Source organism: Pseudomonas typographi, assembly GCF_014694385.1.
Taxonomy (GTDB): domain Bacteria; phylum Pseudomonadota; class Gammaproteobacteria; order Pseudomonadales; family Pseudomonadaceae; genus Aquipseudomonas; species Aquipseudomonas typographi.
Window position 1 is genome coordinate 1 of sequence record NZ_JAAOCA010000031.1, and the last position, 57,161, is coordinate 57,161.

51 protein-coding genes (1 of these 51 running past the window's edge) are annotated in these 57,161 nt (G+C 62.3%); 33 read left to right on the forward strand and 18 right to left on the reverse strand.

The window, feature by feature from the left end; translation table 11 throughout:
* A partial coding sequence (locus tag HAQ05_RS21080; RefSeq protein WP_190424195.1) for a c-type cytochrome occupies window positions 1–367 on the forward strand: 367 nt, incomplete at its 5' end.
* Between the two features lie 180 nt (window positions 368–547).
* Here the strand turns inward: HAQ05_RS21080 and HAQ05_RS21085 are convergent.
* Complete coding sequence (locus tag HAQ05_RS21085; RefSeq protein ID WP_190424197.1) at window positions 548–1,186, reverse strand: TetR family transcriptional regulator; 639 nt, start codon at window positions 1,184–1,186, stop codon at window positions 548–550.
* A gap of 292 nt (window positions 1,187–1,478) precedes the next feature.
* On the opposite strand from HAQ05_RS21085, the gene HAQ05_RS21090 reads away from it, so the two are divergent.
* Both HAQ05_RS21090 and HAQ05_RS21095 read left to right on the forward strand, forming a co-directional pair.
* On the forward strand, window positions 1,479–2,519 hold the full coding sequence (locus tag HAQ05_RS21090) for a glycosyltransferase (RefSeq protein WP_338050268.1): 1,041 nt from the start codon (window positions 1,479–1,481) through the stop codon (window positions 2,517–2,519).
* Window positions 2,512–3,528, forward strand: coding sequence for a hypothetical protein (locus HAQ05_RS21095; RefSeq protein ID WP_238935199.1), 1,017 nt, complete (start codon window positions 2,512–2,514; stop codon window positions 3,526–3,528). The genes HAQ05_RS21090 and HAQ05_RS21095 overlap by 8 nt, the downstream gene beginning before the upstream one ends.
* On the opposite strand, the gene HAQ05_RS21100 is transcribed toward HAQ05_RS21095, so the two are convergent.
* From HAQ05_RS21100 to HAQ05_RS21125, 6 genes are all read right to left on the reverse strand, one after another.
* Window positions 3,517–4,803 (reverse strand): leucine-rich repeat-containing protein kinase family protein, encoded by a 1,287-nt coding sequence (locus HAQ05_RS21100; protein ID WP_190424203.1) that lies wholly within the window; start codon window positions 4,801–4,803, stop codon window positions 3,517–3,519. The genes HAQ05_RS21095 and HAQ05_RS21100 overlap by 12 nt on opposite strands.
* A gap of 400 nt (window positions 4,804–5,203) precedes the next feature.
* Window positions 5,204–6,004, reverse strand: coding sequence for a class I SAM-dependent methyltransferase (locus HAQ05_RS21105; protein ID WP_190424205.1), 801 nt, complete (start codon window positions 6,002–6,004; stop codon window positions 5,204–5,206).
* A 179-nt stretch (window positions 6,005–6,183) separates the two neighbouring features.
* The gene (locus HAQ05_RS21110; RefSeq protein WP_190424206.1) at window positions 6,184–7,092 is read right to left on the reverse strand and encodes an AraC family transcriptional regulator; all 909 of its coding nucleotides are present in this window, start codon (window positions 7,090–7,092) and stop codon (window positions 6,184–6,186) included.
* A gap of 78 nt (window positions 7,093–7,170) precedes the next feature.
* Window positions 7,171–8,046 (reverse strand): MurR/RpiR family transcriptional regulator, encoded by an 876-nt coding sequence (locus HAQ05_RS21115; RefSeq protein WP_190424208.1) that lies wholly within the window; start codon window positions 8,044–8,046, stop codon window positions 7,171–7,173.
* 112 nt (window positions 8,047–8,158) lie between these two features.
* Window positions 8,159–9,430 (reverse strand): glycosyltransferase, encoded by a 1,272-nt coding sequence (locus HAQ05_RS21120; protein ID WP_190424210.1) that lies wholly within the window; start codon window positions 9,428–9,430, stop codon window positions 8,159–8,161.
* Window positions 9,431–9,433: 3 nt separating this feature from the next.
* Window positions 9,434–9,826, reverse strand: coding sequence for a response regulator (locus tag HAQ05_RS21125; protein WP_190424212.1), 393 nt, complete (start codon window positions 9,824–9,826; stop codon window positions 9,434–9,436).
* 272 nt (window positions 9,827–10,098) lie between these two features.
* Here HAQ05_RS21125 and HAQ05_RS21130 point away from each other — a divergent pair, with 272 nt between their 5' ends.
* From HAQ05_RS21130 to HAQ05_RS21150, 5 genes are read left to right on the forward strand one after another with little or no spacing between them, the layout of a single operon-like run.
* Window positions 10,099–13,572, forward strand: a complete 3,474-nt coding sequence (locus tag HAQ05_RS21130; protein ID WP_190424214.1) for a response regulator — start codon at window positions 10,099–10,101, stop codon at window positions 13,570–13,572.
* 48 nt (window positions 13,573–13,620) lie between these two features.
* Window positions 13,621–14,436, forward strand: a complete 816-nt coding sequence (locus HAQ05_RS21135; protein ID WP_190424299.1) for a CheR family methyltransferase — start codon at window positions 13,621–13,623, stop codon at window positions 14,434–14,436.
* Complete coding sequence (locus HAQ05_RS21140; protein WP_190424216.1) at window positions 14,433–15,008, forward strand: chemotaxis protein CheB; 576 nt, start codon at window positions 14,433–14,435, stop codon at window positions 15,006–15,008. Before HAQ05_RS21135 ends, HAQ05_RS21140 begins: the two co-directional genes overlap by 4 nt.
* A complete protein-coding gene (locus tag HAQ05_RS21145) occupies window positions 15,002–16,195 on the forward strand; it encodes a hybrid sensor histidine kinase/response regulator (protein WP_190424218.1) in 1,194 nt (397 codons plus the stop codon). The genes HAQ05_RS21140 and HAQ05_RS21145 overlap by 7 nt, the downstream gene beginning before the upstream one ends.
* Before the next feature lie 51 nt (window positions 16,196–16,246).
* Window positions 16,247–16,624 carry a response regulator gene (locus HAQ05_RS21150; RefSeq protein ID WP_190424220.1) on the forward strand — a complete coding sequence of 126 codons (378 nt, stop codon included), beginning with the start codon at window positions 16,247–16,249 and terminating at the stop codon, window positions 16,622–16,624.
* Between the two features lie 121 nt (window positions 16,625–16,745).
* Here the strand turns inward: HAQ05_RS21150 and HAQ05_RS21155 are convergent, their stop codons facing one another.
* The 3 genes from HAQ05_RS21155 to HAQ05_RS21165 all read right to left on the reverse strand — a co-directional run bounded on the left by HAQ05_RS21155 (window position 16,746) and on the right by HAQ05_RS21165 (window position 18,296).
* On the reverse strand, window positions 16,746–17,297 hold the full coding sequence (locus HAQ05_RS21155) for an ATP-dependent Clp protease proteolytic subunit (RefSeq protein WP_190424222.1): 552 nt from the start codon (window positions 17,295–17,297) through the stop codon (window positions 16,746–16,748).
* 93 nt (window positions 17,298–17,390) lie between these two features.
* On the reverse strand, window positions 17,391–17,672 hold the full coding sequence (ppnP, locus tag HAQ05_RS21160) for a pyrimidine/purine nucleoside phosphorylase (RefSeq protein WP_190424223.1): 282 nt from the start codon (window positions 17,670–17,672) through the stop codon (window positions 17,391–17,393).
* A gap of 63 nt (window positions 17,673–17,735) precedes the next feature.
* A complete protein-coding gene (locus HAQ05_RS21165) occupies window positions 17,736–18,296 on the reverse strand; it encodes a 3'-5' exonuclease (protein WP_190424225.1) in 561 nt (186 codons plus the stop codon).
* 301 nt (window positions 18,297–18,597) lie between these two features.
* On the opposite strand from HAQ05_RS21165, the gene HAQ05_RS21170 reads away from it, so the two are divergent.
* Window positions 18,598–19,404 carry a substrate-binding periplasmic protein gene (locus tag HAQ05_RS21170; protein WP_238935200.1) on the forward strand — a complete coding sequence of 269 codons (807 nt, stop codon included), beginning with the start codon at window positions 18,598–18,600 and terminating at the stop codon, window positions 19,402–19,404.
* Between the two features lie 3 nt (window positions 19,405–19,407).
* Here the strand turns inward: HAQ05_RS21170 and HAQ05_RS21175 are convergent, their stop codons facing one another.
* The gene (locus HAQ05_RS21175; protein ID WP_190424229.1) at window positions 19,408–21,912 is read right to left on the reverse strand and encodes an ABC transporter permease; all 2,505 of its coding nucleotides are present in this window, start codon (window positions 21,910–21,912) and stop codon (window positions 19,408–19,410) included.
* On the reverse strand, window positions 21,912–22,595 hold the full coding sequence (locus HAQ05_RS21180) for an ABC transporter ATP-binding protein (protein WP_190424231.1): 684 nt from the start codon (window positions 22,593–22,595) through the stop codon (window positions 21,912–21,914). Before HAQ05_RS21180 ends, HAQ05_RS21175 begins: the two co-directional genes overlap by 1 nt.
* Window positions 22,596–22,606: 11 nt before the next feature.
* On the opposite strand from HAQ05_RS21180, the gene HAQ05_RS21185 reads away from it, so the two are divergent.
* The 3 genes from HAQ05_RS21185 to HAQ05_RS21195 all read left to right on the forward strand — a co-directional run bounded on the left by HAQ05_RS21185 (window position 22,607) and on the right by HAQ05_RS21195 (window position 24,613).
* On the forward strand, window positions 22,607–23,212 hold the full coding sequence (locus HAQ05_RS21185; protein WP_190424233.1) for an arylesterase: 606 nt from the start codon (window positions 22,607–22,609) through the stop codon (window positions 23,210–23,212).
* Window positions 23,213–23,267: 55 nt separating this feature from the next.
* The gene (locus HAQ05_RS21190) at window positions 23,268–23,558 is read left to right on the forward strand and encodes a hypothetical protein (protein ID WP_190424235.1); all 291 of its coding nucleotides are present in this window, start codon (window positions 23,268–23,270) and stop codon (window positions 23,556–23,558) included.
* Between the two features lie 107 nt (window positions 23,559–23,665).
* Complete coding sequence (locus HAQ05_RS21195; protein WP_190424238.1) at window positions 23,666–24,613, forward strand: L,D-transpeptidase family protein; 948 nt, start codon at window positions 23,666–23,668, stop codon at window positions 24,611–24,613.
* A 160-nt stretch (window positions 24,614–24,773) separates the two neighbouring features.
* On the opposite strand, the gene oprI is transcribed toward HAQ05_RS21195, so the two are convergent.
* Entirely contained in the window at window positions 24,774–25,025 is a 252-nt protein-coding gene (gene oprI / locus HAQ05_RS21200; RefSeq protein WP_008372139.1) for an outer membrane lipoprotei OprI, read from the reverse strand.
* Between the two features lie 448 nt (window positions 25,026–25,473).
* Between oprI and HAQ05_RS21205 the strand changes: the two genes are divergently transcribed.
* Complete coding sequence (locus tag HAQ05_RS21205) at window positions 25,474–25,758, forward strand: GNAT family N-acetyltransferase (protein WP_190424240.1); 285 nt, start codon at window positions 25,474–25,476, stop codon at window positions 25,756–25,758.
* Between the two features lie 40 nt (window positions 25,759–25,798).
* Here HAQ05_RS21205 and HAQ05_RS21210 read toward each other — a convergent pair whose 3' ends face one another.
* Window positions 25,799–26,875 (reverse strand): 3-deoxy-7-phosphoheptulonate synthase, encoded by a 1,077-nt coding sequence (locus HAQ05_RS21210; protein ID WP_190424242.1) that lies wholly within the window; start codon window positions 26,873–26,875, stop codon window positions 25,799–25,801.
* A 260-nt stretch (window positions 26,876–27,135) separates the two neighbouring features.
* On the opposite strand from HAQ05_RS21210, the gene HAQ05_RS21215 reads away from it, so the two are divergent.
* The 12 genes from HAQ05_RS21215 to rbsK all read left to right on the forward strand — a co-directional run bounded on the left by HAQ05_RS21215 (window position 27,136) and on the right by rbsK (window position 45,857).
* Entirely contained in the window at window positions 27,136–27,630 is a 495-nt protein-coding gene (locus tag HAQ05_RS21215; RefSeq protein ID WP_190424244.1) for a universal stress protein, read from the forward strand.
* A gap of 127 nt (window positions 27,631–27,757) precedes the next feature.
* Window positions 27,758–28,732, forward strand: coding sequence for an HTH-type transcriptional regulator CysB (gene cysB, locus HAQ05_RS21220; protein WP_190424246.1), 975 nt, complete (start codon window positions 27,758–27,760; stop codon window positions 28,730–28,732).
* 23 nt (window positions 28,733–28,755) lie between these two features.
* On the forward strand, window positions 28,756–29,022 hold the full coding sequence (locus HAQ05_RS21225; protein ID WP_190424248.1) for a DUF5629 family protein: 267 nt from the start codon (window positions 28,756–28,758) through the stop codon (window positions 29,020–29,022).
* Window positions 29,023–29,096: 74 nt separating this feature from the next.
* Window positions 29,097–30,269, forward strand: coding sequence for a lactonase family protein (locus HAQ05_RS21230; RefSeq protein WP_420825787.1), 1,173 nt, complete (start codon window positions 29,097–29,099; stop codon window positions 30,267–30,269).
* A gap of 328 nt (window positions 30,270–30,597) precedes the next feature.
* Entirely contained in the window at window positions 30,598–35,325 is a 4,728-nt protein-coding gene (locus tag HAQ05_RS21235; protein ID WP_190424250.1) for a dermonecrotic toxin domain-containing protein, read from the forward strand.
* 68 nt (window positions 35,326–35,393) lie between these two features.
* Window positions 35,394–35,822 carry a hypothetical protein gene (locus HAQ05_RS21240; RefSeq protein ID WP_190424253.1) on the forward strand — a complete coding sequence of 143 codons (429 nt, stop codon included), beginning with the start codon at window positions 35,394–35,396 and terminating at the stop codon, window positions 35,820–35,822.
* A gap of 59 nt (window positions 35,823–35,881) precedes the next feature.
* The gene (locus HAQ05_RS21245; protein WP_190424255.1) at window positions 35,882–40,177 is read left to right on the forward strand and encodes a dermonecrotic toxin domain-containing protein; all 4,296 of its coding nucleotides are present in this window, start codon (window positions 35,882–35,884) and stop codon (window positions 40,175–40,177) included.
* Window positions 40,178–40,457: 280 nt separating this feature from the next.
* Window positions 40,458–41,414, forward strand: coding sequence for a sugar ABC transporter substrate-binding protein (locus tag HAQ05_RS21250; RefSeq protein ID WP_190424257.1), 957 nt, complete (start codon window positions 40,458–40,460; stop codon window positions 41,412–41,414).
* Complete coding sequence (locus tag HAQ05_RS21255; RefSeq protein WP_190424258.1) at window positions 41,415–42,938, forward strand: ATP-binding cassette domain-containing protein; 1,524 nt, start codon at window positions 41,415–41,417, stop codon at window positions 42,936–42,938. It abuts the gene before it with no gap.
* Complete coding sequence (locus HAQ05_RS21260) at window positions 42,935–43,927, forward strand: ABC transporter permease (protein ID WP_190424260.1); 993 nt, start codon at window positions 42,935–42,937, stop codon at window positions 43,925–43,927. Before HAQ05_RS21255 ends, HAQ05_RS21260 begins: the two co-directional genes overlap by 4 nt.
* On the forward strand, window positions 43,927–44,925 hold the full coding sequence (locus tag HAQ05_RS21265; RefSeq protein ID WP_190424262.1) for a LacI family DNA-binding transcriptional regulator: 999 nt from the start codon (window positions 43,927–43,929) through the stop codon (window positions 44,923–44,925). Before HAQ05_RS21260 ends, HAQ05_RS21265 begins: the two co-directional genes overlap by 1 nt.
* The gene (gene rbsK, locus HAQ05_RS21270) at window positions 44,922–45,857 is read left to right on the forward strand and encodes a ribokinase (protein ID WP_190424264.1); all 936 of its coding nucleotides are present in this window, start codon (window positions 44,922–44,924) and stop codon (window positions 45,855–45,857) included. The genes HAQ05_RS21265 and rbsK overlap by 4 nt, the downstream gene beginning before the upstream one ends.
* 9 nt (window positions 45,858–45,866) lie before the next feature.
* Here rbsK and HAQ05_RS21275 read toward each other — a convergent pair whose 3' ends face one another.
* A complete protein-coding gene (locus tag HAQ05_RS21275; RefSeq protein ID WP_190424266.1) occupies window positions 45,867–46,103 on the reverse strand; it encodes a hypothetical protein in 237 nt (78 codons plus the stop codon).
* Between the two features lie 226 nt (window positions 46,104–46,329).
* Between HAQ05_RS21275 and HAQ05_RS21280 the strand changes: the two genes are divergently transcribed.
* Window positions 46,330–46,659 (forward strand): I78 family peptidase inhibitor, encoded by a 330-nt coding sequence (locus HAQ05_RS21280; RefSeq protein WP_190424268.1) that lies wholly within the window; start codon window positions 46,330–46,332, stop codon window positions 46,657–46,659.
* Between the two features lie 44 nt (window positions 46,660–46,703).
* Here the strand turns inward: HAQ05_RS21280 and rapA are convergent, their stop codons facing one another.
* A complete protein-coding gene (gene rapA / locus HAQ05_RS21285) occupies window positions 46,704–49,529 on the reverse strand; it encodes an RNA polymerase-associated protein RapA (protein WP_190424270.1) in 2,826 nt (941 codons plus the stop codon).
* 159 nt (window positions 49,530–49,688) lie between these two features.
* Between rapA and HAQ05_RS21290 the strand changes: the two genes are divergently transcribed.
* From HAQ05_RS21290 to HAQ05_RS21315, 6 genes are all read left to right on the forward strand, one after another.
* On the forward strand, window positions 49,689–50,006 hold the full coding sequence (locus tag HAQ05_RS21290) for an aspartate-semialdehyde dehydrogenase (RefSeq protein ID WP_190424272.1): 318 nt from the start codon (window positions 49,689–49,691) through the stop codon (window positions 50,004–50,006).
* A gap of 42 nt (window positions 50,007–50,048) precedes the next feature.
* Window positions 50,049–50,207 carry a hypothetical protein gene (locus HAQ05_RS21295; RefSeq protein WP_190424274.1) on the forward strand — a complete coding sequence of 53 codons (159 nt, stop codon included), beginning with the start codon at window positions 50,049–50,051 and terminating at the stop codon, window positions 50,205–50,207.
* 335 nt (window positions 50,208–50,542) lie between these two features.
* Window positions 50,543–51,487, forward strand: a complete 945-nt coding sequence (locus tag HAQ05_RS21300; protein ID WP_190424276.1) for a WaaS/CpsH family glycosyltransferase — start codon at window positions 50,543–50,545, stop codon at window positions 51,485–51,487.
* A 112-nt stretch (window positions 51,488–51,599) separates the two neighbouring features.
* A complete protein-coding gene (locus HAQ05_RS21305) occupies window positions 51,600–51,971 on the forward strand; it encodes a c-type cytochrome (RefSeq protein ID WP_420825788.1) in 372 nt (123 codons plus the stop codon).
* Window positions 51,972–52,062: 91 nt separating this feature from the next.
* Window positions 52,063–52,737, forward strand: a complete 675-nt coding sequence (locus HAQ05_RS21310; RefSeq protein WP_190424280.1) for a hypothetical protein — start codon at window positions 52,063–52,065, stop codon at window positions 52,735–52,737.
* Window positions 52,738–52,810: 73 nt separating this feature from the next.
* A complete protein-coding gene (locus HAQ05_RS21315) occupies window positions 52,811–54,418 on the forward strand; it encodes an NAD(P)/FAD-dependent oxidoreductase (protein ID WP_190424282.1) in 1,608 nt (535 codons plus the stop codon).
* A 51-nt stretch (window positions 54,419–54,469) separates the two neighbouring features.
* On the opposite strand, the gene HAQ05_RS21320 is transcribed toward HAQ05_RS21315, so the two are convergent.
* Both HAQ05_RS21320 and HAQ05_RS21325 read right to left on the reverse strand, forming a co-directional pair.
* Window positions 54,470–54,682, reverse strand: coding sequence for a cold-shock protein (locus tag HAQ05_RS21320; protein WP_003179963.1), 213 nt, complete (start codon window positions 54,680–54,682; stop codon window positions 54,470–54,472).
* A 139-nt stretch (window positions 54,683–54,821) separates the two neighbouring features.
* Window positions 54,822–55,019, reverse strand: coding sequence for a hypothetical protein (locus tag HAQ05_RS21325; protein WP_338050269.1), 198 nt, complete (start codon window positions 55,017–55,019; stop codon window positions 54,822–54,824).
* Between the two features lie 418 nt (window positions 55,020–55,437).
* Here HAQ05_RS21325 and thrS point away from each other — a divergent pair, with 418 nt between their 5' ends.
* Window positions 55,438–57,161, forward strand: the 5' portion of a protein-coding gene (thrS, locus tag HAQ05_RS21330; RefSeq protein ID WP_190424286.1) for a threonine--tRNA ligase. Its footprint extends 199 nt past the window's final position; 1,724 of the gene's 1,923 nt are visible here — the first part of the coding sequence; it begins with the start codon at window positions 55,438–55,440; the stop codon falls past the right edge of the window.

Below are 57,161 nucleotides of genomic sequence, written 5' to 3' on the forward strand. Positions count from 1 at the left end.
CCGCCCACCCGTGGTGGGTGCTGCGGCGGTTGCCGCCGGCCAGCGAGTGTTCGAAGGTGCCTGCCAGGCCTGCCACAGCGCCGCAGACGGTGGCCCGCAATTGTTTGGGGTAAGCCCGGCCATGGCGGTGAACAGCAATGTGCACAGCGATCGCCCCGACAACCTGATCCAGGTGATCCTGCAGGGCATCGGCAACCCCGCCACGGCCGGGTTGGGCTACATGCCGGCCTTCAAGCACAGCCTGAGCGACCGCCAGGTGGCCGACCTGGTGGCCTACTTGCGCAGCCACTTTGCCGCCGACAAGCCCGCCTGGCCGGAGCTTACCCGCCAAGTGGCGTGGTTGCGGGCCAACCCGGGTAGCCATTGAGCGCTAATGGGGTATTAGAGAAGCTGGCTGCACCGTTTTTGCCATACTTTTGCCGCCGTGCCGCCGTGCCGCCGTGCCGCTGCGCCGCTGCGCGCCATAGCCCGGCTATGGCTCGTCACGGCGCCTTGCCCAGCAGCAAAACCCACGCGTCAAGGCTGGTACGAGCCTCGACGCACCGCACTAGGCCAATAGCCCACGCCGTACCTGATCCTTGATGTACTCCAGCCACCCGTCCTGGGCCGGGCGCCCGGCCAGGTCCTGGCCCAGGAAGGCGGTGAGGGTGTGCAGGTTGGAGTGGTAGAAGTAGCACAGCGAGGCAATCAACAAGTACGTGTGGGTGGTGTTCACGTCCTGGCGGAACTGCCCGCTGGCTTGGCCAGCGCGAATGATCGGGGCCAGGTTGCCCAGCGCTTCACCCGAGAGCCGGGTGATGTTCTCGATTTGCCGCGCATGGCAGCCCTGGTGCAGGTTCTCGGTGTTGAGCAGGCTCACGAACTCCGGGTGTTGGCCATAGTAGCCCCAGACGAACCCCACCAATTGATCAAGGGCGCTAAGCGGTGAGCTAAGGTCGAAGCGCTGGGCAGACTCGGCTTGGTTGAACTCGGCGTATACCTGCTCCAGCACACGGATGAACAACTGTTCTTTGCTGGTGAAGTAGTAGTAGATCATCCGGTCGTTGGAGCGCGCCCGGCGCGAGATTTTTTCGATGCGGCCACCACTGAACCCGTCTTCGGCGAACACCTGGGTGGCGGCGGTGAGGATTCTTGCACGGGTGTCGTCGGCTTGTTGGGCGCGGATGCCGGTTTTCTTCGAAGACATAATCGTTCGTTCATCAGACCATGGAAAGGGCACGTTCAGGCGGCCAGCTTCAGGTCGCCGTGCCACCGGCCCATCGCGCCCGCCGTGGTTCGCAGGTTACACGTATGCGCGAGTGTTTCCAGTGTGATGCCTCAGAAGTGGGCGGTACCCATTCGACGGTGCCTTTTGCTGTCACGGCGCGTTACCCCCGCAGCAATATTCACCAGATGCGCGTGCGAGCATCCAAGACACCACACTAAACGGAACCAACTCGCCTCGCGGGCCCCTCATAGCTATGGACCAGGAGGGTAACGTGCAACCACTACGGATTGGCGTATTAACACACATCAAATTTCCCGTGCGCCAGCCGTTCGCTGGCGGCCTGGAAGCGTTCACGTTTGACGCGGTGCGCGGGCTGCGCGAGCGGGGGCACGCGGTAACCCTGTTCGCCCACCAAGGCAGCGACGCAACCCTGAACCTGGTGCCGATGCCCAGCCAGGATGATTGCCGCCACCCCAGCTTGAGCAGTACCTACGTGGCCGAGCACCATGCGTACCTTGAGGTGATGCAGGGCATCGACGCCCATGGCTTCGACGTAATTTTCAACAACAGCCTGCACTACGTGCCCGTGACCATGGCCTCGCTGGTTCGCACGCCCATGCTGACCGTGCTGCATACCCCGCCGTTTTTCGAGTTGGTCAACGCCCTGAAGGCCCCGCGCCGCCGTGGCCATTTCGCGACGATCTCGGCCGCCAATGCTCGCGCCTGGCACGGCCTGTTGCCGGACTGCGCGGTAGTGCCCAATGGTATCGACCTGAACGCCTGGCACCCCGGCGGTTGCGTCGGCACCCATGCATTCTGGTTTGGCCGCATTGTGCCCGATAAGGGCACGCATCTGGCCATAGACGCCGCACGGTTGGCGGGGGTGGCGTTGCGCTTGGCCGGGCAGGCGCCGGACACTCACTACTTTAACGAGCAGATCGCGCCGCGCTTGGGCGAAGGCGTGGACTACCTCGGGCACTTGGGCCGCGACGCGGTGCGGGCGCAATTGCGCCAAGCCTCGGTGGCCTTAGTCACGCCGTGTTGGGAAGAGCCATTCGGTTTGGTGGTGGCCGAGGCCATGGCCTGCGGCACGCCGGTGGCGGCCTTCGCTCGTGGGGCGATGGCCGACTTGATCGATGAGCACACCGGCGCGCTGGCACCGCCGGATGACGTGCCCGCCCTGGCCGAGGCGTTGTTGCTCGCCCGGCACCGTTCACGCAGCGCTTGCCGTGCCCGTGCCGAAGCGCAGTGGTGCCAGCAGCGCATGCTCGGGGCCTATGAGCAGTTGTTATGGGCGGCAGCCGATGCCTGAGGTGACGATCGGTTATTACGTCCACCACCATGGCGCCGGCCACGGTGCGCGCGCATTGGCCATCGCCACAGCGCTGAACGGGCCGGTCAGCTTGATTGGCTCCCGCTTGCCCGAGGGGCCGTGGCCCGCCCACGTGAGCGCCCTGGAGTTGCCGGCTGATACCTGCGACGGCATGCAGGCCGAGCGCTTCGACGTGCTGCATTATGCGCCGCTGGCCGTACCGGGGCTACGCCAGCGCATGGCCCGCCTGGCTCAGTGGTTCGACCAGCATTGGCCATGCTTGCTGGTGGTCGATGTGTCGGTGGAGGTCGCCCTGTTGGCGAGGCTGTGCTCGGTGCCTACGGTATACATGCGCCAGCACGGCGAGCGGGGCGATGCCGCACACTGCCTGGCCTATGCAACGGCGCGCGGGCTGCTGGCGCCTTACCCGAAGGCGATGGCGCTGGCCGAGGACCCGTGGCGCGGCAAGACGCTGTACAGCGGTTGGTTGTCCCGTTACAACGGCCGCGCAATGGCTACTGTGCAGCCTTATCGAGTGTTGGTGATCTGCGGCCACGGCGGTACGGGGCTGAATGCCGCCTTGCTGGAAGCGGTAGCCCGGGTATGCCCGCAATGGCATTTTGAAGTGGCCGGTGCCTTGGCGCCGGGCCGGCCCGCAGCCAACCTACACTGGCTCGGCGTGCAGGCGGACCCCGCTGCGGCCATGCAGCGGGCCGAAGTGGTGGTGGGCAGCGCCAGCGACAGCCTGGTCAGCGAAGCGGCCGCGCTGGGTTGCCGCTATATCGCCGTGGCCGAGGCTCGCCCTTTCGATGAACAGCGCTGGCAAGCCCGGCGGCTGGCGCAATTGGGCGTAGCCCTGGGCCTGGAAGGCGGCTGGCCGGCCCCTGAGCAGTGGCCGGCGCTGCTGGCCGAAGCGCGGCTACTGCAACCGCAGCGTTGGCGGGCGTGGGCCGATGAGCACGCGGCGGCGCGGGCGGCGCACGCGCTGCAGCGGTGGTCAGCCGCCTAGGGCATCGGCCAATTGGATGAACCGTGGGCGCTGCGCCGGTGCACCGATGCACGCAACGGCCAAGCGCTTGAGGTGCTCAGCACGTTCGCCACTGCAGTGCAGCAACTCGCCGAGCAAGATCCCGAAGGCGCGGACTTCCAAGCGTTCGAGGGCTTGTGCCTGGGGGCCGCCGTCGCCGGCGTGGAACGATGCCGCGCCGAAATCCCCCAGCAGGCAGTCGCCACCGGGGCGCCATAGCAGGTTATGGGCATACAGGTCGCCATGCATGATGCCACGTGCGTGCAAGTGCGCCCCAAGCGAGGCCACCTGCTTGGCAATGCGCAGGGCTTCGGCCGGGCCCAGCGCCAGCCCGGGTGGGTAAACGTCACGGCTGCAACTGGCCAGGCTCGGTGGCGCGGCAAGGTTAACGAAGGCACGGTCTACCAGGTCCATGACCAGCCCTTCGCGCCCTTCGGGGTGCCCCTGCAGTTGCCCGCGTAGCGGGATCAATGCAGGGTGCTGGCCGGCCGCCAGGCTCGCGGCCATTTCATCGAGCGGTGAGCCGTCGCTGGTGACTTGGCCTTTATACAGTTTGACCGCCACCGGTAACGCGCCATCCAGGCGCGCCTGGACGATCTCGCCGCTAGCCCCTTCACCTAAGCGCGCGCCCAAGGCCAAACGGCCCCAAGCCAACGTGGTATGCGCCGGCAAGCGCGCGGGGCGGCACAGCGCCGCCGGCAGTAGCGGGTTGCCCGCATACGCCAGCCAGGCCAGCGCCGGCAGCTCAGTGAGCCAACCGGGCAGGGCCGCCAAGCGGTTGCTGGCGATACGCAGCAATTCCAGGCGCTCGCATTGCGCCAGGCTTTGCGGCAGTTCGGCCAATCGGTTGCCGGCCAGCATCAACTTTTGCAGCGATGCCCGTTCGCCCAGTGCACTGGGCAGTGTGCTGAGCTGGTTGTCGGTGAGGATCAACCAACGTAAACGGGCAGGCAGGGCGCTGGCCGGCACCCGGGTGATCCGGTTGGCTTTGAAGCCGACCATTTGTAGCTGTGGGCAGCCACCCAAAGCTTCGGGCAAATGAGTAAAGGCATTGTTCGAGCAGAACACCACCTTGAGCCGTTTGAACCGGTGCAGATCATGGGGCAAGTCGCTGAGCGCATTGCCGCTTAGGTTGAGCACCTCAAGGGTTTCGGCCAGGCCATAGGCGGCTTGGGGAAAGTGCCTGAGGCCGCAGGCTAGATCCAGGCGGGTAGCGCCGGCGAGGTCGCCGGCCTCCAGGCGTTCGAGGGTGTCCATGGGGCAAGCCTTGCAAAGGGGGGCGCCATGATAGCCGATGTTCCCTGGCACTGGCGCCACCAGCGGCTACCGTCGGCCGCGCCCTGAACCATAACGACAGGGCGTTGCGCCCATGCACTACGCTGATACCCACGCCCGTTCCATTACCAACCTCGGCCGGTTTCTGGGCGGAGCAAGTACAACCCGTGGCCTGGTTCGAACCCCTGGCCAGGCGCTCGAACAGCTGCCTGATGGCATCCATCGCGGGTTCGCCGACGTCTCGCTCAACAGCACCCGGCCAAGATCCGCTCGGGATAGACCTGGCGGGCGGCCATCGATGGTGCGCGCACATTGGATTACGTCGAACGGGCGCTTCAGGTGCCGAGATAAGGTGGCCATAAGGTGTACGCCGAAGGGCTTATCAGGGCAGGATCTTGACCGTGTGCATCGCCACCGTATCGTAGGGCACAGTAACCTGCTCCTTACCGGCCAGGTCTGGGTGGGTGGCGATCAGGGTACGTACCTCGTCGAGGATGCGGGCTTGGTCGGCGCTGGGCAGGTTGGCGATAAAGCTGATCGACTTGATGCGCCGCACAATCACATCCTCCGGCGCACCGGTATGCCCATGGTGCCAATGCTTCTCGACCAAGGGCGCATACTTGCCGGTATAGTGGCGACCCAGCACCGTGCGCCATTCACCGCTGTAATAGCGCGGGTAGTCGCCGGCATAGCGCTGCACGATCGCTGCCAGTTGCGCCACCCAATCCACCTGAATGTCCCGCAGGTTCCACACCAGGCCCAAGCGCCCGCCCGGCTTGAGCACACGGTGGATTTCGGTCAATGCTTCAGGGTTGGCGAACAGGTGGAACGACTGCGCGCATACCACCACGTCCACGCTCGCCGCCGGTAGGGGAATGGCTTCGGCTTGGCCTTCGAGCAGGCGTACCTCTGGGCAGCGCCGGCTGAATTTTTCGCGCATGTGCAGCTCAGGTTCCACGGCGATCACATCAGCATGGGCGCCAAGCAAACGCTGGGTGAATTTACCGGTACCCGAACCCAGGTCCAACACCACGGTACGCGGCGGTTTGACCTGCAGGGTTTGGCGCAGCCAGCCGTCGATTTCATTCGGGTAATCGGGGCGGCCTTTGTCGTAGGCTTGCGCGGCGGCGCCAAACCCGGCGAAAAGCGGGGGCAGGCTGAGGATTTCTCTTAGGCTTTTCATGTTCATCTCCCTTGGGGCTGCGGCCAGCGCGCGACAGCGAGGGCGAAGGGCTGAATGAAAACCGCCTGGGTACGGTGACCGGCATCCACACCCGGCTAAGGTTTGCCGGTCGGCTTTTCGTATCAACCCTGGCAGCAACCGCGCCAGAGGCTATGGGTACAGCGTAGCCCAAAGCGTACTTACGCGCGGTGGTTCTGTTCAGTCAGCCGCTGCAGTGCCAAGCGCCGGTAATCTGATGGGGTCATGCCCTTGAGCTGCTGGAAGCGCCGGTTGAAATTAGAGATGTTATTGAAGCCGGAGGCGAAGCACACGTCGGTGATCGGGCGGTCGCTTTCGGCGAGCAACTCGCAGGATTTGCTGATCCGCAGGCGGTTGACGAACTCAACGAAACAGCGGCCGGTCGCCTGTTTGAACACGCGGGAGAAATACGTCGGCTTCATGCTCAGGTGTTCGGCGACCTCCTCCAGCGGCAATTCACGGCCATAGTGGGTAAAAATGTAGTCCACCGCGCGGTTGGTGCGCTCGACATTGCTGTCGTCGGCCAACTGCCCCGCGCTAGTGGCCGAGAGCAGTTGGTAGTCGTCGCTGCCGGCGAGCAACTCCATCAAGATCAGGAACCAACCCAAGCGCGTGCTGCCACGGCTGTCTTCGATGCGTTGCATCAAGCCGGCGGCTTGCTGGATCAACGAGCGGTCGCGGAACTCGACGCCATAATTGGCGCGGTCCAGCATGGGGGCCAATGACTTGAGTTCGCTGAACACCTGGCTGGCGCCGTCGAACAGTTCATCGGTGAAGTTCACCAGCATGTCGCGCCGCGGCACCACTTCGTTTTCGGCAACCTGGCTGATCCAGTTATGCGGCAGGTTGGGCCCGGTGAGAAACAAACTGCCCGGGTTGAAATTACCGATGTAGTCGCCCACGAATACCTTGCCAGCGCTGGCGACGATCAAGTGCAGTTCGTACTCTTTATGGAAATGCCAGCGTACCAGTGGGCACGGGAAGCCATGCTGGCGATAAATGATCGACATGCCCTCATGGTCGTCCATCAACTCATAGGAGGGGTCGGTGGTGCGCGGGTTACGGTTCATGGGCGGCCGGTTGTGCGTGGTGCCGGGCGTTGAGCATAACCACTGCCAGGCCCGGTTGTCCAAGCCCTTGCCACGCTATCAGGCGGTGCGGTAGGGCTCTCGGTTCAATGGCTGGCCGTGTTCGGCAATGAACGGGGAAGCGGGTTCGTGTTCGAGCCTGGCCCGCACGCCGGCCATTAGCGCATCGACCAGCGCAAAGGCCGGCGCCAGGCTTTGGCCACTGGCCGGAAGGTCATCGGGCGCATACAGAGTATGGCTGCCCTCCAGGGGTGAGGCTGGTGAGTCGGTCAGCGCCACCACCGCGGCCCCCGCTTCACGGGCCACTATTGCCAAGGTGATGGCGTAATGGTTGTAGGGAGGTAGGCTCATGACCACCACGGTGTCGCCGGTATGCAAAAGGGACACCCGGCGCGCCGCCAGCTCGACCCCGCCATCGAGCGAAATGGCCAGGCAGGCCGGGTTGTAGGGGATCATCTGCTGTTCAACGATTTGCGCCAGTGGGTGGCAACGGCTACCGCCGAGGATGAACAAACGATCGGCATCGCACAGCGCTCGTACCGCGGCTTCGAACACATGTTCGGCATTGTGCTGGCTCACATGTACGGAACCGGCATGCATTTGCCGCAGGTGCCGTGCCAGAGAGAACTGCGGGTTTTGCTCCTGCTGGTTCAACAACAAATGGGGAGAAACCACCGCGAGCAGATGGTTGACCAGCGCCATGCGCAAGCCGGTGAAGCCGTTCATGCCCAGGTAATTGCCCAGCCGGTTCACCGCTGCTGGCGACGTATCGCTTTCTCGGCCAATTTCGCTGATGCTGAGCATGGCGGCCCGCAGCGGGTTGCGCAGGATGAATTCACCCACCTTGCGTTGAGCGGGTTTGAGGCTTCCCAGCACCTGCGTCAGCTTGCGCATGACTGGTGTATCGAAGAGGGGGTTGCCCGTCAAATCGTTCATGTCTGCGCTCCAATGTGGATTCTACAGGGCTTGTACAAAAAGCCTGGAGTAAAAGTTATGTGAAGCGAGTGTAGATCTGAATAGTGGCTGGATCCAACGGCGTGTGAAAATTTTACGATCTTTCACGCTTGGCTTCGATCCATTGCGCCATGTAGCGCGTGCTTTGATGCAGGTGGTGGCGCAGCAAGGCGCCGGTGAAGTTACGGCGCCGCTCGCCGGCCAAGTCGCTTCGCAACGCGTGCAGGCGGCCCGCCAGCGCGGCGGCATGGGTGGCATAGCCATACGCTTGGCCCAGCAGCGTGAAGCCGCGCGCCTGGGCCCCAGCCCAGCGCACGGGATCTTGATACAGCGCGACCGCCACTGTGGCGAATTCGCCGGCATTGCCCGCTACGGCACCGGGCCAAGGGTCGCCCATGCCTTCGGCCCCGATTGGGGTGGTCACGCTCGGTGTGCCGCACTGCATCGCTTCGAGCAGCTTGCCCTTGATGCCGGCACCGAAGCGCAGCGGCGCCAGCAGTACCCGTGCGCGTTGCATAACATGCAGTGCGTCTTCGGCCCAGCCATTAATATGAAAACCTTGCTCCGGGTTGTGCAGGGCACTGGCCTTGGCAGGCGTATAAGCGCCATAGATCTGCATCCGCGCCCCCGGTAGGCGCGCGCGGATGGCAGGCCAGATCGCCTGCTTGAGCCAGAGCACGGCATCCCAGTTCGGCCCATGGCGGAAATTACCGACGGTCACGAAGTCGCGCCGTTCGGCAAAGGTACGCGTGGGGGCTGGTAGCGGCTCTACCATGAATGGGCAGTGATGCAGCAGCGATGGCGGAATACCAAACCCTTGCTGCAACAATGCCACTTCGGCGCTGGAAATCATCAGCGACAGGTCGCAGCGCAGGATGGCGCCCACCTCGCGCAACGTTAGGGTTTGCCCGGCCATCGCCTCGTAAAGTTCGGTAGCGCTGTGTTGAAACAGCCCGGGTGTGCTCGGGTTTTGCTTGAGCAGGGCGTTCAGCCGTTGCTGGCGCGCCTGGCGCAGGCTGTGCAAATCGGAGGTTTCCAGCACCCGTACGGCCTGCGGGCAGTGCTGTTGCACGCGCCAGCCGAACTGTTCCTCGATGAGGAAACGGTCGAACACTACAAGGTCTGGTTGTAGCTGGGCGATAAAGCGATCGAAGCTGCTGCAGTTCAAGGCAATCGGCACCTGGTCGATGCCCAGGGCAGCGAGGTCTAGCCGGTGCTGCCCGCTTTGCGCGGGGCTGGCGAAGGTGATGGGCCAGCCTTGCTGCTGGAATACCCGCAACAGTTGCATCATGTGTCCGCCGGCCGCGGTGGCCGCTGGTTCCGGCCAGGTGTAGCCAATCACCAGTACCTTCAACGGCGCAGCCATGGCTCAGGCGAGCAAGCCTTGAACTTTGTCGCGCAATTGGTCGATAGAGAACGGTTTGCCGATCTGTTCGGCACCGGGCGGGATATCCAGCGCCTCGCCAGTACCGCCTCCCGGCCCCACATAGCCGCTGGCGACCAGTACCGGCAAGCCCTCGCGCAGCCGCAACGCTTCGCGGGCCAAGCCCAACCCGTCGCGGTCGGGGGTGCCGCCCAGGCCCACATCGGTGATCAACAACGCCACCGCCTGCGCCGGGTTGGCGAGTACCGCAATGGCGGTGTCCCAGCCGTCCGCTTCGATCACGTGGTGCCCCGCGTCTTCGAGCACATCGACCATCAGCATGCGCACGATGGGGTCATCTTCGACCAGCAGGATGGAGCGTGGCGCGGCATCTGGCATGGGGGGTAGGGTCCTGGGTCGGCAATGGAACGGGGCAGGGTGCCCTTCCCGGTAATCTGTGCGCGTTGGATAAAACAAGTTCCTTCTTTCCTACAAACATTGTAGAAAAAAAGCAATGTATCTGTGGCGAAAAATTACCTTTTGTAAGCCATATCCTACGTGAAATCAGTAGCATGAATAAGATTTTTCTGTCTAACGTGTAGGAAATTTCTCTTCTGTTGGTCAGATTTACGGCAAAATCCGATTTCCGTCTTTGACCCAGGCCAATGGACATGCCCCACACTACCCCGAAAGATGAAGAAAGCTTCCGCAAGCTGCTCGTGCGCAATGTGAGCCTGCCGCTGGGCGTCGGTGTACTGAGCGTCGTCGTGTTCGGCTTGATCCTGGCCTATTTGATGTCGGTTATAAGCTGGGTTGACCACACCGACCGGGTGATCAACAACGCCAATGAGGCGCTGCGGCTCTCGGTGGACATGGAAACCGGCATGCGGGGGTTTCTGCTCACGGGCGAAGAGCGGTTTCTAGACCCCTATGCGGTGGCCAAGCCACGTATTCAGGGCCAACTCAAAGCTATGCAGGAGTCGGTGAGCGACAACGCCGAGCAGGTCGACCGGTTAACCCGCATCACCGCCCTGGAAGGCGAGTGGATCCGGGTGGCCGATGAGATCATCAACTTGCGCCGCCAACAACAGGACTACATCGCGCCTATCAGCGCGGGGCGCGGTAAGCGCCTGACCGATGCCATTCGCGATGAATTCACCGCTTTGATCGCCATGGAGCAACAGTTGCGTGTCGCGCGCAGTGAGGAGGTCACCCGCACTACCTACGCCTCGGTGGTTATTTACCTTGCCTTCATCGTATCGCTGAGCGGGTTGCTGGCCTACCTAGGCCGGCGCGACCTGATGACGCTGTCGCGCCAGTATGGGGCAAACCTCGATGCACAGCAGCGCAGCGCGGAGCGCCTGGAGCATCAAGCCTGGCTACGCAATGGCCAGAACCAACTGGCCGAAGAGGTGCTGGGGCAGTTGACCGTGCAACAGCTAGGCGAAAACGTATTGCGCTTTTTTGCCCGTTACCTGGGCGTCGCGGTGGCAGCGGCTTACCTGCGCGACGAGCAAGGCAACTTGCGCCGCATCGCCACATTGGGGTTTTCTGAACAGCAGACGAGCCGCGGGCAATACATCAAAGCTGGCGAAGGGGTGGTCGGCGAAACAGCAGCGCTGGGCCACGTGGCGCGCCTGGACAACCTGCCGACCGGCTATTTTACCCAGGTGGCCTCCGGCTTGGGTGAAGGCTTGCCGCATAGCGTCGCGGTGTTGCCGTCGCGCAACGATGGCCAGGTCAATGGGGTGGTCGAGCTGGGCTTTTTGCGCCCGTTGAGCGAGCGCGATATCGAGTTCTTGGAGCGGGTGGCCGAGAACATCGGCACCTCGCTGGAAGCGGCGCGTTACCGCCAACGCCTGCAGGAGGTGCTGACCGAAACCCAACAACTCAATGAAGAGCTGCAGGTTCAGCAAGAGGAGCTTAAGACTGCCAACGAAGAACTCGAAGAACAATCCCGGGTACTCAAGGAGTCGCAGATACACCTCGAAACGCAGCAGGCCGAGCTGGAACAAACCAACCAGCAATTGGCTGATCGCACCGAGGCGCTGGCCGACCAGCGCGATGAGCTAAAAGAAGCGCAGCAGGAACTGGCCACCCGCGCCGAGGAGTTGCAGCGCTCCAGCCGTTACAAGTCTGAGTTCCTGGCGAACATGTCGCACGAGCTGCGCACCCCATTGAACAGTTCGCTGATTCTTTCCAAGTTGTTGGCCGAAAACACCGGCGGCAACCTTTCGCCTGATCAAGTCAAATATGCCGAGTCCATTTACTCGGCCGGCAACGACCTGCTGAACCTGATCAATGACATCCTCGACATTTCCAAAGTTGAAGCGGGCAAGCTCGATGTGCGCCCAGAAACGCTGTCGGTGATGCGCCTGGCGGAAAGCCTGCGCCTGACCTTCGCGCCGATGGCCGCCGACAAGGGGCTGGGGTTCGAGGTGCACATAGACCCCGCGACGCCGGCCACGATGTTCAGTGATCGCCAGCGCCTGGAACAGATACTCAAGAATTTGTTATCCAACGCGCTTAAGTTCACCGACAAAGGCATGGTCAGCCTGGCTATTGGCCCACAAGCCAGCGAGGGGCTGGCGTTCGCCGTGCGCGACTCGGGCATCGGGATCGCCCCCGAACAGCAGCAGGTGATTTTCGAAGCGTTCCGCCAGGCCGATGGCACCACCAGCCGCCGCTACGGCGGTACCGGCCTGGGCTTGTCGATTTCGCGCGACCTGGCCACGCTATTGGGAGGGTATATCAGCGTCAGCAGTGTGGTGGGCCAGGGCAGTGTGTTTACCCTGGTGCTGCCTGAGCATTATGAGCAGGGCGGCGAAGATGAACCGTTGCCTGCCGCCCCGCCGGCGGCCTTGCTGCCCCCTGCGCCGGTGCCTGAAGTGTTGCCAGCGGCTACCGCGTTGGCAGCATTGCCACGCTTCGCCGACGACCGTGACCTTCCCGATGCCGAACGCCGCTGCATCTTGGTGATAGAAGACGAACCGAGCTTCGCCCGCATCTTGTTCGATTTGGCCCATGAACTCGGCTACCGCTGCTTGGTGGCGCATGCCGCTGACGAAGGTTTCGATCTGGCGGTACAGTTCGGGCCTGATGCCGTGTTGCTCGACATGCGCCTGCCGGACCATTCCGGCCTGACGGTGCTGCAACGTTTGAAAGAAAATCCCGACACCCGGCACCTGCCAGTGCACGTGATCTCGGTGGAAGATCGCATAGAGGCGGCCATGCACATGGGCGCGGTCGGTTATGCGGTAAAACCCACTACCCGCGACGAACTCAAGGCAGTATTCGGCCGCCTGGAGGCGAAGCTGACGCAGAAGCTCAAGCGTATCTTGCTGGTGGAGGATGACGACCTGCAGCGCGATAGCATTGCCCTGCTGATCGGCGACGACGATATCGAAATCACTGCGGTGGGCTTTGCCCATGAAGCGCTGGAGCTGTTGCGCGAGCATGTCTACGACTGCATGATCATCGACTTGAAGCTGCCCGACATGCTCGGCGGCGAATTGCTCAAGCGCATGAGCACCGAAGAGATTCGAGCGTTCCCACCGGTTATCGTGTACACCGGGCGCAACCTCACCCGCGAAGAAGAAGCCGAGCTGCGCAAGTACTCCCGTTCGATCATCATCAAGGGGGCACGTTCACCGGAACGGCTACTGGATGAGGTCACACTCTTTTTGCACAAAGTTGAAGCGCAGTTGTCGAATGAACGGCAGCGCATGCTAAAAACCGCTCGCAGCCGCGACAAGGTGTTCGAAGGCCGTAAGATCCTGGTCGTCGATGATGACGTTCGCAATATTTTTGCCCTCACCAGTGCCTTGGAGCACAAGGGGGCGAAGGTCGAAATCGGGCGCAATGGCTTGGAGGCGATCGAGCGGCTGAACGCAATGGGCGATATCGATTTGGTGCTGATGGACGTGATGATGCCGGAAATGGACGGTTTCGAAGCCACGCGGGAAATCCGCAAGGACCCGCGCTTTCGCAAGCTGCCGATCATCGCGGTCACCGCCAAGGCGATGAAGGATGATCAGGAGCGCTGCCTGAACGCCGGGGCCAACGATTATTTGGCAAAACCGATCGACCTGGACCGGCTGTTTTCCCTGATACGCGTGTGGTTGCCACAGTTGGAGCGAATTTGAGTGTCATCTGAGCAAACGGCCGACCTGGGGGCTGGCCATGAAGCGCGAGTGGAGCACACCACCGACATCGAGATTCGCCTATTGATCGAAGCGATCTACCTCAAATACAGCTACGATTTTCGTGACTATTCCGGGGCCTCGATCAAGCGCCGAATCCAGCACGCCCTGCATCAGTTCGACTGCCGTACGGTATCGGCGTTACAGGAGCGCGTGCTATACGAGCCGGCGATGTTCATGCAACTGCTGCAATACCTCACCATCCCGGTGAGCGAGATGTTTCGCGACCCTGAGCACTTTTTGGCGTTGCGCCGCGAAGTGGTGCCGCTGCTGAAGACCTACCCCTCGCTAAAGGTGTGGGTTGCCGGTTGCAGCACCGGCGAGGAGGTGTACTCGATGGCCATTATGTTGCATGAGGAAGGCCTGCTGGACCGCACCATGATCTACGCCACCGACATCAACCCCACCTCGTTGGAACGGGCCAAGCAAGGTATTTATTCGCTTGAGAATATCCGCGCTTATACCCGCAATTACCAACTGGCAGGGGGGCAAAGTGCGTTCAGTGATTACTACACCGCCGGTTACGAACACGCCATCATGGACAGCCGCCTGCGGCGCAACGTGACCTTCGCCGATCACAGCCTGGCCACCGACAGCGTGTTCTCGGAAACTCAGCTGGTGTCGTGCCGCAACGTATTGATTTATTTCAACCGGAAACTTCAGGACCGCGCGTTTGGTCTGTTTCACGACTCGTTATCGCACCGCGGTTTTTTAATGCTGGGCAGTAAGGAAACCCTGGATTTTTCTGCTTACAGCGATGCGTTTGAGACGTTGAGCAAACCGGAACGGATTTATCGTAAATTATGAACCGCTACCAGGCAGTGGTCGTTGGGGCATCGGCTGGGGGCGTCGAGGCCTTGCTGGGACTGTTCGGCGCCTTGCCCAGCCATTTCGCCCTGCCGATCATGACCGTGCTGCACTTGCCCGACGGCCGCCATAGCCAGTTGGCCCAAGTGTTCGAGCGGCGGCTGGGGCGGATGGTGCGCGAGGGCCAGGATAAAGCGCCGATCGAGCCGGGAATCATCTACGTGGCCGGGCCCAGTTACCACCTGTCGGTGGAGCGCGATTTTACCTTTTCCCTGAGCCAGGAAGACCGTGTGCATTATTCAAGGCCATCGATCGATGTGCTGTTCGAGTCGGCCGCCGATGCCTACGGTAAGGGGTTGGTCGGCGTACTGCTGACCGGCGCCAATGAGGATGGGGCCAAAGGCCTTGTCAGCGTACAACAGTGCGGCGGCCTGACGCTGGTGCAGGACCCTGCCCAAGCGCGCATTGCAATAATGCCCGAAGCGGCGTTGGCGCTGATGCGCCCTGATTATATTTTGCCCATCGCGGGCCTTGCCAGGTTGCTGGCCGAATTGGATACGAGCGCATGCTAAGTCAGATACAAGCCAAACTGTTGATCGTGGATGACCTGCCAGAGAACTTGCTCGCGCTCGACGCGTTGATCCGCCAGGCCGATCATGCAGTGTTCCAGGCGCGCTCGGCGGACGAGGCACTGTCGCTGCTGCTGCAGCATGAGTTCGCCCTGGCCATTCTTGACGTACAAATGCCCGGCATGAACGGCTTCGAGCTGGCAGAGCTGATGCGCAGTACGGAAAAAACCAAGCATATTCCGATCGTGTTCGTCAGCGCCGCCGGGCGCGAAATGAACTACGCCTTCCATGGATACGAAAGTGGCGCGGTGGACTTTCTGCAAAAGCCGCTCGACCCCCTGGCGGTGAAGAGCAAAGTGAATGTGTTCGTTGACCTCTACCGGCAGCGCAAGGTGCTTAAGGAACAGCTTGAGGCGTTGGAGCGCAGCCGCCAGGAACAGGAAATCCTGGTGCGCCGGCTGCAGGTCGCGCAGGCCGAGCTTGAGCATGCCGTGCGTATGCGCGACGATTTCATGTCGATCGTTTCCCACGAGGTGCGTACCCCGCTTAATGGTTTGATCCTGGAAACACAGTTGCGCAAGTTGCACTTGGCCAAAAGCAATGCCGACGCTTTTACCCTTGAAAAGATGAAAGCCATGGTCAGCCGTGATGAACGGCAAATCCAGAGCTTGATCCGCTTGATCGACGACATGCTCGATGTGTCACGCATTCGCACCGGCAAGTTGTCGATCCAACCCAGCCGCGTTGACCTGGGGCAATTGGTAGGCAGTGCCGTGGAGCGCTTCATACCGCAGGTACAAGCCGCTGGAACGCAAATACGCTTTAGCTGCGAGCAGGCGCTGGTGGGCGAATGGGATGAGTTCCGCCTCGAGCAGGTGGTGGCCAACCTGTTGACCAACGCCTTGCGCTATGGCGGCAAAAGCCCGATCGAAGTCGGCGTGTGCGAGCATGAGGGCTTGGGCCGCCTCGATGTTCGTGATTTTGGCGTGGGTATCAGCAAAGACGACCAAAAGCGCATCTTCGGCCAGTTCGAACGGGTATCATCACGCCCTGGCGTGGCAGGCCTCGGGCTAGGGTTGTACATTTCCGAGCAGATCGTCTCTGCCCATGGCGGGCGGATCGAGGTCCAGAGTGCACCGGGGGAGGGCGCGTTGTTCAGCGTACTGCTGCCGTTGGCGCGCAACCTCTGACACGGCCCACGGTCACATGAGCAGCCCGATAGACAGAACATAGGCAACACCATGAGTGGAGATGCACAAGACGTGGTCCTGGTGGTCGAGGACGAACCGGTGATTTTGCGGGTTCTCACCGATTACCTGCTGGGCGAGGGATACCACGTACTACAAGCCGAAAACGGTACCCAGGCGTTCGAAATTCTCGCCAGCAAGCCGCACCTGGACCTCATGGTCACCGACTTTCGCCTACCCGGCGGGATTTCCGGCGTCGATATCGCCGACCCGGCTGTGAAGCTGCGGCCGGACCTTAAAGTGGTGTTTATCAGTGGTTACCCCGCGGAAATCCTCGATTGTAGCCACCCCATTGCCCACCGTGCGCCGATCCTCGCCAAACCGTTCGACCTTGATGAACTGCAGCGGGTGATTCGCCGAGAATTGGCCTAGCGGGGTATCCCGGACAAGCCGCACCCTGTTAGCGGTGCCTGTTGCTCCGGGCCATGTTGGCGCTGCGTGCCATCGCGTTGCTAGGGCGCTTCACGGTGCTTTGCCGGCCAACAGGAGGTTATTAGAGGTGCACGCCATGGCTGATGCTGTCGACCGGCAGCGCCAGCTCCTCCACGGCATGCACCAGCCCGCAGCGCAGGCCTTCTTCCGGCTCCAGGATGCGCGGGGCGGCGCGCAGGTAGGTGGGGATGTCCAGCGGCTCGGCCGCGCCGAGGGTGCGTTCGCGCACGATACGATCGTACAGGGCTAAATCATGGTCCAGGCTCATCGCATACTCGGCCATGCGTGCATGGTCCACAGCGCCGTTGAGTGTCCAATGAAAAGGGTGGAAGAGGAATTTACTGTGCCTGCACGCTGTGCGGTGGCGGCCAGCCAGGTAAATGATGTTGCCCATCGACTCGACCGTGCCCAGGTTATGGGTGTCGACCGGGATGGGCAGCGTGGTCAGGAAGTTATATATGGCAAAGCCATAACTGCACTCGCCGCCCATGGTGGCGATGTTGACCAGCAACTGGTGGGCGCCGTCGCGCACGGCGCGCGTGCAATGTTCGATCAGCTCACCACAGGTGGCCGAATTGATCGGCCCGGTGAAGTGCACGATATGCGTGGTCATGGCGGAAGCCTCCTTGAGTACGGCGGGGACGTAACAAGGTTGATTCGGCACCGCTGGCATCGGTTCCCCCCGCGGGGTTGAATGGCCCCCTGGTCAGCGATACTCGCACAGGTAGGCGGTATCGCTGGCAACCTTGAGCTGGAACTTGCTATTGGCGGGCACGCTGAACTGGCTGCCCGCGCTAAAGGTTTCCCAGCCGGCGCTGTCGGGCAGCTTCACCACCAACTCGCCGCTGATCACCTGCATGATCTCTTTTTGCGCGGTGCCGAACTCGTATTCGCCGGGTGCCATCACGCCGAGGGTCGCTGGGCCCTGGGCAGTGCTGAAGGCAATGGATTTCACTGTGCCGTCGAAGTACTCATTGACTTTAAACATGGCATTTCCTCGCGCTTAAAGGGGCAAAAAAGGGGGCCAGTATGCCCAAGTGGCGAAACGCCGTCATCCGCTTTTGTTTGGGAAGGGTAGCGCCAATGGCAACAGCCGTGCGGTGTTGCGGGCATCGATCAATGCGCGATGCGGGGTGCCGTTGAACTGCAGCCCGGCCAGTTGCAGCGCACCGTTCAGCCCGGTGGGGCGCTGTAGATGGCGGGCCTTGGCAAAGCGTTGCTTGAGGTTCACATGGGGGATCTGGGCCAAGCAGGAGACCAATTGGTACTCAGCCCAGGCCAACAGCAACTGTTGGCGGTCGTAGTCGCCCCAACTGACCCAGCCCTGAAGGCCCTGGCCGAAGCGCTGTAGCCAACGTTCGAATTGTGGCCACACCTGGCCCATTGCGTGAGCGCTGTCGATGTCCGTTTGCCGAATATGCGTCAGTTGCCGGCAGAAGGGGGTAAGCTGCGGGCGCCGCGCGGGTTTGACGAAGCGCTGGAAGTGATCCAGTTCGTGGCCATCGTGGTCGACCATGCAGGCGCCGATCTCGATGATTTCCATCTCCGCGACCGGCCAACCGCCGTCATCGGTGGTGGCCTCCAGGTCGATCACCAGCCAGTGCGGCTTCATGTGGGCTCCAGATCCGTCATGGGCTACAACCGCTTAGTGTGGTGCCTCAGAAGTTAGCTGCACAATTTTGACGGGGCCTTTTGCTGCCGGCCTGCGCTGCTATCCCTCGCGACAGCCCTGTTATGCCGCGCCATGTCACGGTGCCACACAACAACGCTGACGAACTGCAGACACCTCTCTAGAGCCTAGCCGAACGGCAAAGGTTCCTGAATCGCAGTGGGTTACCTGCTTGATATTGCTTGCGTACTCAAAACCCCCTAGCTTATGTATACGTTCCCTAACAGTGGTATTCGTGATGTGCATGCCTTTGCGGGCCCTGCTGCTTGGAGCATTGCTTTCGGCCCTGGCCAACCCGGTAAGGGCGCAACAAGATGTGCGTATTGGCGCTGCCCACTTTCCTCCTTATACGGTGCGCCCGGAAAACGGCGAGGACTTCGGGCTGCTGCCGGAACTGGCCGCCGCGTTGAACCGCCTCCAAAGCACGTATCGTTTCGTGCTGGTGCCCACGTCCATCCCACGGCGCTTCCAGGACTTCGCCCAAGGGCGCACCGACATGGCTATTTTCGAGAACCCGGCATGGGGCTGGCAGGGCATCCCCCACGTAAGTGTCGATATGCGCCTCGAAGATGCCGAAGTGTTCGTCGCCCGGCGTGAGTCAGGCCGCGACCAACGCTATTTCGCTGACCTCACCGGCAAGCGCTTGGCGTTGTTCAGCGGTTACCACTACGCGTTCGCGCAGTTTGAGGCAGACCCGCAAAGGTTGGCCCGGGACTGGCACGCCACCGTGACGTACTCGCACGACAGCAACTTGCAAATGGTATTGCGCGGCCGCACTGACATCGCCTTGGTCACCCGTTCGTACCTGAGCGATTACCTACGCCGCAATCCAGAAATCGCTGGCGATTACTTGGTGTCTGAGCGCATCGATCAGGTGTACCACCACTACGCGTTGCTGCGCCCGGGCGCGCCGATCAGTGGCGAACAGTTCGCGCTTTATCTCAAACAATTGGAAGAAAACGGCGAGCTCGAAAAAATCTTCGAGCCTTACCGCATTTCGGTACTGGGCTTCGAGCCGGTGCCGGCGGTGGTTCACCCGCCGGCGCCTTGAGCGTCATGCCTCGCGCAGCACCGCCAGGGGGCTGGCAGCCAGTGCACGGCAGGTGCCCAGCATGCCGGCCAGCCCGACCAGCGCGGCACCGGCCAGTGGCAGTAGCAACAGCCATGGGTGCGGTGCCCACGGCAGTTGCAACGCGAAACGGTACAGCGCCCAACTCGCCGCCTCTGTAGCCAACGCCGCGACGCCGCCGCTGGCGGCGCCGAGCACGGCGAACTCGATACGCCGCGCGCTGACCAACAGTGGCCGCGCCGCGCCAAGGGCGCGTAACAGCGCGCCTTGCCGGATACGCTCGTCAAGGGTCGCCTGCAAGCCGGCAAACAACACCGCCACGCCGGCAGCCAGCACGAACAGCAACACGAACTGCACCGCCAGCGTGACCTGCGCCAAAATGCTGCGCAACTGTGCCAGCACCGCGTCGACCTGCAACAGCGTGGTGGCGGGGAACGCCCTCGACAACGCGACAATGCGTGCGTCGTTGCCCGGGGCCAGGTAGAAGCTGCCTAAGTAAGTGGCGGGTAGGTCTTGCAGCGTCCCGGGTTGGAAAATGATAAAAAAGTTGGGCTGGAAGTTATCCCAGTGGATGCTTCGCAGGCTGGTGATGCGGGCGTCGCGTACTACCCCGCCGACGTTGAACGTGAGTGTGCTGCCAATAGTGAGCCCTAGGCTTTGCGCCAATTCGCCCTCCACCGACACGCCCGGCAGTTCGCCGGCAATGGTCGGCTGCCACCATTGCCCGGCGGTGATCTGGTTGCCGGCGGGCAGCTCCGCCGCCCAGGTCAGGCTCAAGTCGCGCTGGGTGGCACGTTCGCCGCGCGACCCGGCGCTGACCCGGTCGGCGACCGGTTGGCCATCGATATGGGTCAGGCGGCCCGGCACTACCGGGTACAGCGGCGAAGCACGTGCGCCATCGGCGCCAAGCTGCTGGGCGAAGGCGTCGCGCTCGCCCGGCAGAATGTTCACGGCGAAGTAATTAGGTGCCTCCTTGGGCAACTGCTGTTGCCAGGTATCGAGCAGTTCAGTGCGCAGCAGCACCACCAGGGCCATGGCGAAGAGTATCAGGCCAAAGGCCAACGCCTGCCCGGCCGCAGCGGTGGGGTGGCGCAACAGTTGGCCCAGACCAAGGCGCCACGGCAAGGGGGCGTTAGCCAAGGCTCCGCGTAGGCGACGCAGTACCCCGACCAACAGCGCGCCCAGCACCAACGCGGCGACCACCCCCCCGGCCAGGAGGGCCAGGGTCAGGCGCAGGTCGAGGCTTAGCCGCCACATGATCAGCCCCACCGCCAGCACGGCGGTGCCGTACACCGCCCAGCTGGCGGCAGGCGCCGGTAAAAGGTCACGGCGCAGCACCCGCAAAGGCGGCACCCGGCCCAACGCCATCAGCGGCGGCAAGGCGAAGCCGGCCAGCGCGGCGAGGCCTGTGCCCACGCCGGCCAGGGCCGGCGCCGGGCCTGCGCTGGGGATCGAAGCCGGCAGCAGCCCATGAAGCAATGCGAACAAGGCGAACTGGCTGAGCCAGCCCATTAGCGCGCCGGCCAGGCTGGCGGCGAGCCCCACCAGGGTTAACTGCAGGCTGAACAATAGCAACGTGTCGAGACGTGACAGGCCCAGGCACCGCAACAGGGCGCTGGTATCAAAGCGGCGGGCAGCGTAGCGGTTGGCCGACAAGGCCACCGCCACCCCGGCGAGCATCACCGCCACCAAGCTGGCCAGGTTCAGGTAACTCTCGGCCTTGCCCAGCGCACCCCCGACCTGGCGGTTGCCATCGTGGCTGTCGAGCAGGCGCTGGTTGGGCGCAAGGCTGCCCTGGACTTGTTCTCGGTACTGCGCGATCAGCGCCGGTGCCCCGCGCCACAAGTCTCGAAAGCTGACCCGGCTGCCCGGTTGCAGGATGCCGGTGGCAGCAAGGTCAGCGAGGTTCATCAGCACCCGCGGGATGAGGCTGTAGAAATCGGCGGCGCGGTCGGGCTCGTAGGTCAGCACGCGGCTGATGCGCAGCGTTTTCGTGCCGATATCGAGGTTGCCGCCCACCTTCACGTTCAGCGCTGCCAGCAGCCGCGGTTCTACCCAGGCTTCGCCGGCGCCTGGCAAGCCGCCGGCTTGCTCGGCCCCGTAGGGTTCAGCGCTACTTTTTAGCTGGCCGCGCAGGGGGTAGGGCGCCTCGACCGCCTTGATGCTTGAGAGCTGGATGCTCGCATCCGTGGCTGCCACGCTGGTGAATTCGACCGTTTTGGCGTGGGCCAGGCCCAGCGCCTGGCCTTGGCGCAGTTGCTCCGGCCGTGCTTCGGTGGTGCCTTGCAGCACTAGGTCGGCGGCCAGGAACTCGCTGGCGCGCAAGGCCATGGCAGCGTTCAGGCGCGCGCCAAAATAGCCGATGGCGCTGCTGCAGGCCACAGCGATCACCAGGGCGAAAAACAACACGCGCAGTTCACCGGCGCGGGCATCACGCACCACTTGGCGCAGCGCCAGGCTGCACAAGCGCAGCAAGGGTAGGCCGTTCATCAAGGCTCCAGCGGCGGCACCAGGCGGCCAGCATCCAGGCGAATCTGGCGGCGGCAGCGCTGGGCCAAGCGTTCATCGTGGGTGACCAGCACCAGGGTGGTGCCCCGTTCCCGGTTGAGTTCGAACAACAAATCACTGATGCGCTCACCGGTTTGGCTGTCGAGATTGCCGGTAGGCTCGTCGGCGAACAGCACCGACGGCTCGGCGGCGAACGCTCGGGCGATCGCCACGCGCTGCTGCTCACCCCCGGAAAGCTGGCGTGGCCAGTGCCCTAGGCGGTGCCCTAGCCCCACCCGGCCGAGCAACAGGCGGGCTTGCTCGCGGGCGTCTGCACGGCCGTGCAGTTCCATGGGCAGCATCACGTTTTCCAAGGCGTTCAAGCTGTCCAGCAATTGGAACGACTGGAACACGAAACCGACGTGTTCGGCCCGTACCTGAGCCCGGCGGTCTTCATCGAGGCTGGCCAGCCCGTGGCCGGCCAGGCTAACCTCGCCGGTGCTGGGCAGGTCGAGGCCGGCCAATAGGCCGAGCAGGGTGGATTTGCCGGACCCGGAGGCGCCGACGATGGCCAAGCTGTCGCCAGCGGCCAGTTCCAGCGACAGCGGGTGCAGGATGGTCAACTCGCCTTCCGTGCCGGGAACCGCTTTGCTAAGGTTGCGCGCTGTGAGAATGCTTGCGCCCATGGAGAGTCCGAATGCGAATGTGGAATGGGGTGGCCGGCGTGCTGCTGTTGGCGATGGCACAAGGGGCCGCGGCCGGAACGGTGTTGATCCTGGGCGATAGTATCAGCGCCGGTTTCGGGCTGGATACCTCCGCTGGCTGGGTAGCGCTGTTGCAGCGGCGCCTGGCACAACAGGGCGAGGGCGATACGGTGGTCAATGCGTCGGTCACCGGTGACACCAGTGCCAACGCCCAAGCGCGGCTGCCAGCGCTGCTGACACAGTATAAGCCGAAGCTTGTGGTGCTTGAGCTGGGAGGCAACGATGGCCTGCGTGGGCAGCCGCCTATGCAATTGCAACAAAACCTTGCGCAGATGATCGATGCCTCTCGCGCCGTGGGCGCCAAGGTATTGCTGCTGGGCATGCGCCTGCCGCCCAATTATGGCGCGCGCTACACCCAGGCCTTTGCTCAAGTGTATGGCAACTTGGCGCAGGATAAGCAGGTGGCGTGGGTGCCTTTCATGCTCGAAGGCGTGGGCGGCACGCCAGCGCTGATGCAAGCTGACGGCATACACCCGAACCAGAGCGCCCAGGGGCGCCTGCTCGATAATGTCTGGCCGGCGTTGCAACCCTTGCTCTAACCCTTTTCTCCGGGCGGCCTTTCGGCTAAGGTTGCGCCCCCGCCTGGAGCCCGCAATGCCACGACCCGCCTGGTCCTTGCACCATTACCAATTGATAGAACCTGATGAACAACTCGACCTTTTCGCCTGCCAGCAAGTGCGCGTGCACTTGGCCGCCCGGCAATTGGAGCTGGCAGGGTCCGCCGATCGTACCCTGTGCGGGGGCCTGTTGCCCGCGCAGCCACGCTGGTTCGGGGTGCAAAAGAAGATTTTCCGCGATACCCGCCTGTGCCCGCTGTGCCGGGCGATCCTGCTGGCCCAGCGTAAAGGTACCCGGCCTGTATGGCCAGGGCTTGAAACCCATTAAGTGCCCACGGTGGTGAACGGCCAAGCGTAACGGCTTCACTCGTGTGTGCTCGGGCAGCGGTGTACAATCACGCTTTCGTATTCGTCACCCTTGCGAAGGAAGTTCGGATGTTGCCGCGTGTCACCGCCCTTAGCCGTTGCCTGTCCCTGGCCGCTGTGTTCGTAGCAGGGCCGGCCTCTGCGCTGGAACTGCCCCTGCCGCCGCCTGGCGAAGACATCGTCGGCCAAGTGCAAACCATCAAGGCCCGTTACGAAGACACCTTCGCCGATCTTGGCAACCAGTACGACCTTGGCTACCTGGAAATGATCGCGGCCAACCCGGGCGTGGATGCCTGGCTGCCCAAGGCCGGTACGGAGATCGTGCTGCCCACGCGTTTTATCCTGCCGCCCGGGCCGCGAGAAGGTATCGTGATCAACTTGGCCGAGTACCGCTTGTACTACTACCCCAAGGGCGGCAATACGGTACGCACCTACCCGCTGGGTATCGGCCGAGAGGGCTGGGGTTCGCCGGTGGCCAACACCAAGATCATCGCCAAAATCACCAACCCCACCTGGACGCCGCCGGCTTCGGTACGTGCCGAGCATGCCGCCGACGGCGACACCTTGCCAGCGGTGGTGCCGGCCGGGCCAGATAACCCGCTGGGGCCGTTCAAGTTCGTACTGGGACTGCCGGGTTACTTGATTCACGGTTCGAACATGAAGTTCGGTATCGGTACCCGTACCAGCCATGGTTGCTTTCGCATGTACAACAACGATGTACTCGAGCTGTCGGGCCTGGTACCGGTCGGCACCCCGGTACGTATCCTCGATGAGCCCTATAAATTCGGCATCAGTGGCGGCAAGCTGTACCTCGAAGCCCATACCCCGCTGGATGCGAAGGGCGATCCGTCCACCGAAGACAAGCATGCCGCAGTGATCAATGCGCTGATCAACCGCAAGGATTTGTCTGGCCATGTGACCGTTAACTGGGACACGGTGCGTGATGTGATCAACGGTGAGGATGGGCTGCCGGTTGAAATTGGCACGCCGGATGATACGCTGGTGAGCGGCCAGTAAAAGGCGGCTGCACAGCCGGGCAAATGGCCTGCGGCGGCTGGCTGGGCCGCACGCTGCAATGGGCGTTCAAAGTGGCCCCAGCGCAGCGCGCTTGGCTACTGAAACACAAAGGCCGAGCCATGAAAGTGGCCCGGCCTTTGTGTTCAAGTAACCTGCAGGGTTACTTGCGAGAAGCTTTGTCGAGCATACGCAGGGCGCGCTCGTTAGCTTCGTCAGCGGTTTGCTGGGCTTTCTGGGCAGCAGCGAGCGCTTCGTCAGCCTTGCGGTAGGCCTCGTCAGCGCGCGCTTGGGCACGAGCGGAAGCGTCTTCGGTAGCGGTCAGGCGGGCTTCGGTTTCTTTGGAAGCGCTGCTGCAGCCGGTAGCCAGAACGGCAGCCAGAGCCAGAGCAGAGAATTTCAGAACGTTGTTCATCGTGTTCCCCTTCAAGGACTTTCTAGTTTAAGTAGCCATCTCTCGCACAGGAGAATATGGCCGGTGTACATAGTACCCATTACTTGTAGTAAGTAAACTGACGCAATGCAAGAACGCGCAAAAAATTGCGCGCCGCAGGTTGGTATAGAGCGGCTGCTTCGACTGTTGTTCAGTTTTTGTGCAGTACGCGATGAGCAATAGGCGGCAGTTGGCCGTGGAAGTTGTCAAGCCAGTGTATGCAAGTTGGTGAAACCAAAGGTGACTTTTACGGTCACTGTGCGTCTGTTCATTGCTGTTGCCCAGCGCAGTTATAGCCCATGCCCCGCGCGGGTTGCCTGAACGGTGCCGGCGCGGCCGATGTCAAACAGGGCAGTGTAGGGAACAGTTCCAACCCTGTCGAAACGGCGGTATGGTAGGGGTCTGATTACAAGACCCGCGAGGAGTTGCAATGAGCGAGGCGTTTGCTATCCATCACGACCAGGACGGTCACCAGTTCGAGACCGTCGTGGATGGGCACCGTGCCTACCTGACCTACATGGACTTAGGTAAACAGACACTCGATATCTATCGCACCTTCGTGCCCTCGGCGCTGCGCGGGCGCGGCATTGCCGCAGCACTGGCGGCGACTGCCTTGGAATACGCCGACCGCATGGGGTACACGGTGATACCTTCATGCTCTTATGTCGAGCGCTACATGGAACGCCATCCGCAACGGCATAACCAACCCGGCTGAGCTGCCGGTGGGCAGGTACCTGCGCCCCTCCCAGGGCAGGTTAAAACCGGGTGCGGTTAGGCAGGATGCCTTTGAGTTTTTCATGCATGGCGAGAAGCGTTCGCTCGGTAGTGTCCCAATCGATGCAGGCATCGGTGATCGACACGCCGTATTGCAGGTCGGCAAGGTTTTTCGGGATCGCTTGGCAGCCCCAATTCAGGTGGCTTTCAACCATTAACCCGATGATCGAGCGGTTGCCTTCGAGAATTTGGTTGGCGACGTTTTCCATCACCAACGGTTGCAGGGCCGGGTCTTTGTTGGAGTTGGCATGGCTGCAGTCGATCATCAAGTTGGCACGCACCTTCGCTTTAGCCAAGTCTTGTTCGCACAGGGCCACACTGACCGAATCGTAGTTGGGCTTGCCGTTTCCGCCGCGCAATACCACGTGCCCGTAGGGGTTACCCTTGGTGGTGACGATCGACACGCCCCCTTGCTGGTTGATACCTAAAAAGCGGTGCGGCTTAGACACCGATTGCAGCGCATTGATGGCCACGGCGAGGCCGCCATCGGTGCCATTCTTGAAGCCGACCGCCGACGACAGCCCCGACGCCATTTCCCGGTGTGTTTGCGATTCGGTGGTGCGCGCGCCAATCGCCGACCAGCTGATCAAGTCTTGCAGGTACTGCGGCGAAATGGGGTCCAGCGCCTCGGTGGCCGTGGGCAAACCCATTTCGGCGAGGTCCAGAAGCAATTGGCGGCCGATGTGCAGCCCATCCTGGATCTTGAACGAGTCATCCAAGTAGGGATCGTTGATCAGCCCTTTCCAGCCCACGGTGGTGCGAGGCTTCTCGAAGTACACGCGCATCACCAGGTACAGGCTGCTGGAGACTTTTTCCGCCAGCGCCTTCAGGCGTTCGGCATATTCGTGGGCCGCCTTGATGTCGTGGATCGAGCAGGGGCCGATGACCACGAACAGGCGGTGGTCGGTGCCGTCGAGGATGTTGCGTATCGTGTTGCGGCCGGCGGTCACGGTGCGCAGGGCCGCCTCGCTCAGCGGGATGTCCTGCTTCAGTTGCTCCGGGGTAATCAAAGTATCGTTGGAAGCAACGTTGAGGTCGTTGATCGGTAAGTCGGCCATCAGGGTACTCTTTGGGTTTTGGCTGTCACGGGCAGGGCCGCGACAGAGGTAGGCGCGGCAGGAGGCGAACCTTAGCGCGTTCGGGCGGCCAGCGGCAATGGCTGCCAGCCCACTGGCAGCCTTTTGCTGCGGGTTGGCCATCCGAACGATGAAACTTACGGCATGGGTGTGGGTCTATGTGCGCCTTTTCGGCGGGGCGCCGCCGGGCCTGCTACGCTCAGTAAAGTTTCCACCATCGCGTAGGTGGCCTGGGAGGTCAGATGATCCGCTCGATGCTGTATGCCACGGATCTTGGCATTTATGCACCGTATGTGCTGCAACATGCCCTGGCCCTGGCCAGGGCATTCAAGGCCGAGCTGCATGTGGTGCATGCGGTAGAGCCGATCGGCCGGTTCGGCGAGTCGGTGTTGCGCAGCTATCTTAACGATGCTGCCCTGCATACCCTGCAACAGCAGAAGATCAGTGACGTGCTTGTGGCCATCGAGCAACGGGTGCTTCAAGAGTTACACGACGACCTGGCCGACAGCGGCCACGATCTGGCGCTGATCCAGGCCGTGCGCGTGGTCCAGGGCGACGCGGCCGAGGTGATTCTGGATCAGGCACGGCGCCTTGATGTGGACCTGCTGGTCATGGGGAACCGCTGCGCTGGCAGCAACCAAGCACCCGCGTTGGGCCGCACCGCCAGCCGGGTACTGCAGCTAGCGAGTGCGCCCGTTTACTTGGTGCCGCGGCCGGCGATGGCGGTAGCACATTGAAATAATTGCAAAACAGTTCTAGATTCTTCTCCGGACTATCAAATATAGTTATAAAACTAAACGGGCCGCTGCTGGCCCCGCTGTGGCCGAAGCTGGCCAGGGCGCCTTCCTGTCCCGAGGGATCTACATGAAGCTTCAGCAACTGCGCTATATCTGGGAAGTCGCCCACCATGACCTGAATGTCTCGGCCACGGCGCAGAGCCTTTATACCTCCCAACCGGGGATCAGCAAGCAAATTCGGTTGCTCGAAGATGAGCTAGGCGTGGAGGTGTTCGCCCGCAGTGGCAAGCATCTAACCCGCGTAACGCCGGCCGGGGAGCGGATTATCCAGACAGCGGGAGAAATCCTGCGCAAAGTCGAAAGCATCAAACAGATCGCCCAGGAATTCTCCAATGAGAAAAAAGGCACGCTGTCGATCGCGACCACGCATACCCAAGCCCGTTATGCGTTGCCGCCGGTGATCAGCGCGTTCATCAAGCAATACCCGGAAGTGGCCCTGCATATGCACCAGGGCTCGCCGATGCAGATCGCCGAGATGGCGGCCGACGGCACCGTGGACTTCGCCATCGCCACCGAAGCGCTGGAGCTGTTTGGCGATTTGATCATGATGCCCTGCTACCGTTGGAACCGCACCGTGGTGGTGCCCCAAGGCCATCCGCTGGCGAAAGTGCCGAAGCTTACCCTGGAGGCCCTGGCCGAACACCCCATAGTGACCTATGTGTTCGGGTTTACCGGCCGCTCCAAGCTAGATGAGGCATTCCAGCAAAAGGGCCTGACCCCTAAAGTGGTGTTCACCGCGGCAGACGCCGACGTGATCAAGACGTACGTGCGCCTGGGCCTGGGCGTGGGTATCGTGGCGCACATGGCGGTCGACCCCAAGCTTGACAGCGATTTGGTGGTGATCGATGCCGACCATTTGTTCGAACCGAGCATCACCAAAATAGGCTTTCGCCGTGGCACCTTCTTGCGCGGTTTCATGTGCGATTTCATCGAGCGCTTCGCGCCACACCTTACCCGCGAAGTCATGGCCAAGGCCATTGCTTGCCACAATAAGCAAGAAATGGAAGCGCTGTTCGAAGGCGTCGAATTGCCCAACCATTGATCACGCCACCGCCGGACCGGCCCATGCCCCTTTTAAGCGATGCCTTGCAAACGGCTGACATGCTATTGATCGATGACCTCCATGCTTTCAGCTTCAGCTTGGATGAAAAAGGTTTAAGCATCGAATGCATGGATGGCCGTGAACTGAAACGATGGCACTTTGTCCCAGAAGCTGTCAGCCAAGCCCGTTACGACGACAGCGCGGGCCTATGGCTGATCGATGATGTGGACGGACCCCATCGGTTGGCCTGCATGGACGCGATTATCGCCGCTGAAGAAGAAAACGAATAAGCGCCAGCCTCGCGTCCGCCTTGCCGTTTTGGGTTTAACTTCGGCGCGCATCATTTGATCGATCAAGGATGTGCATCATGTTGCGAGTTTTCATGTCTACGTTGCTGGCTGCGGGTGTCGGCCTGGGTTCGGTGTCGTCCTACGCTGCCGCGAGCGGTTATGACTTGCTGGTGGGTACCTACACGGCCGGAACCAGTGAAGGGATCTACCGCTACCGTTTCGACACCGCCACGGGGCAAATACAGGCCAAGCCGCTGCAGGTAATCCCGGCCGAAAACCCGTCGTGGCTGGCGGTCAACCACAAGCAGACCCGGCTATTCGTGGCCAACGAAAATGGCCCAGGGCAGAAGGACCCGGTCGGCAAGGTCAGTAGCTATGCCATCGGGCTGGACAACACCATCAGCTTGATCAGCCAGCAGCCGACCGGGGGGGACGAGCCCACCCACGTCAGTATCAGTACCGACGGTGACTTCGTGTTCGTCTCCAATTACGCCGTGCATGCCCAGGGGAAACCCAGCCTGGTGGTGCTCGCCGTGGACGATGACGGCAAGCTGGGCAAGGTCGAGCAGACGTTCCAGCACACGGCCAGCCACATAGACCCGCAGCGCCAGGCCAGCAGCCATGTACATTCGGTGGTGTCATCGCCCAACAAAAGCCACTACGTGTACGCCAGTGACCTGGGCGCCGACCAGGTGTTCATCTACCAATTCACGCCCTCCAACGAGCATTACCCGTTGAACCCGGCGGCGCCACGTTCGGTGATCTTGCCACCCGGCAGCGGCCCGAGGCATTTGCTGTTCAACCATTCGGGCAAGCAGGCTTATCTGACCCTCGAAATGGCCGCACAGGTGGCGGTGTTCGACTATCGGGCGGGCAACTTGGTGCGCACACAACTGCTTAACCTCGCCGATAAACCCGGGCAGGGCGCGGGTGGCGCGTTGCATTTTTCTGCCGATGGCAAGTTCCTTTATGTGAGCAACCGCGGCACCGTTAACCAAATAGTGGTATATGCGGTGAACCCTGACGACGGCAAACTCAAGGCGTTGCAGCGCAGGTCGGTTGACGGCGACCACCCGCGGGAGTTCACCCTTGACCCGACCGGGCGCTATGTATTGGTGGCTGACCAAAAAAGCAACGCTATTGTGGTGATCGAGCGTGACGAGAAAACCGGCCTGCTTGGTCGCACCGTACAAACCTTCAAGCAGGATGCCCCCTCCGATTTGAAGTTTCTGGCGCGTAACCATTGAGTAAATCGATAGCCGCTACTGGTACAAACAATTTCTGTTAGTACGCGCGCCGCGGGTATGTTTTATGCCCGGCCTGACCGGTCGGCTCGTCGTCAAAAGGGGTAGAGGCTGTGTGCCCATGAAATATACGAATTTGCTAGGCGCTGCACGCCAAGGGGCGTTAGCCGCTATCGTGCTGTATGCGGCCGTGGTCGGCGCAGCGCTGTTGGCTGTGCAACTCGGCGCAGGCGTGTAACGGCGCAGCCGCCCGCTGGCGGCACCACATATGTACGGCGGGAGGGGGCGCTGCAGGCGCTAGGGTGGCGGTTTATTACCGCCGGAGTTCCCTATGCCCACCGTTGTTTTCCCATTCTTCCACGCAACAGTATTGCGCCAGCAGTTCATTGACCACTTGCAGCAGCTTAGGCAGGTTGGGGGGGTGACCGCGCAAGAGCATGATGCGCTCATCAACCTGGTTGCAGTGGACCATGATCCGCGCTTGGGGCGTTATGATCGGTTCGTGCCTGCGCCGGGCCAAGTCCTCGATGCTTATTTGCACGGCGCGTTGGCGCTTGCCCTGCCCGACGCGGCGCCCGTGTACCTATTTACAGCCCTGGCCGGCATCAAGCGCTATGCGAGCCACGGGCAACTCAGGCAAGCGCTCGCGGACCAAGGCATCGACACGGAGGGCTTGGCATTAGAGCTGATCGAGCGCCGGCCGTTTCGCGCACAAATGGAACACTACTTGCAGCACCGGGCCTCGAACCTGGCGCTCACGGCCGAAGCGCTTGCGGCATTGCCAGTGCTCGATCGGCAACTGAGTTCAGCACAAGGCGAACCGACTGCCGCGCTGGCGGCGTTGCAGGCGTTCTGGGAAAAGGGGCCGGAGGTGAATGGCCGCCTGGCGCAGATCAAGCAGGCGTACTGCGCAGGTTTTTATCAAATCTTGCTCATGGCCCGGCAGTCGCCGGTACCATTGTTCGCCATGGCGTTGCTGCAGGCGGCCCCCTACGCTGAAAACGTCCGTTGGGCACGCCTAATGCTGCAGTGGGACGGCGAAGAGGTTCCCCTGGCGGGCACCCTGGTGTGGTTCTTCAACGACCAGCCGCAGCGCTGCGTGTTCACGCCGCATAGCGGTGTGGCGTGGTATAGCGATGAGCAGGCGCTGTTACATGCACAAGCCAACTCACCACTGGCACCTATAAACATACCCACCACCCAGCGTGCGCGTTGGCACCAGGGCGAGCCGCCACGGTTGGTGCTGGCACCGCTTGCGGCTGACCCGTTTGCCCAGGCGATTGAGGATATTTGTGCGGCGCAGCGTGCCGATGTCTACGATGCTCTCCTCAGTCATGGGCAGCGGCCTGCAGAGGAGGTAATGATCGAGGCAGAAAACGCGTTGGATATTCGCCTGCGCCTAGACCGCCGCCTGAGTGCCCTGGATCCCACGGCGCGCTGGGTTAACCTGAGTGCGGCAGAGTTGGCAGCGGTGCCCGATCCGCTTATCCCGGACAATGAGGCCGAGGTGATCGCCTTGTTGGAACAGGTTCGCGAAAGCCGCAGGGACATCGGCCTTGCCCAGCCGGGTGTACAACAGGTGATCGACGGTTTGCTCAGGCCCTGGCTCGTGGTGTTCGACGAGGCGCTCACCCCGCAACAAGTGAGGGTCAGCTTCGATCACGAGCAGCTGTTATATACAGTCTCGCTTGGTGACCTACTGATCGAACGCTTCACTGGCCGATTGTCCGGGCCATTACCGCGTACCGCGACGGTGCAGTGGGAAAGCCGCGATCCGGCCGCCGGGCTGGATGTTGAAGGCCTTGAATTTTGGCTAGACCGCGCCATCCCCACCTTTGCCGAGCGGTATCAGGCGCATTTGGACCGGCTCTACCATCACGGGCAACGGGTCAATGGCCGCTGGGTCGACGCCACTTCGATGATGGAACGTGCCCTGGAATGGGTGCTGCGTGCCGATTTGGCGTTGGCGGTACGCGACGGTTGGTTGCCGACACCGGCGTTGGGGTTACTACAGGCGGCGCTTGAGGGCAGTACCTCGGTCCAGGCTTTCGGTATAGACCTGGAACTGAACGAGGAGCAGGCTGCGGTGCGGCTGGCCGACGTCGCCGTGCTCCGCCTCCAGCCGGCGCTCAGCGAGGGAAACGATAATCGCGTGGTGCTGTTTTGGTCCGCGGCGCTGGGCATACAGACAGCCTTGAACCTGGAGGAACTGGGTGAGCTTATCATCGCCAAGCTGAAGCGGCCGGGCGTCGATAACCCGTACCTTGGGCTGTTGCCACGGGTTGATGGCGCGATGCTGGAGGTACTGTATGACCAACACACGCCGGTAACCATGAAAGCCAGTTATTGGCCGATGCAAGGTGGACTGCTCCACCGGCTGCACAAAAGTGCCCATGGGCGCCGGTTGCAGCAATGCCTGGAAGCTCTGGAGTTGGTGCGCCTCGGTCGTTTTGGTGCACGAATTACCAGCGTGTTGCTCGATGAGGTGGCGATTGACGACAGCCTGGCGCCGGCAGTGTCCAGGTTAGCCGCGGCCTGGGCCGATCGGCAGGCTGAAAGGGTGCTGCCAGCCTGGGTATTGAAGGCCTCTACACAAGACCAACACCGATTTATCCATTACTTGCGCGAATGCGTACAGGTGGCCTCGCCTAGCCAGGACTACCTGGAAGGCATGCCGGGCCTTGAGGCTTTCGCCGGGCAGGAAGTGCGCCGACGCCTGCTCGATGACGGCTTCAGCGCGTCCCTCGACCCTGACCGCGTAAGGATCATCAGCCGTGCTTACATTCCCGCCCCCGTGGCGATCGGTAACCTGCCATCGGCCATCCCCGCCGCAGTCAGCCAGCACACCCAAAGCCTGACCGAGGCCGTGCTACAAGCAACAGCGTGGCTGCGTGAAACCATGATACTCAGCCTGGACGATGGCAGCCCATTGCCAAGCGGGCTGACCCCCCTGTATGTACGCCAAATGGTCAGGAGCCTGGATTGCGGCGGCCATTACCGGCGCCTGCTCGAAAGTACGCTCAGCCGTGATAGCCCCACCCATGGCCTACGCCGCACGCGCTTCACCGAGCAGATGCGCCGGCAAATGTTGATGACCGCCTTCGCCCTGAAACTGCAAGGTGTCCTGGGCGAAGTGGCATTTGCGATGATCGAGCGGGTGGCCCAGGCACCCGATGCCCAAGCCCGACGCGACGCAGGCATCGAAGGGGCTGCCCTGTCGCTGCTGCAACTGAGGGCCGCGCCCGGCTTGGGGGTCGATACGTGCCAGGGTGTTTATGTGTTACGCAACCCAGCGGGCAGTGGGCCGGTGGTGGTATTCATGTTGTACTCGCGGCAGGCAGCGTTCGTTGAGTACACCAGCAGCGAGGCGTTCGAGCGCGCCCTGCACAGCGACGAGGGGCTACAGGATGCGCTGATCGAACGGCTCGACCCTTCGCGCCGGCCGATATACGCGGCCGGCGGATTGGCGCGGCCGCATTTGAACCGGTTTTTCCCCGAGGCGGTGACCGACCTGGTCTCCCCGGTCCGGCCAGCCGAATGGGTCACAGAAGCGGTCACCGGCAATGCCTTTCGCCAGATGTATGACGATAACCTGGAGCTGCTGCGCAGGATGGCCAGGGCGCAGACTGCCACGGCCGAAGAGGCGCGCTGGCAAGACTTTCGCTACCTGATCGGCCTTGCCGTGGAACAGGGGTCGATGTTCCTACCCATTCCGTTCGCGGTGGTGATCGGGCTATGGCAGAGCCGGCAATTGGCCGGGCAAGCCCTGGCGGCGGCGCGTAACCGTAAATGGGGCCAAGCACTGTCGGAAATGGTCGCGGCGATGGTTAACCTGTTCTCGGTGGCGGCGCCAGGGCCACACGCCACCCCGCGCCCGGAAACCTTCGCCTGGCGCCCCGGCAGCCAGTTACCGGCCGAGCTTCGCCGGCGCCTGGCGGCCATGGAGGTGACCGACCGGGAGCTGGCGCAACTCACCCCGGTGCCATCGATGCAGCTGTACCTGGACGGCGAGCAGCATTATGCAAGCGTTGAGGGCAAGGTGTTCCAAGTGGGCCAGCAGGCTGGCCAGTGGCATATTCTCGACCGGCAAAACCAATGGGGCCCACCGATCCGGCTGGGCGCACAAAACCGTTGGCAACTGGCGCTTGGCTTGAGTGGTGGTGGCCCCGTGACCAGCCGCTACCGCCGTGAGAGGGTGCTTGACACGCTGAAAGACCAGTTTGTGATTACCGAAAATGGCCTGCGTGAGATCCGCCGCTTCAAGCCCAGCCGCGCCATCCAGTTGGAAGGTAGCCTGATCCACGCGCAGCGCATTTTGCACCGTGCCTTGCGCAAGTTGGCAACGCCGGGCAACCTCGCGGAGGATGTACGCGCCGTGCTTGAGGACACCTTCGGCCCCGGGCAAGCGACGCCGGCCCTGGCTAAACGCTTGCACGGCATGGTCGATAACATTTACGCCGAAGCGGTCGGCACGTCGCTACGCGATGGCGAGCGCTGGGTGTTGTGTAGCCCCGCCCCAGGCAATGAACTCAATGTCGCGTTCATCGTCAACACAGACCCCAAACGCCGCGTATTTCTCAGCGACGCCTTTTTCGACCCGTCGGTGGTCCGCGCGGTGGATCCTAAAGCGTTGCGGGCAGGCTTCGACCCGCTGCGTTATCTGCAATCGGCCGTGCTGATCCATGAGTTATCGCACTGGAGCCTGCGCACCGATGACCTGGCCTACCTGGGGTTGAGCGCGCCGTATGCAGACTTGATCGACCCCTCCCTGGGGGGCAGCGACAGGGTACAAATAGAGGCCGAGCGCCGTTCGCTTAGCCATGATACGCCCTCCGGCCGCTTGTTCAGCATGCTAGGCGGGGCCTCAGCGACCAATGCGGACCGTTCAGCGCTGCGCCGACTGCTGGCGCTGACCCGGCAGAACGACCTTGCCGGGGCGATCGCGGCGTACCAAGCGGACCCGGTGATACGCAACGAGGTCATCCTGAGCAATGCCGACTCGGTGACCTGGTTGGTGTTGCAGTTGGGGCGCGAGTCGGTGACCGAAACAGCGGTATAGTGCTATATAGCGCATGGCGCACTCGGGGGCAGGCTACGTTGCGGCTTTCAGACAACGGAATACCGCACATGCCTACCCCCTCGTTACCGTTTTTCCACACTGTTCACCTTCACGGTTACTTCGTTCGTGCGGTGAGTGCGGCCATACAGGCAGGCCGCGTGCCGCCCGGTGAATCGGCCCTGCTGCTGCAAAGCTTGCAACCGGAATACCAGCACCTGGGTTTTCGTGCCGATACGGTGTCTTACGGCCCCGGCAATCTCACCGACCCAAGCTTGGTGGGTGCCTTACTGATCAGCCGCGGCGAGGCCGATCCGGTCTATTTGTTTAGCTTGTCGCGGGGAGTAGAGCGTTTCGCCTCGCGCGCTGAGCTTACCGGCACGTTAAAGGCCAGGGGTATCGTTCCGCTGCTGGAGGCGACGCAGATCCAAGGCGCACCGTTCGAGGCACAAATGCGCGCCTACCTTGAAGCGCGCTGCGAGCGCGCTGCGAGCGCTTAACCTATACGGCCGGGATGCTGTGCCATCTGCCAAGGCTGAGCGGGCTCAACGGGGTGCTCTTGCCGGAGACAGCAACGGCTTGGCTGCACCACTGGTGGGCCGAGCCCGAAGGGGCGTTTTCGCGCAGGGGCTTGCTGCGCTTGGCCTACCTTGATGGCCTTTACCAAGCCCTGTTCGAGGCGCGCGGCCGCATATGCCAAGGCCTCGAGAACTCCCAACGCCTGCTAACCGCCTACGCCGAGCAAAGCGCCGTGGAGACGATGACCTTGGTGTTTCCGCTTGGCGAGCAATTCTATCCCGTTGCAGGGTCGTTGATTTGGCGCCTCGCGGGTGTGCACGGATGCTGGTTATACCTGCCAACGGCCGGCTTGAGTTGGTTCGCGTCCGTTTCGGAGGCGCTTAGCCAATTGGCCCAGAAGGATTCCCCGGCGGTCGATGGCCTAGGCACCACCGCGCGGCGCCTGTGGTCGAGTAGCCCCGTTCGGGCGTTGAGGACAGTACCCGCCAGCGGCATGGGTATCGACGCGGTGATCGAAAGCTTGTTGGCCGTACAGCGTGCCAACGTAGAGGATGTGCTGGAAGGGCTCAACGCCGGGATACCAGATGCCGAAGGGGTGTGCTTGTTCGACGACGCACTCGACCTGCGCCGGCGGATCGACCCGCGCTTGGCCCGGCTGGACCCGGCTCGCCGTTGGTCCGAGGTGTATGCCAGCAATGTACCGGCGCCCTTCAACCCGCGCACCATACCGACCAAGGCGTTCGATATTGTAGAGCGCCTGATGCTGCTGCGCGCCATCCGAATAGAGTTAAGCTTTGCCCACCCAACCGCGGAAGATGTAGCCTCGGACATGCTCACGCCGCTGCTGAGCGTGTTCGACTTGGCCTTGAACCCCGCTTATGCCGTGATGCATTACCGCCAAGGCGATGGGCCGCCGCGCGATATCACACTGCCGCAATTGTTATTGGAACGGGTCAGCGGCGCTTCGCCCGGCCCTTTGGCGCCGGATACCCGTATTGGCGGCGGGGCCCATTCCATAGCGCCCGGCTTGAGCGTGGCGCTACTGGATTATTTTCTCGATGTACAGGCCACACGTTTTGACGACGCGTATGCCCAACAGTTTGAAACGGTATTCAAGTACGGGCACCGGCTGAATCAGCGCTGGGTATCGACCGCGCAGGTGATGAGCGACACCTTGGAAAATCTGTTGCTCATTGAGCTTGAGTTTGCACGCCGTGCACGCTTATTGCCTGAACCGCTGTTGGAACTGCTGGACGCGGCGTTGGACGGCTCGCCCAGTGTACAGGCGTTCGGGCTAGACGTCGGCGGCCGCGCCGAACTGCCGATGCTGCGGCTGTTGAATGTGCTGGTGTTATGCCGGCGCCCGGTTGCAGAGGCGAACGCGCCGCTGCCATTGGCCGCCGGCCCGGTATTGTTCTGGTCCGCTGCCACCGGGTTGGCCGGTTGCGAACGGTTTTCGCAGGTCCGTGATGGGGTTGCGCGGGCTTTGCGCAGCCATGACTACGCCCAGCACTGGTATCAGGCGGTGTGTGTCGTTGACCGTCTCCGGCTCAAAGCGTCGCCCCTGACCGCCACTGGCCAGGTGTACACCGTCACGCCCTGGCACATGCAGGGCGGCGCCTTGCATCGGCTGGGCAAAAGTACTTATGGCCGCCAGCATCATGAGGCGTTGCTGGTGCTAGCTCAGGCGCGTGCCGAACGTTTCCCTGCTGCCCTGTTCGCCACGCTGTTGGATATGGCCTCGGGGATCGATTCGTTGGGGGAAGGCCTAGGGCGGCTGACCAAGCTATGGACCGCCCAGCAGGCGACCGAGTTGCTACCGCAATGGTGGTTGCAGGCGAGCGTGCCCGACCGCCAGGTATTCATCGACTACCTCACGGACTGCTCGCAAGCGGCGGGCCCTGCCCAGGACTACCTAGAAGGCCTGCCATCGCTGGAAGCATTTGCCCGGGACCGAGTTCAGAAGCGGCTGGTAGCCGATGGGATGGGCCAATTGGACCCGGATCGAATCACCGTCCAGAGCCGGGTGTATGTTCCGGCCCCGGTGGCACTGGGTAACCTGCCATCGGCCATCACCGCCGCCGTGCAGATGCATAGCGAAACATTGAGCGCGTGGGCGTTACAGCATTGGGATTGGGTCAGCGCAACGGTCTCTTTGCACCCGGCAGGCAATGAGCCCTTGCCAGCGGCGCTCAGCACAGTTTACGTGCGTAACCTGGTGCGCGAACTCGATTGCGGCAGGCAATACCGGCGCTTGCTCGATGAGCAGCTTGGCCCCGCGAGCCCCCTGTTGCACATGCGCCAAGGGCGCTTTTACCGCCAGATGCGCCGGCAGATGTTGATGGGCGCTTGGGCGCAGAAGCTTGACGGTACGCTCGGCAAACAGGGCTTTGACTGGGTCGAGCGGGTGGTCCAGTTGCCCGACACCACTGCCCGTAACGACGCAGGGCTGGCAGACGTAGCGTTTACCCAGATGACCCTGAGCGCCGCAGCCGATCAAGTACCAGACAAGGTTCATGGCCTGTACCTGATCGGCCGCCCGGGGCAACCGGGGGCAGTGGTGCTCTTTGGGTTATACATCACCACGCCGCCGTTCCGCCGCTTCGACAACATGGAGGCGTTGCAGGCCGCCATCCGCAGCGAGGCGCCCTTGCAGGCGCTGATACTTGAGCGTTTGGCGCCCGATCGGCGAACCGTGTATGACAACGGCGGCTTCAATGAGCCGCATCTGCGCTGGTCGGTGGAAGATGATTTTTTCGTGCCGTGGTATCGGCCCAGGCCGATCAAGGTATGCTTCGATGTGCTACCCGGCAACGTGCTGGCGCACCTTTACAGCGATAACCTGGTGTTGCTCAAAGCGATGGCCGCCGCGCAGTGCGTAACCAGCCAGGAAGGGCGCTGGCGGGATTTGCGCTACTTGCTTACGCTGGCGCTGGAGCAAGGCTCGATGTTTCTGCCGGTGCCTTTTGCCTTGGTCATCGGCGCTTGGCAAAGCGAGCAGTTAGCGGTAGATGCGCTTGCCGCCTTGCAGGGCCGGCACTGGGGCCAGGCACTCTCGGAACTGGTTGCGGCGATGAGCAGCTTGATGCCGATGAGGGCGGGCATGGCCGCCGGCTGGCCGCGGCTGCCGGCTGGCATGGGGTTTTCTTGGCAGCAGGGGGCATTGCCGGCTGCGCTGGCGCGGCGGCTGTTGGCCTTTGAGGTGTCGGACGCGGTGCTTTCGCAAATGCCCAAGGATACCGCGCTTGGCCTGTATACCCGCGCCGGTGACCATTATGCAAGCGTGGAAGGCAAGGTATTCCAGGTGCGGCTGCTCAACGATCAATGGCGTATCGTCGATGCGAAAGGGCGGCGCGGGCCGGCGGTTATGCGCGACGCGCAAAGCCGCTGGCGGCTTGATTGGACCGGGCTCAGGGGCGGCTCGCCGGTAGAAGGGCAACTGCCCGTAAGGCTAGGTAACCTGACGGAACTTAATTCACTTTTTGACATGCGGTACGAGGGGTTGGCGCAAATCCGCGCCGCCAATATCAGCCAAGCCGTGGATATCGAAACCGGTTTGCAACAGGCCCAGCGTTATCTTGACTCGGCCCTGCAAAAGCTACCAGCCAACGGCCAATTGCCCGCCCGCGTTCAGCGGGTGCTTCGCAATACGTTCGGGCCCGATGCCCTGGGCAACGACTTGGTGCAAGCGCTGCGCGAGAAAATCGAAAGCGTGTATGAAGACGCCAACAGCGTCTCGTTGCGCGACCGCGATGGTAGCCGTTGGGTGACCGGCGTCAACAAGCTGAACAAACACGATACGTTGTCGTTCGTGGTGCCAGACGATCCACTCCGGCGCCTCTACCTTACCGAGCAGTTCTTCGATGGGCCGATGTTCCCCGATATCAGTGAGGAGGCCGCGCGGGCCGGCTTCGATGTACGCCTTCATCATCGTGCGGCGGTGATCCTGCATGAGCTGACGCACGTTAATACCGACAGCGTCGATATTGCCTACCTCGAAGCCAACTCACCTTTCGTCGACCTGTTACACCCACATTTACCCGTGGTATTGCTCAACCGCCTAGCGGCGTTAAGGGGGTCGCTGACCTATGCCACCCCCAGCGAGCATCTGTTCAGAAGCTACGACCACGGCAGGTGGCTCGACTGGAATGCTGACGAGGTTGCCACTTCTGCCATCGATCGAGTCTTCCAGCTTACCGGCACCCAGAACCTGGATAAGGCCCGGGAGGTGTTTCTGGCCAACCCGGTCGTGCGCCGTGCATTGATTTTGAGCAATGCCGACTCGTTAACGTGGCTGATCATCAGCCTTGGCCGCGACGTGGCGCCTGGCGGCTAACCGTATGCCAAGCCGCTAGCGCGGTGTCCGGGAAGCAGGCTGCGCCCCTGACGGTGCCGGGCGGCGCTGCCGCTTCTCGCCATAGCCCTGCTATGACGCATCAGGGCGCATTGCCGGCAATAACATTCCCGGGTCAATTCTCGTGCGAACTTGCGAAACACCACACTAGGCCGGCTGCCGGTTTGACAAAATGGCGGCACACTCCCATATTCACTCGCAAACGTTTGCCACCCCGCGTGGTGCGTTTCAATAAGCATAATAATAAGCGGAGACGCCCTCAATGAAACGCCCCTGCACTGGCCGCTGGCTAGTACCTGCCCTGTTATCTAGCCTGTTTGCGCTCGGCCCGATCGATTCGGCCTTGGCCGCCGCGAACCCGCCAAAGGTTGCGTTGGTGATGAAATCCCTGGCCAACGAATTCTTCCTGACCATGGAAAACGGCGCCAAAGCCTACCAGCAACAACACAGCGGCGAATTCGAGCTGGTGGCCAACGGTATCAAGAACGAAACCGACACCGCCGCCCAGATCGCCATTGTCGAGCAAATGATCGCGTCACATGTTGATGCGCTGGTGATTGCCCCGGCAGACTCCAAGGCGCTGGTGCCGGTGATCAAGAAGGCCGCCGACGCCGGTATCAAGGTGGTGAACATCGATAACCGGCTCGACCCCGCGGTGCTCGACAGTAAGCAACTACAGGTGCCGTTCGTAGGCCCCGACAACCAGGCCGGTGCTTTCAAGGTGGGTGAGTACCTCGGCCAGCAGCTGAACGCCGGTGACGCGGTGGGTATCATCGAGGGTGTGCCCACCACCACTAATGCCCAGCAACGTACCACAGGTTTCAGGCAGGCCATGGACGCGGCGAAGATGACCATCGTGTCGGTACAGAGCGGCAACTGGGAAATGGCCCCGGCCCAGCAAGTAGCGGCCGCCATGCTCAGCGAGTACCCCGACATCAAGGCACTGCTGGCCGGCAACGACAACATGGCCCTGGGCGCTGTATCGGCGGTGCGCGCCGCCGGCAAGGCCGGGCAAGTGAAGGTGGTGGGCTACGACAATATCCAAGCTATCGCACCGATGCTCAAGGATGGCCGCGTGCTGGCTACAGCCGAACAGTACGCCGACCGCCAGGCGGTGTATGGCATCGAGGCAGCACTGAAGCTGGTCAAGGGGCAGGACACCGGCGCGCAGAGTGGCGTGATCGTGACGCCGGTCGACCTCGTAACCGGTAAACCCTGAGTGGCCGCCCCCCTTGAAAGCCCTGTGCTGGCCCTGGACGGTGTGGGGAAAACCTACTCGCAGCCGGTATTGGCCGGCGTTCACCTTGAGCTGCACCGTGGCGAAGTGTTGGCATTGACTGGCGAGAACGGTGCCGGTAAGAGCACCCTGTCGCGCATCATCGCCGGCCTTGAGCCCCCCAGCGTTGGCAACATGCATTTCCTCGGCCAGCCCTGGGCGCCGGCCAGCCGCCGCGCCGCCGAGGCCGCCGGGGTGCGCATGGTGCTGCAGGAGCTGAACCTGCTGCCGACCTTAAGCATCGCCGAGAACCTGTTTCTGGAGCGCCTGCCGCAGCGCCTGGGCTGGGTGAACCGGCGCCGCCTACGCGAGCAGGCCCGCGACGCCATGGCGCGGGTGGGGCTGGAGCAACTGGACCCAGACACCCCAGTGGCCCACTTGGGCATTGGCCACCAGCAAATGGTCGAGATTGCCCGCAACTTGATTGGCGACTGCCGCGTGCTGATCCTCGATGAGCCTACCGCCATGCTCACTGGCCACGAGGTGCAGCGCTTGTTCGCACAAGTACAGCGGCTGCGGGCCGAGGGGGTGGCGCTGGTATACATCTCGCACCGCCTCGAAGAGCTGGCGCAGTTGGCGCAACGCGTAGCGGTACTGCGCGACGGCAAGTTGGTGAGCGTGCAGTCCATGGCACTCGCCAGCGAGGCGCAATTGGTGAAGCTGATGGCCGGCCGGGAGTTGGGTGAGCGCATCGATCTGGGCGAGCGGCGCATCGGTGCGCCGCTGCTCCGGGTCGAGGGGCTGTGCCGCGGGCAGAAGGTGCGTGATGTGAGTTTTGAGGTACGGGCCGGGGAACTGTTCGGCATCAGTGGGCTGATCGGTGCCGGGCGCACCGAACTACTGCGGCTGATGTTCGGGGCGGACCGGGCCGATGCGGGCCGGGTGTCGCTCGGGTCGCCGCCCCAGCCGGTTCGCCTGCGCTCGCCGCGCGAGGCGGTGCGCAACGGCCTCGCGCTGATCAGCGAAGACCGAAAAGGCGAAGGCTTGCTGCTGACCCAAAGCATCGCCGTCAACATTGCCCTGGGCAATTTCGCTGAATTATCCCGGGCCGGCTGGATGAACAACGCCCGTGAACAAGCACTGGCCCAGCGGCAGATCGCGGCGATGCGCATCCGCTGCGCAGGGCCCGCCCAGATGGTGGGTGAACTCTCCGGTGGCAACCAGCAAAAAGTCGTGATCGGCCGCTGGCTGGAGCGCCAATGCCAGGTGTTGTTGTTCGACGAACCCACCCGTGGCATCGATGTGGGCGCTAAATTCGATATCTACGGCTTGCTAGGCCAGTTGGCTCGCCAGGGCAAGGCGTTGGTGATCGTCTCCAGCGACCTGCGTGAGCTGATGCTGGTGTGTGACCGTATCGGGGTCATGTCCAACGGTCGCTTGAGCGGTATTTTCGACCGTGACCACTGGAGCCAAGACGCCCTGCTTGATGCGGCGCTGGCCGGCTATCGAACCAAGGAAACCGCATGAAAACCACCACCGCCGGCCAAGCGCCGGCACCCGCACGGCACCGAGCAAGCTTGGCCGTGCTGGGTACCTACCTAGGCCTGGCGGCCGCCTTGTTGATCCTGATCGTGCTGTTCTCATGCCTGAGCAGCCATTTCTGGTCATACAGCACCTTCAGTACGATCGCCAACCAGATCCCGGACCTCATGGTCCTGGCGGTGGGCATGACCTTCGTGCTGATTATCGGCGGCATCGACCTTTCCGTGGGCTCGGTATTGGCACTGGCCGCCTCGGCGTTGAGCGTGGCTATCCTCAGTTGGGGCTGGGGCCCGCTGCCGGCGGGGTTGCTGGGGCTGGCGTGCGCAGCACTGGCCGGCACCGTGACCGGTAGCATCACGGTGGCCTGGCGCATCCCCTCTTTTATCGTGTCGTTGGGCGTGCTGGAAATGGCCCGTGGCGCCGCCTACCAACTGACCGGTTCCCGCACGGCCTACATCGGCGATGCCTATGCCTGGTTGGCCGACCCGCTACTGTGGGGTATATCACCCGCCTTTTTGATCGCCCTGGCGGTGACCGTGCTGGCCCAATTGGTGCTAACGCGCAGTGTGTTCGGCCGCCAGCTGATCGGCATCGGTACCAATGAAGAAGCGGTGCGCCTGGCAGGCATCGACCCGCGCCCAAGCAAGGTGCTGGTGTTCACGGTGATGGGGTTGCTGGCGGGGGTTGCAGCGTTGTTTCAGCTCTCCCGCCTGGAAGCGGCCGACCCCAACGCAGGCGCTGGGCTGGAGCTGCAAGTGATTGCCGCAGTGGTGATCGGCGGCACCAGCCTGATGGGCGGGCGCGGCTCGGTGGTCAGTACGTTCTTCGGCGTACTCATTATCTCGGTGCTGGCCGCGGGCCTGGCGCAAGTAGGGGCGAACGAGCCGACCAAACGCATCATCACCGGCGCCGTGATCGTGATCGCCGTGGTGCTCGACACCTATCGCACGCGCCGTGCACGCGGGCGCGGCTAATGGCGACGCTCAAGGACGTGGCGGCGCTGGCCGGTATTTCATATACCACCGTTTCGCACGTGCTGAATAACACCCGCCCGGTCAGCGAGCCGGTACGGCGCAAGGTCGAGGCGGCCATCGAGCAACTGGCCTATGTACCCAGTGGTGTGGCCCGCTCCCTAAAGGCGCGGGCCACGGCAACTATCGGCCTGCTGTTGCCGAACAGCATCAACCCGTACTTCGCCGAGCTTGCGCGCGGTATCGGCGACCATTGCGGGCGCAATGGCTATTGCGTGATCCTCTGCAATGCCGACGACGATGCGGCCAAGCAGCGGCATTACTTGCGCATGCTGCTCGAGAAACGCATCGATGGGCTGCTTTTAGCGTCGGCCGGGCCGTCGCAGGGCACCTTCGACGCCTTGCCGATCCCGCTGGTGGTGCTGGACCGGGAAGCACCCGCGCTGGCCAGCGATGTGGTGTGCATCGACCATGAACAGGGGGCTTGGCTGGCCACCCAACACTTGCTCGGGTTAGGCCACCGGCGCATCGCCTGCATCACCGGCCCTGCCAACGTCAACGTGGCGAACCTGCGCGCGGCCGGTTACCGTAGGGCGATGGCCGACTATGGCTGCGCGGTGGTCCCCGGCTGGCAGGTAAACAGTGATTTCACCAGCGATGGCGGCTACCGGGCCGCCGGCCACCTGTTTGGCAGCGTGCAGCCCAGCGCCATTTTCGCCGCCAATGATATGCTCGGCGTGGGCGTGCTACGCGCCGCCGCCGAACGTGGCATCCGCGTGCCACAACAATTATCGGTAATCGGTTTCGATGATATCGAGCTGTGCCGGTACGTGTACCCAGCGCTGAGCAGCGTTGGGCAATCCATCCGCCAATTGGGCGAGCGGGCCGCGGCCCAATTGCTCGGCCGCATCAGCGGCGAGCAGGCCGGCCCGCCACAACGCCTGGTGGTGGCCCCGGCGCTGATAGCCCGTGAATCCACCGCTGCCCTGGCCCAACCATGAGTACAAGATCGGTGAGCAACCCTGCTTCTATTGTTGTGATTGGTAGCTTGAATATGGATTTAGTGGCCCGCACCGCACGGCTGCCCCAGCCTGGCGAAACCCTGCACGGTGACAGCTTTGCCACGGTGCCCGGCGGCAAGGGCGCGAATCAGGCCGTGGCCGCTGCGCGGGCAGGCGCCCAGGTGGCCATGATCGGGCGAGTCGGCGCCGATGCCTATGGCGCGCGTTTGCGCGAGGCATTACGGGGCGACGGTATCGATTGCCAGGGCGTGGGTGAGGAACATGGTGTGCCCACCGGGGTGGCGATGATCCTGGTCGACCATGCCAGCCAAAACAGCATTGTGATCGTGGCCGGGGGCAATGGCACCTTGGCGCCCGCCCATATCGACGCCGCCAGCGCACTGCTGGAGGGTTGCGCCGTGGTCGTCTGCCAGCTGGAGGTACCGCAAGAAACGGTTGGCTATGCGCTGGCCAGGGCCCATGCGCTAGGCAAAACCGTGATCCTCAACCCGGCGCCTGCCAGCCAGTTGCCCAGCGCTTGGTACACGTGGGTGGATTACCTGATACCCAATGAAAGCGAAGCCCAGGCATTGGCCGCAGTGCCCGCACAGGGCTCGCCTTCAGCAGAGCAGGCGGGCAGGGCGTTGCTGGCCAAAGGGGTGAGGCACGTGTTGCTGACATTGGGCGGGGAGGGTGTGCTGCACGTGAGCGCTGAGGGTGCCCAGCACTTTCCCGCTTACCCGGTGGCGGCGCGTGACACTACCGCGGCGGGGGATACGTTTATTGGCGCCTTCGCAGCCGCGCTGGCTCGCGGCGAGGCACCCGCGGCGGCCATCCATTTTGCCCAGAAGGCAGCAGCGTTGTCGGTCACCCGCGAGGGTGCGCAACCGTCGATCCCGTATAGGGCCGAAGTACAAGCCTGGAACCCTTGAACCGAGTGATTACGCAGCCGGTACGGGCGGCGTTTCGGCAGGCTTACCTGCGGCCAGGGGCCAATGTACGTGGGAAAACCGCTCGAACGCTTGGTCGATGAATGTGCGCGCGGCGTCGATACCCAGCTCGCGCACTAACAAGTCGATGCCGATAATGGCCAGCTCCTCGGGGGTATCGGGGCTGAAGGAGCACTGGCCGTCGAGCCAGCGGGCTTTGATGTCGGCGTCGATCCTCACAGTGGTCATGGTGGCAGGCTCTTGGGGGGGAGCGCTTAGTTAAGCATGGCTGCGGCCGCTGCGCACCCACACTTGAGGCCTAAACGACGGAGTGAACACCCCCAGCGCTGGCGACACATCAAGACACAACTATTCACGTGCGTCGCCGTTACGCTTTGGCAGACTTCCCGCCTTTGCAACCTCCGAGGCAGGTTATGGTCGCAAGCACGTTGATCCCAAAGGAAAAGGAGGCTTCATGCCATTCAAACAACTGAGTGGGTTGGCCATCGTGGCCACCACTCTGATCGCCGGTTGCGCCAGCAGCGGCCACGATGATTCCCCAGCAGCAGCGCCGGCTGCCAACGCCGTGGTGGCCAACGATGGGCGCTGCCACGCCGAGGCGGCGCAATTTGCTGTAGGCCAAGCGGGCAGCCCAAGCTTGCTCGACCAGGCCCGGCAGCAGTCTGGCTCGCAGGTGGCACGGGTACTTCGCCCCACCGATATGATCCCTATGGACTACCGCTCTGACCGGTTGAGCTTGTACGTAGACGAAACCGGCAAGGTCACGCGCGCCAGCTGCGGCTGATCGCGCGACGAACCGGGGGCATTGTGGGTGCCCCTATGGCCAGGTTAGCCGGCAACGAGCACGCGGATCGCTTCCAGGCGCAATGCGGCTTTTTCCAGCATCGCCAAGCCCTTTTCGCGCTGCTCGCGCAGCGCTTGGATTTCACTGTCCCGCACGCTGGGGTTTACCGCTTGCAGTGCGGTGAGGCGCGCCAGTTCTTCGTCGAGCTCTGCGCTAAGGCGCTGCTGTGCCTCGCTCACCCGCTCGGCATGGCGCGGCGCAACCTTGGCCTCGCTGGCGGCGATGCGTGGCGACAGTGCATCGCGCTGGGCCTGGATGAATTTATTGGCGCTGGCCTTAGGCACGGTTTCCAATTGGTCGTTAAGGGTGTCGAAGCTTACCCGCGCAGCCAGGTCGTTGCCGTTGGCATCGAGCAGGCAACGCAGCGCCAGCGGTGGCAGGTAGCGCGCCAGTTGCAGGTTGCGCGGTGCAACCACCTCACTCACATACAGCAGCTCTAGCAACACGGTGCCAGGCTTGAGTGCCTTGTTTTTGATCAGTGCCACCGCGGTGTTACCCATGGAGCCGGCCAGCACCAAGTCCATGCCGCCCTGGACCATGGGGTGTTCCCAGGTCAAGAACTGCATGTCTTCCCGTGACAACGCCTGCAGCCGGTCGTAGGTGATGGTCACGCCCTCGTCGTCGCCGAGCGGGAAGCTGGCGTCGAGCATTTTTTCGCTGGGCCTGAGGATCAGTGCGTTTTCCGAATGGTCTTCGCTGTCGATGCCAAAGGCATCGAACAAGGTTTCCATGTAGATCGGCAGGGTGTATTGGTCGTCTTGCTCCTCGATCGCGGCCACCAGCGCCTTGCCTTCGCCGCCGCCGTTGGAGTTGAGCTCCAGCAGCCGGTCACGGCCGCTGTGCAGCTCGGTTTCCAAGTGCTCACGCGCAGCACGCGCTTCGGCCACCAGGGTACTGAAGGCATCGTCATCGTCGCTGCTCAGTAGGCTTAGCAGGCGTGCGCCGAAGGTGTGCTGTAGCGCGCTGCCGGTCGGGCAAGTGGCCAGGAAGGCATTGAGCGCCTCGTGATACCAGCGGAACAGGCGTGCCTGCGGTGTGCCTTCCAGGTAGGGCGCATGCAGCTCGATGGTATGTTTTTGCCCGATCCGATCGAGGCGGCCAATGCGTTGCTCGAGCAGGTCGGGGTGCGACGGCAGGTCGAACAGCACCAAGTGGTGGGCGAATTGGAAGTTGCGGCCTTCAGAACCGATCTCCGAGCAGATCAGCACTTGCGCGCCGTATTCTTCGTCGGCGAAATAAGCCGCGGCGCGATCGCGCTCCAGGATGCTCATGCCCTCGTGAAAGGTGGTGGCCGGTATCCCCGAGCGCACCCGTAGGGCGTCTTCGAGGTCCATCGCGGTTTCGGCGTGGGCGCAGATCACCAATACCTTGACCTTCTTGAGCCTCTTCAAGGCGTCGATCAACCACTGCACGCGTGGGTCGAAGCGCCACCAGCGGTCTTCGTCTCCCTCGGCCTGCCAGGCGGTGTCTGGGTAAAGTTCGGCGCCCTGGCCCTGATACTGCGGCGGGTTGGGCAGCGGGTAGGGGTGCAACGTGCGCCCTGGGAAGCCCTGCACGGCGGCGCGGGTGTTGCGGAACAACACGCGGCCGGTGCCGTGGCGGTCGAGCAGTTCGCGCACCAAGCGGGCCTTGGCCTCCTGGTCACCCGTTTGCACGGCGCCGATCAAGGTTTCGCCGGCTTCACCCAAAAAGCCACGGATGGTTGCCAGCGCTTCGGGCGCGGGTGTGGCATGGTCGAGCAGTTGCTGTACCGCCTCGGCCACCGGGCGGTAATGCTCGCTTTCCGCGCGAAACGCTGGCAGGTCGTGGAAACGGTTCGGGTCGAGCAAGCGCAGGCGGGCGAAGTGGCTGTCCAGGCCCAATTGTTCAGGGGTGGCGGTGAGCAACAATACGCCAGGGATCACTTCGGCGAGTTGTTCGACCAAGGCGTATTCGGCACTGGCCTGTTCCGGGTGCCAGACCAGATGGTGGGCTTCATCGACCACGAGCAGGTCCCACCCGGCGGCGAACAGCGCGTCCTGGGCTTTTTCCGCATGCTTGAGCCAGTCGATCGACACCAGGGCCAGTTGCGCATCCTCGAACGGGTTGCTGGCGTCGCTTTCGGCGAAGCGTTCGGCGTCGAACAGTGCAACCTGCAAGTTGAAGCGCCGGCGCATTTCCACCAGCCATTGGTGCTGGAGGTTTTCTGGCACCAGGATCAACACGCGGCTGGCGCGGCCATTGAGCAATTGGCGATGGATGACCATGCCCGCCTCGATGGTTTTGCCCAGGCCCACTTCGTCGGCCAGCAACACCCGTGGGGCAATGCGGTCGGCCACTTCGCGGGCAATGTGTAATTGGTGGGGGATCGGTTGTACACGCGCCCCGCCCAGGCCCCACAACGATGACTGCACGTTGCGGCTGGTGTGCTGCAGGGTGTTGTAACGCAACGCGAACCAGTTCAGTGGGTCGATCTGGCCGGCGAACAAACGGTCGCTGGGCAGGCGGAACTGGATGAAATTCGACAACTGCGTCTCGGGCAGCACCACCGTCTCGTTGTGGGTATTCAGGCCGTGGTACACCAGCAGCCCGTCGGCATCCTCGACCTCGCGTACGGTGAGCTTCCAGCCCTCGAAATGGGTGATCACATCGCCAGGCGAAAAGCGCACGCGGGTCAGCGGGGCGCTGCGCAACGCGTATTGGCGTGTGTCACCGGTGGCTGGGTAAAGCACGGTCAACAAGCGGCCGTCTTGGGTCAATACCGTTCCCAGCCCCAGTTCCGCCTCGCTGTCGCTGATCCAGCGTTGCCCCGCTTGATACTGCTGCGCCATGCCTGCCTTACTCCGCCTGCGAAAAAGGCCAGGATTCTAGCGTAAAACCGCGCTGGGCGCTCGTCCCGCTGTCCGTTTGCAAAACCGCGCCGGTGCGGCAGAATGCCTCAAATTGCCGCGCCGCCGGCCGATAGACTGGCGATAAGAGGACCTACGCCCATGCTCGCGCCTATCACCCCAGTGGTTCACGTACCGATTAACCCGCAATTGGACCCGGCCAAGCCGACCCCGGACATCCCGCCCGTGGCAGCCTCCCAAGCTGTATCTGGCGACAACCAGGTCGACCTGCGCCAGCCTGAACAGCAAGACGGCGCCCTGCTGCGTGACGAACAGCGCCGCCGCCAGCGCCATAGTGGGGCGCCGACGGAACCCTTGGTGCTGCCCGGCGAGGAACTCAACGCTGACGACACCGTACCGGCGGTGGCGTTGGTCGAAGGTGAGGAACGCCAGGGGCAGTGGATCGACCTGAAGGTCTGAAGCTGGCATGATGGTGGCTTCCAAGCGACTCGGCGCATGGCCATGGCCCAGGACGACACCCTGATTGATTTCTCCCGTGAACGCGCCAAGCGCGTGCACAACCTCAACGACAAACGTTTGAATGATCTGCGCCAAGCCTTCGAGCAGGCGTTGCCGTTGCCCGGCAAGAAAAAGCCAAAGAAGAAACCGAAAAAGCGTTGATCCACATCAAGGCGGGCCGCGCCACAGCCTGTAAATTGGTGCCCATCGAGACAGCGCGCAAGCGCAGTCCTCGGGCACGCAAGGCACTTATGGCGGCTTCGGCCGCCCTTTTTTTTGCTTGGTGCTTCAGGTTCTCCCAACGCCTGCGTTACCTTCCTTCGCGGCCCGGCACCCTCGTTTTCGCCCTTCTGAATGCTCATTTGTAGCGGTGGCCACCTCGCAGCCATGCCATTCGCTCAAGTGCACCTTCCCAACCGAATGCTTGTGTACAATCGCCGCACCAGGCGGCTAAGTGTTCTAGCCGTAAGCAGCCGGTTACGACAGCGAAGGAAAACATGAGGATCACGCTTTTATGCAGGGATACGGGTGGTTACCTGGGCAAGCTCAGCGCCCACTTGGAGGCCACTGATGAAGTCACGTTCATCGACGTGCTTGCCGACCTTCAACTGCCGGCCTTCTTGCGTGGCAAGCTTCGCGCCGTGGTCAAACGCCATCTAAGCGCGCGCCGAGCACTGAAGCTGCTCAAGGCCGCAGCGCCCCATGAACGGTTGTTGATCGTCAACCCCGGCCAATTGGATAAGCGCCTGGTCGATGCCGCCCTGGCGCAGGCCCAGGTAAAAGTGGCTTACCTGTGCGATGGCATCGACCGGCTGAACATGCCGGTACACGCGTTGCAGCCATTTGACCGGGTGTACACCTTCGATGCCTATGATGCTCAGCAATATGGCTTGCGCAAGTTACATAACTTTATCTATGAAGACCGCCGTGGCTGGCCCACCAGCGACACGTACTCGGCCTTCATCGTCATGGCGGGCAAGGACCGCCTTCCACAGCTTGAGGGCATTGCCCAGGCGCTGGACGCTGCCGGCCATGGTCACTTCAAGTTTTTGGTACAGGGCAAGCCACGTGAGGGGTTACACCCTAACATCGAGTTTTTCAAGGCACGCTTATCACTGGATGACGTAAGCCAATGGCTGCGCGAATCCACGGTGCTGGTCGATATCGTGAGGCCAGGGCACACCGGGTTGAGCTTCCGGTTTTTTGAAGCACTGCTGTATGGCAAAAAAATCATCACCAACAACCTTTCCGTGCGCAATTATGACTTTTATAACCCGGCCAATATTCTGGTACTCAATGCCGAAGCGGTAAATATCCCGCTTGAATTTCTGGAAACGGCCTATGTGCCCGTAGCCGCACACATCGTTGAACGTTACAGCATGCACGCATGGGCAAGCGAAGTGTTCGCGCCCTGGGGGACGGCTGATGCTGGCACACGTTAGCCGGCGCGCTGGCTGGCATAGGTGTGTGACATGACGCTTCATAGAGATGGTACGCGCAGTGTTGGCTTCGGGCCGTTTCGACCTTGATCGGAGCTTGACCATGAAGTACTGGATGCTCGGCCTGCTCGCTCTGCTAAGCGTGGCCGGCTGCGAGCAAAAGGCCCAAGGCCCCGCCACCGCTGATGCGACCAATGGCCAAAAGCTTTTCGTTCGCCTGTGCGGTGGCTGCCACAAGGCCGGGCCCGATGCGCGCAACAGCTTCGGCCCGCGCCTCGATGGCGTGATAGGCCGCCAGGCTGGGAGCCTGGCTGATTACGCCTATTCCCCCGCCATGAAACAGGCGGGTTTCACCTGGACCGACGCTAAACTACGCCAGTACCTGGGCAAGCCCGGTGATGTGGTACCTGGTACAAAGATGTATTTCTGGGGGCTCAGTGACCCAGCGCAGTTCGCTGATTTGCTGGCATATCTAAAAAGCCAGTAGGTGAACCACGCTACGCCGTTATCGCGCGCGGCGCCTACCGGCTGTTTATGCCCGTATGCTACCGTGGCGCCTTTTGCCTGGAGCCTTACTGATGCGTTACGCCCGTTCATGGCTGCTCGCCGCCATGTTGCCGTTGTTTGCCGGTTGCCAGGCGCTCGATTTCTCTGGCCCCCAAGGGCCGCAGGCTCTGAGCGGGCAAACCCGCATGCAGGGCAGCCTGACGGCCGAAGGTGGGCATTTGATTTTCACCCCTTGCGACTCGCCGCGCACGTTTATCGTGACCGACAACGGCGATACCGGCATTTTGCAGGAAGCGACCACGCTGGCGAGCCTGAATCGGCCACTGTACGCCGACCTGCGTGGGCGCTTTGATGGCAACCCGGTGGAGGGCCAGCCCGGGCAACTGAACCTGCAAACGCTCTACCGTGTGGAAAGCGCGCTGAAGGCGTGTGAAGACCAGAATTACAAGCTGATGCAATTTTATGCCGACGGCCATGGGCCGAGCTGGGTCGCGCGGGTGAATGCCCAGGGATTGCTGATCGAACGCGAAGGCCAGCCGCCGTTGGCGGTACCGTTCGTCGAGGAGCAGGCGCCCGGCGGGGGCGTGAGCCTGAGCAGCGATGCCAATCATCAGCACATCCAGCTGTGGCTAGCACCGCAGCGTTGCGAGAGCGGCCCGCGGGTGAGCTTTTTCGCCGCAGAGCTGCGGATAGACGAGCAGGTGCTGCGTGGTTGCGGTTATCCGGGCGGGGCCCGCGAACAGTGATCGCGTTCTGCGTTATAAGCTTGCGTATAATCGCGCCCTCGCTTTCGCCGCCGTAGAGTCCTTGGACGTTGTTATGTTAAGAATCACCGAACTGAAATTACCGCTGGACCACCCTGACGAAGCCCTGCGTGCGGCGCTGGTGGCGCGCTTGGGCATCGCTGAGGGGGAGCTCACCGGTTTTACCGTGTTCAAACGCAGCTACGACGCGCGCAAGAAGAACAGCGAAATGTTGTTCATCTATACCCTGGACTTCAGCGTGCGCGACGAAGCCGCGCTGTTGGCGCGCCTGGCCAGCGATTCGCGGGTGGGCCCGGCACCGGACCTCACCTACAGGTTCATCGGCCACGCCAGCACACCGTTGCCGGAGCGGCCGTTAGTGGTGGGCTTCGGCCCCTGCGGCATATTCGCGGCGCTGACCTTGGCGCAGATGGGCTTGCGCCCGATCGTGCTCGAGCGAGGCAAGGAAGTGCGCCAGCGCACCCAAGACACCTGGGGCCTGTGGCGCAAGCGGGTGCTTAACCCGGAATCTAACGTACAGTTCGGCGAGGGCGGGGCCGGTACGTTCTCCGACGGCAAGCTCTATAGCCAAATCAAAGACCCGCACCACCACGGCCGCAAGGTGCTGGAAGAGTTCGTCAAGGCCGGCGCCCCCGAAGAAATCCTTTACGTGAACAAGCCGCACATCGGCACCTTTCGGCTGACCAGCATGGTCGAGCAGATGCGCGCCGATATCCTCGCCTTGGGCGGCGAGATTCGCTTCCAGCATAAAGTCGTCGACCTGTTGACCGATGGCGATCAACTCGAAGGCGTGGTGCTTGAAGGCGGCGAATCGCTGCGCTCGCGGCACGTGGTGCTGGCCCTCGGCCACAGTGCCCGCGACACGTTCCGTATGCTTCATGGCCGCGGCGTGTACTTGGAAGCCAAGCCGTTCTCGGTGGGTTTTCGTATCGAGCACCCGCAGTCGGTGATCGACAAGGCGCGCTTGGGCAAATACGCCGGCCACCCGAAACTGGGTGCGGCAGATTACAAGTTGGTGCACCACGCCAGCAACGGCCGCTCGGTATACAGCTTTTGCATGTGCCCCGGCGGCACGGTGGTGGCGGCCACCAGCGAGCCGAACCGGGTGGTGACCAATGGCATGAGCCAATATTCGCGTAACGAGCGAAACGCCAACTCAGGCCTGGTGGTAGGCATCGACCCCGAACGTGACTACCCGGGCCACCCATTAGCCGGTATCGAATTGCAGGAGCGCCTGGAGGCGGCCGCCTATGTGCTGGGGGGCAGCAACTACCAGGCACCGGCGCAACTGGTGGGCGATTTCCTCGCCGGCAAGCCGTCTACCACTTTGGGCAGCGTGGAACCTTCTTATAAGCCGGGCGTGACCCTTGGCGATTTGGCTGTGTCGCTGCCGGCATTCGCCATCGAGGCGATCCGCGAAGCGCTGCCGGCCTTCGAACGGCAAATGCGCGGTTACGCGATGCACGATGCCGTACTCACCGGGCTGGAAACCCGCACTTCGTCGCCGGTACGCATCACCCGTGGGCAGAACTTACAAAGCCTGAACCTCAAGGGTTTGTTTCCGGCGGGTGAGGGGGCCGGTTACGCCGGTGGGATACTCTCGGCGGGGGTCGATGGTATCCGCGTGGCCGAAGCCGTGGGCCGCTCGATGTTGGGGGTGTAACGCATAACAAAAAATCCCGCCGAGGCGGGATTTTTTGTTCAGCAGCGAAGCTTATTCAGGGCGAACCTGGGCCGCTTGCATGCCTTTCTGGCCCTTCTCAGCCACGAAAGAAACGGTCTGGCCTTCTTTCAGGCTTTTGAAACCGTCACTTTCAATCGCTTTGAAGTGCACGAACAGGTCGTCACCGCCGCCTTGCGGGGTGATGAAGCCGAAGCCCTTCTCATCGTTGAACCATTTGACGGTGCCGGTTTGGCGATTGGACATGGGGTGTATCTCCAGAAAACATGAAATTCGGTGGTACCGCCTCAGCTCCGCTGAATGCGTGCAGCCATCATAGACCTAAAACCTGGCTTGGGAACCGCCTGGGCGGAAAAAAGTACGAATAACCGTTGAAATTATCTATTTACGACGCCTTGCACACTTTTACGGCATCGGCTAGGCGATCACGCAGCTCGACGGTAGGGGGTGGGTTGGTGCTCATCAACTGTTCGATCTCGGCCGTGCTGAACGTTGTTTCGATCACATCCGCGCCGCAATCGCAGTGGTGGGTGGCCTTGGGCGAGTCGACCGATTGCTTGGCGGTGGCTACGCAGTCGCTCATATACTTCGCCTTATCCCCAGGTGGCCAGGCGGCTTGGGCATCCAACGGGGTGAACAGAGCCAATGAAGCAGCGGCAAGGGGTATAAGGTTGAACAGGCGCATGGCGGTCCTCCTCGAGGCAAAACGTTGCCAAGCATTCGAAAGGCAGCGGCGGCTCAAGTTCACAGGTAGTTTGCGGATAACTGTGTTAGCATCCTTGGCCCCGTGTTTTGGCGCGGGGCTTTTTTGTTCCAGTTCTTCGCTTCGGCCCTGGTTTGGCCAGGGGTGTGTACGTAAAGCAGGCTGCGCCCGGCGCACCCTTAGCGTGCAGGCTCGACGGCACCTGCCACTGTAAGGCAGGCGAACCGCCGGATCGCGTACTGGCCATCCCAACCCACGTGACCTTTGGTAGGGGTCACCACTAGGCAGCGGAGGCGCCATGCCCAATATTACCCTTCCCGACGGCAGCGTGCGGTCGTTCGATCATTCTGTAAGCGTAGCGCAGGTCGCCGCCAGCATTGGTGCGGGCTTGGCCAAGGCCACGGTGGCCGGCAAGGTTGACGGCCACCTGGTCGATGCCAGCGATCTAATCGACCACGACGCCAGCGTGCAGATCATCACCCCCAAGGACAAAGAAGGGCTGGAGATCATCCGCCACTCTTGTGCGCACTTGGTGGGCCATGCGGTCAAGCAGTTGTACCCCACCGCCAAGATGGTCATCGGCCCGGTGATCGATGAAGGTTTTTATTACGACATCGCCTACGAGCGTCCCTTCACCCCTGATGACTTGGCCGCGATCGAGGCGCGCATGCGCGAGCTGATCGACAAGGACTACGACGTCATCAAGAAAATGACCCCACGTGCCGAGGTCATCGAGGTGTTCAGCCGCCGCGGGGAAGACTACAAGCTGCGCCTGGTCGACGACTTGCCCAACGAAACCGCCATGGGCTTGTACTACCACGAGGAATACGTAGACATGTGCCGTGGCCCGCACGTGCCTAACACTCGGTTTCTCAAGGCGTTCAAGCTCACCAAGCTTTCTGGCGCATATTGGCGTGGCGATGCGAAGAACGAACAACTTCAGCGTGTGTATGGCACCGCCTGGGCCGATAAAAAACAATTGGCGGCGTATATCCAGCGCATCGAAGAAGCCGAAAAGCGCGACCACCGCAAGCTGGGCAAGCGCCTGGGCTTGTTTCACCTGCAGGAAGAAGCCCCCGGCATGGTGTTTTGGCACCCCAACGGCTGGACGGTATACCAGGTGCTGGAGCAGTACATGCGTAAGCTGCAGCGCGAAAACGGCTACCAAGAGGTGAAAACCCCGCAGGTGGTCGACCGCAGCTTGTGGGAGAAGTCTGGGCACTGGGCCAACTACGCCGAAAACATGTTCACCACCGAATCGGAGAACCGCGATTACGCGATCAAGCCGATGAACTGCCCGTGCCACGTGCAGGTGTTCAACCAAGGGCTTAAAAGTTACCGTGAACTGCCACTGCGCCTGGCCGAATTCGGCGCTTGCCACCGCAACGAGCCATCTGGCGCGCTCCATGGCATCATGCGTGTGCGTGGCTTCACCCAGGACGACGGCCATATCTTCTGCACCGAAGAGCAAATGCAGGCCGAGGCCGAGGCGTTCATCCAGCTCACGCTCGATGTGTACAAGGATTTTGGCTTCGACGAAGTGCAAATGAAGCTGTCTACCCGCCCCGAGAAGCGTGTGGGTGCCGACAACTTATGGGACCGCGCCGAGGCCGCGCTGGCCGCTTCGCTCGAAAGCGCAGGCCTGGCCTATGACCTGCAGCCAGGGGAGGGCGCCTTCTACGGGCCGAAGATCGAATTCTCCTTGAAAGACTGCCTGGGCCGGGTATGGCAGTGCGGTACGTTCCAGCTCGACTTCAACCTGCCGATTCGCCTGGGCGCCGAATATGTCTCGGAAGATAACGACAGGCGGCACCCGGTGATGCTGCACCGCGCCATCCTCGGTTCGTTCGAACGCTTCATCGGCATCCTCATCGAACACTACGAGGGTGCGTTCCCAGCCTGGCTAGCGCCTACCCAGGCGGTGGTGATGAACATCACCGACAACCAGGCCGGTTTCGCCCGTGAAGTCGAGGCTTCGCTCAATATAAGCGGTTTTCGTGCCAAGTCCGACTTGAGAAACGA

Bases quoted from the DNA above. Each gene is read 5' to 3' on its own strand.
- HAQ05_RS21085 (WP_190424197.1), bottom strand. From the start codon at position 1,186: ATGTCTTCGAAGAAAACCGGCATCCGCGCCCAACAAGCCGACGACACC.
- HAQ05_RS21095 (WP_238935199.1), top strand. From the start codon at position 2,512: ATGCCTGAGGTGACGATCGGTTATTACGTCCACCACCATGGCGCCGGC.
- HAQ05_RS21100 (WP_190424203.1), bottom strand. From the start codon at position 4,803: ATGGACACCCTCGAACGCCTGGAGGCCGGCGACCTCGCCGGCGCTACC.
- HAQ05_RS21105 (WP_190424205.1), bottom strand. From the start codon at position 6,004: ATGAAAAGCCTAAGAGAAATCCTCAGCCTGCCCCCGCTTTTCGCCGGG.
- HAQ05_RS21110 (WP_190424206.1), bottom strand. From the start codon at position 7,092: ATGAACCGTAACCCGCGCACCACCGACCCCTCCTATGAGTTGATGGAC.
- HAQ05_RS21115 (WP_190424208.1), bottom strand. From the start codon at position 8,046: ATGAACGATTTGACGGGCAACCCCCTCTTCGATACACCAGTCATGCGC.
- HAQ05_RS21120 (WP_190424210.1), bottom strand. From the start codon at position 9,430: ATGGCTGCGCCGTTGAAGGTACTGGTGATTGGCTACACCTGGCCGGAA.
- HAQ05_RS21125 (WP_190424212.1), bottom strand. From the start codon at position 9,826: ATGCCAGATGCCGCGCCACGCTCCATCCTGCTGGTCGAAGATGACCCC.
- HAQ05_RS21130 (WP_190424214.1), top strand. From the start codon at position 10,099: ATGCCCCACACTACCCCGAAAGATGAAGAAAGCTTCCGCAAGCTGCTC.
- HAQ05_RS21140 (WP_190424216.1), top strand. From the start codon at position 14,433: ATGAACCGCTACCAGGCAGTGGTCGTTGGGGCATCGGCTGGGGGCGTC.
- HAQ05_RS21145 (WP_190424218.1), top strand. From the start codon at position 15,002: ATGCTAAGTCAGATACAAGCCAAACTGTTGATCGTGGATGACCTGCCA.
- HAQ05_RS21150 (WP_190424220.1), top strand. From the start codon at position 16,247: ATGAGTGGAGATGCACAAGACGTGGTCCTGGTGGTCGAGGACGAACCG.
- HAQ05_RS21155 (WP_190424222.1), bottom strand. From the start codon at position 17,297: ATGACCACGCATATCGTGCACTTCACCGGGCCGATCAATTCGGCCACC.
- ppnP (WP_190424223.1), bottom strand. From the start codon at position 17,672: ATGTTTAAAGTCAATGAGTACTTCGACGGCACAGTGAAATCCATTGCC.
- HAQ05_RS21165 (WP_190424225.1), bottom strand. From the start codon at position 18,296: ATGAAGCCGCACTGGCTGGTGATCGACCTGGAGGCCACCACCGATGAC.
- HAQ05_RS21170 (WP_238935200.1), top strand. From the start codon at position 18,598: ATGCCTTTGCGGGCCCTGCTGCTTGGAGCATTGCTTTCGGCCCTGGCC.
- HAQ05_RS21175 (WP_190424229.1), bottom strand. From the start codon at position 21,912: ATGAACGGCCTACCCTTGCTGCGCTTGTGCAGCCTGGCGCTGCGCCAA.
- HAQ05_RS21180 (WP_190424231.1), bottom strand. From the start codon at position 22,595: ATGGGCGCAAGCATTCTCACAGCGCGCAACCTTAGCAAAGCGGTTCCC.
- HAQ05_RS21185 (WP_190424233.1), top strand. From the start codon at position 22,607: ATGCGAATGTGGAATGGGGTGGCCGGCGTGCTGCTGTTGGCGATGGCA.
- HAQ05_RS21190 (WP_190424235.1), top strand. From the start codon at position 23,268: ATGCCACGACCCGCCTGGTCCTTGCACCATTACCAATTGATAGAACCT.
- HAQ05_RS21195 (WP_190424238.1), top strand. From the start codon at position 23,666: ATGTTGCCGCGTGTCACCGCCCTTAGCCGTTGCCTGTCCCTGGCCGCT.
- oprI (WP_008372139.1), bottom strand. From the start codon at position 25,025: ATGAACAACGTTCTGAAATTCTCTGCTCTGGCTCTGGCTGCCGTTCTG.
- HAQ05_RS21205 (WP_190424240.1), top strand. From the start codon at position 25,474: ATGAGCGAGGCGTTTGCTATCCATCACGACCAGGACGGTCACCAGTTC.
- HAQ05_RS21210 (WP_190424242.1), bottom strand. From the start codon at position 26,875: ATGGCCGACTTACCGATCAACGACCTCAACGTTGCTTCCAACGATACT.
- HAQ05_RS21215 (WP_190424244.1), top strand. From the start codon at position 27,136: ATGATCCGCTCGATGCTGTATGCCACGGATCTTGGCATTTATGCACCG.
- cysB (WP_190424246.1), top strand. From the start codon at position 27,758: ATGAAGCTTCAGCAACTGCGCTATATCTGGGAAGTCGCCCACCATGAC.
- HAQ05_RS21225 (WP_190424248.1), top strand. From the start codon at position 28,756: ATGCCCCTTTTAAGCGATGCCTTGCAAACGGCTGACATGCTATTGATC.
- HAQ05_RS21235 (WP_190424250.1), top strand. From the start codon at position 30,598: ATGCCCACCGTTGTTTTCCCATTCTTCCACGCAACAGTATTGCGCCAG.
- HAQ05_RS21240 (WP_190424253.1), top strand. From the start codon at position 35,394: ATGCCTACCCCCTCGTTACCGTTTTTCCACACTGTTCACCTTCACGGT.
- HAQ05_RS21250 (WP_190424257.1), top strand. From the start codon at position 40,458: ATGAAACGCCCCTGCACTGGCCGCTGGCTAGTACCTGCCCTGTTATCT.
- HAQ05_RS21260 (WP_190424260.1), top strand. From the start codon at position 42,935: ATGAAAACCACCACCGCCGGCCAAGCGCCGGCACCCGCACGGCACCGA.
- HAQ05_RS21265 (WP_190424262.1), top strand. From the start codon at position 43,927: ATGGCGACGCTCAAGGACGTGGCGGCGCTGGCCGGTATTTCATATACC.
- rbsK (WP_190424264.1), top strand. From the start codon at position 44,922: ATGAGTACAAGATCGGTGAGCAACCCTGCTTCTATTGTTGTGATTGGT.
- HAQ05_RS21275 (WP_190424266.1), bottom strand. From the start codon at position 46,103: ATGACCACTGTGAGGATCGACGCCGACATCAAAGCCCGCTGGCTCGAC.
- HAQ05_RS21280 (WP_190424268.1), top strand. From the start codon at position 46,330: ATGCCATTCAAACAACTGAGTGGGTTGGCCATCGTGGCCACCACTCTG.
- rapA (WP_190424270.1), bottom strand. From the start codon at position 49,529: ATGGCGCAGCAGTATCAAGCGGGGCAACGCTGGATCAGCGACAGCGAG.
- HAQ05_RS21290 (WP_190424272.1), top strand. From the start codon at position 49,689: ATGCTCGCGCCTATCACCCCAGTGGTTCACGTACCGATTAACCCGCAA.
- HAQ05_RS21295 (WP_190424274.1), top strand. From the start codon at position 50,049: ATGGCCCAGGACGACACCCTGATTGATTTCTCCCGTGAACGCGCCAAG.
- HAQ05_RS21300 (WP_190424276.1), top strand. From the start codon at position 50,543: ATGAGGATCACGCTTTTATGCAGGGATACGGGTGGTTACCTGGGCAAG.
- HAQ05_RS21305 (WP_420825788.1), top strand. From the start codon at position 51,600: ATGCTCGGCCTGCTCGCTCTGCTAAGCGTGGCCGGCTGCGAGCAAAAG.
- HAQ05_RS21310 (WP_190424280.1), top strand. From the start codon at position 52,063: ATGCGTTACGCCCGTTCATGGCTGCTCGCCGCCATGTTGCCGTTGTTT.
- HAQ05_RS21315 (WP_190424282.1), top strand. From the start codon at position 52,811: ATGTTAAGAATCACCGAACTGAAATTACCGCTGGACCACCCTGACGAA.
- HAQ05_RS21320 (WP_003179963.1), bottom strand. From the start codon at position 54,682: ATGTCCAATCGCCAAACCGGCACCGTCAAATGGTTCAACGATGAGAAG.
- HAQ05_RS21325 (WP_338050269.1), bottom strand. From the start codon at position 55,019: ATGAGCGACTGCGTAGCCACCGCCAAGCAATCGGTCGACTCGCCCAAG.